This is a genomic window from Ensifer sp. SSB1, assembly GCF_016652895.1.
Lineage (GTDB): Bacteria > Pseudomonadota > Alphaproteobacteria > Rhizobiales > Rhizobiaceae > Ensifer.
The window spans coordinates 1-57,276 of record NZ_JAEPRP010000017.1; the positions used below are offsets into that span (position 1 = coordinate 1).

Consider the following 57,276-nt stretch of genomic DNA (forward strand, 5'->3'; position numbering starts at 1 on the left):
CTGATGGAAGGTTCTTATCTTCAAACCGGTGGCCGCTCCAGGAAGGGAGCGGCCACCGCACCATTCGCAATGAAAGCAGGAAAACGATCATGAGCATGATCAAGTGCATTTCGCCGGTGAACGGCGAGGTCTACGCAGAACGCCCGGCGATGCCGCTGGAGCTGGCAACACAGGTGGTCTCCCGCGCCCGTCAGGCTCAGAAGGCCTGGGCGCGCCGGCCGCTCGACGAGCGCGTCAACCTGGTGCTGGCCGGCGTCGCCCGGTTGAACGAGATGGTCGACGAAGTCGTGCCGGAGCTTGCCTGGCAGATGGGCCGGCCGGTGCGCTACGGCGGCGAGTTCAAGGGCTTCAACGAGCGCTCGAACTATGTCGCCACGATTGCTGCCGATGCACTGAAGCCGCTGGTGATCGAGGAAAGCGACCGCTTCGAGCGCCGCATCGCCCGCGAGCCGCATGGCGTCGTCTTCGTCGTGGCGCCGTGGAACTACCCCTACATGACCGCGATCAACACGGTCGCGCCGGCGCTGATGGCCGGTAACACCGTCATCATCAAGCATGCGAGCCAGACGATCCTCGTCGGCGAGCGCATGGTGCGCGCCTTCGTCGAAGCCGGTGTTCCCGCCGACGTCTTCCAGAACATCTTCCTCGACCATGAGACGACGGCAGCGCTGATTGCCGCCAAGAGCTTCGACTTCGTCAACTTCACCGGCTCGGTCGAAGGCGGACGCTCGATCGAACGGGCTGCCGCCGGCACCTTCACCGGTCTCGGCCTCGAACTCGGCGGCAAGGATCCGGGCTACGTCATGGAGGACGCCGACCTCGACGCGGCGGTCGACACGCTGATGGACGGCGCCACCTACAATTCCGGCCAGTGCTGCTGCGGCATCGAGCGCATCTATGTGCATGAAAAGCTCTATGACGCCTTCGTCGAAAAGTCGGTCGCCTGGGTTTCCAACTACAAGCTCGGCAATCCGCTCGATCCGGAAACGACGCTCGGCCCGATGGCCAACAAGCGCTTTGCCGCGACCGTGCGCGAGCAGATCGCCGATGCCGTCGCCAAGGGCGCCAAGGCGCTGATCGATCCGAAGCTCTTCCCAGCCGATGACGGCGGCGCCTATCTCGCGCCGCAGATCCTCACCAATGTCGACCACTCCATGGCCTTCATGCGCGAAGAGACCTTTGGCCCGGCGGTCGGCATCATGAAGGTGAAGAGCGACAGCCAGGCGATCGAGCTGATGAACGACAGCCAGTACGGCCTCACCGCATCGCTCTGGACCAGGGATGCCGAGCGCGCCGCGCGCATCGGCGCCGACATCGAGACCGGCACGGTGTTCATGAACCGCGCCGACTATCTCGACCCGGCGCTTTGCTGGACCGGCGTCAAGGAAACCGGCCGCGGCGGCTCGCTCTCGGTCATTGGTTTCCAGAACCTCACCCGTCCGAAATCCTACCATCTGAAGAAAGTAACTGCATGACCATCACCGCCAACTGGAGCTATCCCACCGCCATCAAGTTCGGTGCCGGCCGGATCAAGGAGCTTGCCGACCATTGCAAGGCGGTCGGCATGAAGAAGCCGCTGCTGATCACCGATCGGGGCCTCGCACCGATGGCGATCACGCAGAACGCGCTCGACATCCTCGCCGCCGCCGGTCTCGGCCGGGCGATCTTTGCGGACGTCGATCCGAACCCGAACGACGTCAATCTCGAAGCCGGTGTGAAGGCCTTCAAGGACGGTGGTCATGACGGCGTCGTCGCCTTCGGCGGCGGCTCGGGCCTCGATCTCGGCAAGTGCGTCGCCTTCATGGCCGGGCAGAGTCGCCCGGTCTGGGACTTCGAGGACATCGGCGACTGGTGGACGCGCGCGAGCGTCGAAGGCATCGCACCGATCATCGCGGTGCCGACCACCGCCGGCACCGGCTCTGAAGTCGGCCGCGCCAGCGTCATCACCAATTCGGCGAGCCACGTGAAGAAGGTGATCTTCCACCCGAAGTTCCTGCCGGCAGTCACGATCTGCGACCCGGAACTGACGGTCGGCATGCCCAAGGTGATCACCGCCGGCACCGGCATGGATGCCTTCGCCCATTGCCTGGAGGCCTATTCCTCGCCCTTCTACCACCCGATGTCTGCGGGCATCGCGCTTGAAGGCATGCGGCTCGTCAAGGAATACCTGCCGCGCGCCTACAAGGACGGCACTGACATCGAGGCCCGCGCCAACATGATGAGTGCTGCCGCCATGGGGGCCGTCGCCTTCCAGAAGGGCCTCGGCGCCATCCACTCGCTGTCGCATCCGGTGGGCGCGATCTACAACACCCACCACGGCATGACCAACGCTGTCGTGATGCCGCCGGTCCTGCGCTTCAACCGCCCGGCGATCGAGGACAAAATAGTGCGCGCTGCCGCCTATCTCGGCATTTCCGGCGGCTTCGACGGATTCTACGACTATGTGCTGAAGCTGCGCGAGGAACTCGGGGTTCCGGACAAGCTCGCAGCCCTCGGCGTCGGCACCGACCGGATCGACGAAATGTCGGAAATGGCGATCGTCGACCCGACGGCCGGTGGCAACCCGGTCGAACTGACGCTCGATGCCGCAAAGAAACTCTTCCGCGAGTGCATCTGACAGGGCATGCTGGCGCCTCGCTTTGTGTGAGGCGCCAATTCCCCTTGGTTTAGAGTGGCTGAAAATACTACTTGCCATTGCAGTCGACTTGTCACCTAATTGTCACGCAACTGTCACGTTTTAGGTCCGCCAAGCGTTTCCTTTACGCTTCGTTTACCGCGATCTGAAACGCTTCCATTAGAGCGTGCGTATGTATGGCCCCGGATCTGGGGGCCTGCGTTGAGTAGGGTCGACCGATGGCGATAATTTCCCTCGCGAATGCGAAGGGGGGAGCGGGCAAGACGACGGCAGCGCTGCTGCTTGCCTGCGAATTCGCACGGCGCGGTGACCGGGTCGCGGTTCTCGATTGTGATCAGCTCGCCTGCATGACCGACTGGTTCCGCCACGGCCGCAACGACAGCAATCTCTCCATCGTCTCAGGCGTGACCACGACAACGCTCAGCGATCATCTGCGGCGCCTGCGCGGCCGTGTCGAGCATGTGGTCATCGATCTCTCCGGCGCTGCGGACGTGCTGGTGGCGCTCGCGATCGGCCTCTCGGATCTGACGCTGATCCCGGTGCAGGGCTGTGTCATGGACGCGCGCGGCGCCACCCATGTGCTCGAACTGATCCGCTATTTAGAGAACAATGCGCGCGCCAACATCAACCACGCGGTGCTGCTGACCCGGGTCAACCCGATCGTGACAACGCGCGCCATGCGCAGGGTCAAGCTGCTGCTGGCCGAAAGCCGCATCCGGCTGGTCGATACGCCTCTGGTCGAGCGCACGGCGTTCCGTGAACTTTTCGAGCAGGGCGACACGCTCTATTCGCTCGACGCGAGACGGGTCAGCAATCTGGAGAAGGCCCAGGCAAACGCGCGTGATTTCGCCAACGACGTGCTGACGCTTCTCAATCCGGCGGGGGAGGCGCTGCGACACGGCCCGTTCTCGTCGATGTGCTACCGCTCGGAGCGCACGGCCGAGCCGGTCGTGGTGCCGGCCTGACGCCGCAAAACTAGGCTCTTTCCATCGTTATCGCCGCGTGCTGCCGGTCCTCTGGCCCCCGACTGTCAGGTTTCACGTTCCCGCGTTACCAATTCGTTAACCATGTTCTGAAAGGTTTCGTTAAGCAGCGAACCACCGGTTTTGGCCGTCAGGGTTCAGCGCGGAACACGCACAGAATGAGGAATATCATGGCGGTCATCACTTTCGCCAATGCAAAGGGCGGCGCGGGCAAGACGACGGCGGCGCTGATCCTGTCGACGGAGCTGGCGAGGCAGGGACACCGCGTCGTGGTACTCGATGCCGATCCGCAGCGCTGGATCACGAGCTGGGCCGAAGTTTCCGGCGACATCGCCAATCTCACGGTCATCTCGCACATCACGCCCGGCTCGCTCGAATGTCATATCCGCGAGATGAAGGACGAGGCGGATTACATCGTCATCGATCTCGCGGGCGCGAAAGATCAAATTGTCGCACTGGCACTGGCCGTTTCCGACCAGGTGCTGATCCCGGTGCAGGGCTGCGCCATGGATGCAAAGGGGGCCGCACAGATCCTCGAACTCATCCGCCAGATCGAAGACCGCTCCAAGCAGCGCATCAACCATTCGGTCGTGCTCACCCGCGTCAATTCGCTCGTGACCACGCGCGCGCTGCAGACGATCAAGGCCATGCTCGCCGAACGCGGCGTCTCGGTGCTCGATACGCCGATCGTCGAGCGCGCCGCCTATCGCGAAATCTTCGACTGCGGCGGCACGCTGCAGACAATGGACCCGGCCCGCGTCAGCAACCTCGACAAGGCGCGCGAAAACGCGTTTGCGCTGGCAAAGGAAGTGCAGGCGCTGCTGCCGGTCAAGACGCGCCGTACCTGGGCCGCTCGCATGCCGTCCTGGGCTTCGCGCAACGCCGCCTGACCCACCAAACTCCAGTCGTTTATTGCGTATCAACCGGAATTGATATTCGTCAGTTCCGGTTGAATCCTGTTTTCATCCTCGCGAAATAGCTGTCGCCCGTAAGGCTTCCTTTACCCTGGCGTCCTAACTGTGCCTTTGGACACAGCTTGCCCGTCGCGAACACCGCAGACAGGCAATCGGCCGCCATGACTGCGGCCATGATCTCAGACGCTTTGCGCCGTCGATCCTGTCTCCATGGTCCACGACAGTGCCGCGCGTCCCGTCGGATGCGCAAGGGTCGCTGTATCACTTTGAACTGCCGCATGTTTTGTCTCTAGATCGAACGGATTTAGCAAGCGTGCAGCAGAGCATGCAGGGAAGTTCGCGCATGAAAACGGAACACACCGCTGCCGGCACGCAGGACGTTGCTGGTCGTCTGAATTTCATGGCGCTCGATGATGCCGCCAGAGCCAGCCTCAAGGCGCTGAAGCCGATCCTCGAGAAGGAGCTGAAGCCGGCGCTGGACAAGTTCTACAGCAAGGTGAAGACGACGCCGGAGACGAAGCGGTTCTTCTCGTCCGACAGCCACATCGACCGTGCCAAGGGTGCGCAGGTCGGCCATTGGGCCAATATCGCCGACGCCAATTTCAATGAGGACTACAGCGCCAAGGTTCGCACCATCGGCCAGGTCCACGCGCGCATCGGCCTCGAGCCCCGCTGGTACATCGGCGGCTACGCGCTGGTCGCCGAACATCTGATTACCGAAATCGTCAAGGCGCACTGGCCAAAGCGTGGCCTGTTCTCGCGCCAGACCACCTCGGCCGAAGAGCTGGGCGCCATGCTGTCGAGCCTCGTCAAGGGCGTCTTCCTCGACATGGACCTGTCGATCTCCGTCTACATGGACGCGTCCGATGTGGCCAAGCAGCGCGCCGTCCAGGAGGAAGTGCTGGCGGCAGAGCGTGCGCTGATCAGCAAGACGTTCGGCGCGGCGCTGAAGAAGATCGCCGACGGAGACCTGACGGCGCGCATCGGCGCTGATTTGCCGGTCGCCTACCAGGAGCTTGGCGAAAACTTCAACCACGCGATCGGCGAGCTCTCGCGCGCCATCGGCGGCATCGAGGCCGGTGCCAGCCAGATCCACACCAGCGCCCAGGCAATTGCGGCGGCGGCGGATGATCTTGCCAAGCGTACGGAGCGCCAGGCGGCAAACCTTGAAGAGACGGCAGCTGCCGTCGAACAGGTGACGCGTACGGTCAAGCAGACCGCCGAAGGCGCCAACCAGGCGAATTCGACCGTGGTCGCCGCGCGCGCCAATGCCGAACAGAGCGGTGAGATCGTCAGCCACGCGATCGAGGTGATGCAGGAGATCCAGACGTCTTCGGCCAGCATCGCGCGGATCGTCGACGTGATCGACGAGATCGCCTTCCAGACCAACCTGCTGGCGCTGAACGCCGGCATCGAAGCGGCGCGCGCCGGCGAGGCGGGCAGGGGTTTTGCGGTTGTCGCCTCCGAAGTTCGCGCGCTCGCCCAGCGTTGCGCGGAAGCGGCCAAGGACATCCAGGGCCTGATCGCCAAGTCGCGCGGCCAGGTGGACGACGGCGTGAACTCCGTTAACCAGGTGGCCCAGTCGCTGCAGCAGATCGTGGCGCAGGTGGTGGAAGTCAGCTCCGTCTTCGGCGCGATCCGCGCCAGCACCGCCGAACAGGCAACCGGTCTGCAGGAGGTCAACATCGCCATCACCCAGATGGACCAGATCACCCAGCAGAATGCCGCCATGGTCGAAGAGGCCAATGCCGCCAGCCAGGCGCTGACGGGCGAGGCCGAGCACATCGCCACGCGCCTTCGCGCCTTCCGGACGTCCGGTCAGGTGCAGGTCAGTGCCGCGTCAGGCTATCGCGCGGCCGCGTGATCGCGCGCTACGGTTTTAGAGATGGCGCCTTGGGTCAGGGATCCGGGGCGCCTTGCTTTTGGGCTGACAGGCTGCGGAATGGGGGGGCTTCTTTGCGCTGGGTTCCGGTCCAGTCCTGGCTCCAGACTCAAATTGGTAGGATGTCACGTTCTCCGCGTCGACAAGGTGAGCCCCGGCACAGGCGCCACTGGAGGAGCCGGGCGCTCTTCAGCACCAGGACTTTCGTGCGGCAACCGGAGAAAGTCGAGACAGGCCCGAGGAAGCTCGCCGAACGAGCCGGAAACCTCGCCTGCCTGCAATCGCGCGTACAGCATTCGTTACGTGCCTATAAGGCTGTCTGCTCACCTGTCGGAAGCTGGCTATCCGGGATTTGCTCCAATAATCCTGCCAATCGTTGCTGCCAATGCGGATTGCGCTGTCTTAGCGGCTCTAAAGCATCGCCCGGAGGGTTCTCCATTTCGCCCATCAACGCGCGCGATGATCGCGCCTCTGCAAGACGCCCGGCAGTCGCATAGCAGCAGGCCAGCGTTTCCTGGACCGGCCGCCATGCGGGCCGCACCTTTTGGGCTTTCACGGCAGCGGCAAGCGCGTTGGCTCCGTCGCCTGCAAACAGGTGGGCCAGCGCTAGCAAGTTCAGCCAAACGAAGTTCTGGGGATCGCTGGGATTCAACGTGAGGCCGCGTTCCAGTGGCGCTATGGCACCAGACGCGCTCCCCCTGAAGAGTTCAGCCATTCCCAACACAAGGTGGCCGAGAGCGAAACTCGGGCTGATCTCGATCGCCCTTTCGGCCGCAAGGACCGCCTGTTCGGGGGCATTCGAGTAGGCGCTGCAGATCGCCAACGCGTAATGTGTGTATGGGTTCTTTTCGTCGAGCCGAACGGCCGCCAAGGCAGCATCCAACCCCTCCCTGATATCCTCGGAAGGATGCTCGCTCCATCCATAGGCGACGATGCCTGCACTCACGCGACCAAGCCAGAGATGGGCTTCCGCAAGTTCGGGGTCGAGCCGACACGCCTCCCTGAATAGCTCTCGCGCCACCAGGTGGGTCTGCTGGCCAACGTGGTGGAAATACCAGGTTCCCTGCCGCACTGTCTCCCACGCCGTCATGTTTCCCGTGTGCCGCGCCGCCGCGGGGAGTGACGCCGTCTTCAGCAGTTCCGGCTCAATCGCACCGGCGACCCTCTCCGCGATGGCGTCTTGAACTGCGAATGCATCTTCCAGTTCCACGTCATACCGTTCGGCCCAGACCTGGCTGGCCGACGTGGTCTCGACCAGTTGAGTGGAGACCCGAAGGCGACCGCCGGAGCGACGCACACTTCCTTCGAGCACGTAACCGACACCCAGTTCGCGGCCCACCTGCTTGGCGCTCACGGACTTGTTCCTGTAGACGAAACTCGAATTGCGCCCGATGACCCGAAACCACCGAAATCTCGTGAGCGCAGTGATGACATCTTCGGTGATGCCATCCACCAGATACGCCTGTTGCCTGTCATTGCTCAAATTGGCAAACGGCAGAACCACGATCGATGGTCTGCCGGGGTTCGCAAGCGAACCGGGCAACGCCGCGGGCGCTTCAGCGGCCGCAGGATGCAGGCTATTCACCCGACCGGCAAAACGATACCCCGCACGCGGCACGGTGGCGATCCATGCGCTCCCCTCCGGCTGGGGGCCCAGCATCTTTCGCAAGGCAGCGATCTGAACCGAGAGATTGCTCTCCTCAACGATAGCGGCGGGCCAGGCAGCCTCCATCAGCGCGGACTTGCTCACAACCTGCGTCGACGCGCGCACGAGCGCGTTCAACAGCAACAGGCCCTTATGGCCAATTGCCACGCGCCGCCCTTCACAAGTCAGTGCGCCGCGCTGCATGTCGAGGACGAACGCCCCGAACGCGAACTGTTGCGGCTCGACGCTCCCGGCTACGGCTTCTTTAAAAGAATTCGGGACTTTTCGCCCTCCCATTAAGGACTCCAGTCGGTGTTCTTGCGATCCTTTTGCGTAGGTCGACCAGACTACCATGGAGGAGGCCAAAATGACGATTTCAAAAGAACGAACCGATGCGGGCTTCTCGCGGGGCAAAGCCCTGGTCTCCAAAGGGGACGCAGGATACCGAGCTGAACAAGGATCCGATTATCTGCCCGGCATCAGTGCGGAGTCAGTTGGTTCAACCGCACTGTGGCTCGGTATCGCCACGATCCCGCCTGGCAAGCGCACCAAGGCGCATGTGCATGAGCGCCATGAGAGCGCCTTCTACATGTTGAGCGGTGAAGAGTTGGAGCTGTGGAGTGGCGATGAACTCCAGCACCGGGATGTCATGCACCGCGGAGACTATCTTTACATTCCTGCGAACGTATTGCACGTGGCCGTCAATCGGGGAGCTGAACCGGCCGTATTCATCGGGGCGCGCAACGAGCCGACCGCCCAGGAAAGCGTTGTTCTTTATCCTGAAATGGATTCCCGAGTGCCGTGACAGGTGGAAGACTGCTTTGTGCTACCGCGCGGCCGCGTGATCACGCGCTACGGTCTTAAAGATGGCGCCTCGGGTCAGGGATGATCCGGCGCGTCTTGGTTGGGGTGGCAGATCTGCGGAATGCGGCGGCTGCGGAACGGGCAAGGGCTTCGCTGCGAAGTCTGCGGATCGACCACAAGTGTCCGCCTAAAGCTTGCGAAACATAACGAAGGCGTCGACATAGCCGAGCGAAGGGTGAAGGAATGCTTCCGGAAGCCGACCGACGATCTCAAATCCGAGCGACTGCCACAGCCGCACCGCACGTTCGTTGCTGCTGACGACGAAGTTGAATTGCATGGCCCGGAAGCCCTTTGCGCGCGCATGGGTGAGAGAGTGCTCATGCATCTGGCGGGCCACGCCTCGGCCGCTTGCCTTTGCGTCTGTCATGTAGCCGCAGTTGCAAACATGTTGCCCGCCGCCCGCCCGGTTGGACCGGATATAGTATGTACCTAAAATGGTGCCATTCTCTTCCGCAACGAACGTTTCCCGGTCGGGAGCAATCCAGTAAGCCAGCGCATCGTTTTCGCTAAGGTCGCGGTCGAGCGTATAGGTCTCGCCCGCGCGGATGGTCGGACGGATTATTTCCCAGATGGCGCTTCGATCGTCATTGCTTGCGGCACGGATTATCATTGCTCTACCTACTGTCGGCATGGACGCACGCAACGCGCTTATCGCATGCATGAGCGAGCTGCAATCGCCTTCATCGCGCTGCCGCAGGCGGTGGCTTTCCCCGGCGCAATCGCACTTCTCCGGAAAGCGGAGTGCGCCGGGCTGGCTGGCCGCAACCAGATGAGCCTGGCTACACATCCATGCTGTCCTTGCGCCGACGTCCCGCCCCGGACGAGAGCGGTCATGTCGCGTTCGCGCCGAGCCAATCGCGATCGGCAAGTCACCAGACTATGCAGGAACGTAGGTCAGCCGTACCACGTCCTCACCAATCCGATCATGAGCGACGAGGCGCAGTCGTCGACGGGGGCCGGCGAAATAGGGGTTGCCTTGGCCCAGTACGACCGGGTGCAGGTAGATCCGATACTCGTCGATCAGGCCGAGCTCGGTGAGGCTGTGCGCCAAGACCGGGCCGGCGACTTCGATCTCGCCCTCGTTCTCGGCTTTCAACGCCCTGATCGCGCCCTCGAGATCTCCTCCAACGAGGCTGGCATTGGGGCCGACAGACTTTAGCGAGCGCGATACGACCCACTTCGGCTGCTTTCGCCAAGCCGCCGCAAAGGCCCGTCTGTCCGCATCCCACTCGGGATGCTCCTCGTCCCAGTAGCGCATGATCTCGTAGATACGGCGACCGTATAGGCTGCCCGTCTGCTGTTCGGCCTCCTTGATGAAGTGGCGGAAGAGTGTGGGACTTGGCGCAAACTCCATATGGTCGACGTAGCCGTCCAGCGACTGGTTCATTCCGAACACGAGCTTAGCCATGGCCACGTTCTCCTCTTGGCACATTCGCGCGGACCTGATTGCGATATGCAATCGGTGTAGGTTAGATCGACTGATGGTATTTCGCAATCGGTTTCTGGGGCGCATGCGCGCCGCGCGCCGCGTGGCCAGAACGATCTCATTTTCGAGGTGTTTGGAATCGCTGAAACGCGATCGCCATCGGGAGTGAATGTACCGATGGTGGGTTGTTGGTGCAGCCAGAGGAGGGACAGGCGAACACATTGGCCGACCGGCGACGGTCTGCGAAGGCCGGCTGTCGGGACCGACCCGGGGTCGCCGGGCTTTCCTGGAAGGTGCAGAAGCCGAGATGACGGACCGGCGCGGCGGGTCCGCTGCATTCTCTGGGGCGCTCAGAAGCGCCGATCGATGAAATGCTTGGCCTGGGCGCCGGCGTGGTAGAAGGCCGATTTCACCGTGCGCCAGGTGTCCGGCGTGACTGGCGTTTCCGCGAGCGGGATCGCCGAAGTTTCGCCGGTGACGTGGTGGGCGAGCGCCCGGCCGAAGACGGTGCCCGGCGCGATGCCGCGGCCGTTGTAGCCACTGACGGAGACCACGTTCGGCGCCAGCGTGTGCATCGCCGGCAGGTTGTTGGTGGTCATACCGATGCGGCCGTCCCACCAGTATTCGAAGCGGAAGTCGCCGATATAGGGGAAGAGCTTGCGCACGGAGCGGGCGGCGAAGGCGCGGTGCGTGCCTTCGGCCATCGCGTCGAGCCGGCCGATCGAACCGAAGATCAGCCGGTTCTGCTGGTCCATGCGGAACGAGGTCATGACGAGGCCGGTGTCCCAGGTGCCCTGACGTTCAGGCAGGATGCGGCTTGCGACCGCGTCGGGCAGCGGATTGGTGGCGAACTGGAAATAGGGCAGGATCGTCAGTTCCTGCGTATGCGCCTGCCACGGGCTCTCGGCAAAGAGGCCGCCATAGGCGTTGGTGGCGAGGATCACGTGCTTGGCGCGCACGACGCCCTTGCCGGCCTTCAGAACCCAGGTGTCGCCCTGGCGCTCGGCGCCGGTGAGCGGCGTGTCGGTATAGATCTCGGCGCCGGCGGCAAGAGCCGCGCGGGCAAGCCCGCGAGCATAGGCGAGCGGCTGGATGGTGCCGGCGCGACGATCGAGCAGGGCGCCCGAGAAGCCTTCGGCGCCGGAGAGCGCGCGCGCCCGCTCGGCGGAAAGCGCCTCGACCGGAGCGCCGCGCTTCTGCCACTGCGCCTCGCGGTCCTTGATCTCCGTCACGCCCTCGCTGCCGACGGCCATGTGCAGCGTGCCGTTGCGGACGGCCTCGCAGGCGATGCCGTGCTTCTCGACCAGGGCGTAGACCATGGACGGTCCGTCGCCGAGTTCGGTGAGCAGTCGGTTGCCGGCGGCCGGACCGAGCGTGGAGATGAGATCATCTGGCTTCACCCACATGCCGGCATTGACCAGACCGACATTGCGGCCGGAGCCGCCGAAGCCGATCATCCTGGCTTCGATGACCGTTGCCTTGATCCCTTTTTCGGCGAGGTGAAGAGCCGCCGAGAGGCCGGTGAAGCCGCCGCCGATGATGGCGACATCGGTCGTCAGGTCACGGCCGAGAGGCTTGGTTTCCGGCGCGGCCGGTGCCGTCGCATGCCAGAGGTTGGGCAGGGTACGCTCCGTCGCCATCGCGGCAATCCTTCAAGTGCGGCCGGATGTCGGCCTTGTAGATCGAGGTTCTCTCGGTGATAGCTGATTGCGGGGAAAATTCTCATGACAATGTATCATGAAGTCATGATGCAAGCCGGTGCGATAGCCACCGAGGGGATGGGCGGTGCGAAACCGGAAAAAAACCGCAGCTGGGTCGTCGGCAGCTGCGGTCGTGGAAAATGTATTCGTCTGAAAAGTCTTTGCCGAAACGTCGTCCCGCTTCGGCGATACAGCTTTAAAAATGCACCTGTCGTGGATGGTCGATCAGGCTTCCCCATCTTCTACGCCGTTCAGCCGAAGTCACTCACCCAATTGGGGGAGGCGAGCAAATAATGCTTTCGGAAGAGCTGGTCAGCCCTGCCGAAAAGCGATGCGTCAATCGACGAATTCTACGGTGACGCCGGGGCTGACCATCTTGGCGAGCTCGGTCGCATCCCAATTGGTCAAGCGCACGCAGCCATGGCTCTGGGTCTTGCCGATTTTGGAGGGTTCCGGCGTTCCGTGAATGCCGTAGGTGGGCTTGGAGAGCGCGATCCACACTGTGCCGACCGGGCCGTTCGGACCCGGCTGCAGGGTGAGAATCTTGTCGTTGCTGCCCTGCTGGAAATTGATCTTCGGATTATAGGTATAACCCGGATTGAGGGCGATGCGCTCGACATTGACGGTGCCCGAGGGAGACGGCGTGTCGGAGGAGCCGATCGTTGCCGGATAGGCGGCGATCAGCTTGCCGGTGTCGTCATAGGCCAGCACCTGCTTGCGCGCCTTGTCGGCGAGGATGCGGGCGACCTTGCCGGTCTTGTTCGCGCCCGGGTTGATCACCTTGATGATGGTGCCGGGAATGGTGAAATCGACGCCCGGATTCAGCTCGCGCAGATAGCCTTCGTCCATATGGAACTTCTCGCCGAGCATTTCGGTCGTCGAGGTGAAGGACATGTGCGGCAGCATGGCCTTGTGCGCGTAATCCTCGGGGATCGATGCGACATAGGGGCCGGCAGCGTCCGCAGCCGTGATCGTGTAGCTGGTGATCGGCATGCCGCCGTTCATGCGCAGCCGCTCCAGAATGTCATCGGTGTTATTGGGATCGAGCGTTTCGCCGGTCGCCTGCTGCCAGGCCTCGATTGACTTGGTGACGTTCGAGCCCATCTTGCCGTCGATCACGCCGGGCGAGAAGCCTTCGCGGTCGAGGAAGACCTGCAGCGCGGTGATCTCGGCGCGCGACTTGCTCTTGACCGTCATTGCCGGCGGCATCGACGGGCGCATCGGCTGGGTGTCGTTCGGATCGATCGAGGCTTCTTCCGTGCCGTCGATCAGGCCCGGAAGGCTGTTCGGCAACTCGTTGCCGTCTGTCGATGGCGGCACGACGTCGCGGTAGTCGGGGATGGAGCCGGTGACTTCGCCTGGCTCGGAATAGCCGTAGCCGCGCTCGGTGTCGCGATTGCGCCGGTTCGAATAGATGTCGACGTCGCCCTGGCGGCGATAGCCGCCATAGCCACCCTGGGAGCTGCCGTAGCTATCCCGGCGGGCGCGATTGGGCACCACGGTCGCCACCACATTGCCCCAGCTATCGATCAGCAGCGTGCGTCCGCGGCTGTCGCGCATGGTCTGCACCTCGTCGGCGCGCGGTACATAGTCGAGGATTTCGCCATCGGGCGTGACCAGCATGACGTCGTCGCCATAGCGATTCCTGCCGCGATAATCCTGCGCGAAAGCGCTCGCCAAATCCACGGCGAGAAAGCCGGCTGCGGCGAGAAGCGAGAGGCCGATGCGGGTCGCTGACGTCACGTGAGAACCTGTTTTCATTGTAGTGAATGTGGCGCGGTACATTTGGATTTCGACGTTAATGTGAAAAAAATGAATTCATCATGAACAAGCAGTTAAATTCTATCTAAGCGGGGCAATCCCGGGCTTCAACCGGTGAAATGTATCTCTCCTCAGCTATCATCTCTTTGTGATTGCAGTGATTCTGCGGCCGATTTGAGGAAGAGCACATGCTGAGGACGCTGGATGAGCCTGCTGACAGGCAGGAGAATCATGTGTTGTTCGATCGCCTCTCGGCGCTCGACATCGCCGCTTTCGTCGTCGATGGCGTCGACCTGTCGCCGGGTGCGGCGATCCCCTCCGATGGCGATGCCAGGATCGACCGGGCGCTGGCCGGTTTCCTCTTTACCTGCGGGCCGGAACATATCCGCCACCCGGAGCCGATCGAGGGCGGGGCGGAAGGCGCGCGCTACCCGCTGCACGGGTCGCTTGCCGGGACTGCCGTCGGCCGCACTGAGATGGCACGCGACGGAGCCGAATGTACGGCGACGATCGAGGTGGTGCTTGCGGGTGGCGGGCAGGCGCGGGTCGAGCGGCGCTGGCGGATCGATGCGGTGCGGAACGAAGTCGTGCTCGAGGATCGCGTCGTCAACGCAGGCGCCTCCGCCTTTCCGCCGATGATGATGTATCACCTCAACATTGGCGGCCGGTTGCTCGGGAGCGAAGCCCGTATCGTCAGCGCCTCGCTCGAGGGCGGCGAACGTGGCTGGCGCTTTGGCGATGGCGAGAGCGCGCATTTCTGCCTGCCGGCGGCCGCCGGTGCCGATGGCTGGTCGGACGTCAGCCTTGCAGGACTTGCCGGTCTCGGCCACCGAAATCTCACCGTACGGTTTCGGACCGACACGCTGCCGTTCCTGCAGATGTGGCGCTGCCAGCGTGGTGCGGCGGATGTGATCAGCATCGAGCCGGTGTCGCACCGTATCGCCAAGCGGCCGGATCTGGCGGCGGCCGGAGAATTGATACCGCTTCTGCCGGGCGAGGCGCGCAGCTACGCGATCGCGTTTGCCGTTGCCTGAGCCACGGCTTTTGAATTGACGCGGAGAAGTGCTGCGCCTACATCAGAGGCCACCACATTTCCTGAGGAAGACGACCATGGACATCCGCCAGATCAACGACGAATACTCGGTCTCCGGCCAGATCACCGTCGAGGATCTCGACCAGATCAAGGCGCTCGGCTTCAAGTCCATCGTCTGCCACCGCCCCGATTTCGAGGCGCCGGATCAGCCGACCTTCGATTCGATCGCCGCACGCGCCGAAGAGCTCGGCATCGAAACCATGCACATTCCCGTGGGCCCGATGGGTGTGACCGCCGATGCCGTGAAAAGCATGGTCGACGCGCTCGACGAGTTCCAGCGCCCGATGCTCGGCTATTGCCGCTCCGGCGCCCGCTCGACGGCCGTCTACCAGCAGACCCAGCATATCCGCGGCTGAACCCAAGCTCTCGCGCTCGGCCGTATCGTTCCATCTGACAGTGGAGGACCGGCATGGCCGAAGCGCATCTCATTTCGCGCGAGCAATGGGCGGATGAGCCCGAGGCCTGGAAGGGTGAGTTCGAGGGCGGCGCCTATGGTGCGGGCCTTTCGGTGATCTTCTTTGCCACCGACGAGATCGGCGACGGGCCGAAGCTGCACCGCCATCCCTATCCTGAGACCTTCATCGTGCGTGTCGGCCGCGCCCGCTTCACTGTGGGCGATCGCACCATCGACGCCGAAGCCGGCCAGATCGTCGTGGCGCCGGCCAATGTGCCGCACAAGTTCGAGAACCTCGGACCGGGAAGACTTGAATCGATAGACCTGCATGCGGCCGGCGCGTTTTCGACCGAGTGGCTCGAGGAGTAGGGCAAGTCGTCGTTTGCGACCGCCGCAATGAGCAGCGGTCGCAATCTTTTCTGATAGATCAGCCGTTGCGAATGTCCGTCAGCGTGCGCGTCGGGGTGATCGCTTCGGGATCGAGCTTGATCTCGATGATCGACGGCTTGCCGCTGGCGCGGGCGCGCAGGAACGCGTCGGCGAACTCTTCCGTCTTCTCGACCGTCTCGCCATGGCCGCCATAGGCGCGGGCGAGTGCTGCAAAATCCGGGTTGGTGAGGTCGGTCGCGCTGACGCGGCCGGGATACTCACGCTCCTGGTGCATGCGGATCGTGCCGTAGATGCCATTGTTGACGACGACGGTGATGATCGGCAGGCGGTAGCGAACGGCGGTTGCGAATTCCTGCCCGTGCATCAGGAAGCAGCCGTCGCCGGCAAAGCAGATGACTTCGCGATCCGGGTGCAGCTGCTTGGCGGCGACTGCGGCCGGCAGGCCGTAACCCATGGAGCCGGAAGCAGGCGCTGCCTGCGTGGCGTAACGGCGGAAGCGGTGGAAGCGGTGCACCCAGGTGGCGTAGTTGCCGGCGCCATTGGTGAAGATCGTATCCTGCGGCGTGTTCGCCTCGATCCAGTTCATGATCGGGCCCATCTGTACTGCGCCCGGGCCGGTTTCCGGCGGGGTCGACCACTTGAGATAGGCGGCGTGCATGATCTCGGTGCGCTCCGACCAGGTCGGTTCGCTTGCGGGCGCAAGGCCTTCGAGGGCGGCGACAAAGTCGCGCGGGCTTGCAGCGATCGCCAGTTCCGGCCGGTAGACTCGGCCGAGCTCGGAACTGTCGGGATGCACATGGACCAGCGTCTGGCGCGGGTAGGGGCTATCCATCAGCGTGTAGCCGGACGAGGGCATTTCCGAGAAGCGGCCGCCGATAAGCAGAACCAGATCCGCTTCCTTGACTTCCTTGGCGAGCGCCGGGTTGATGCCGATGCCGACATCGCCGGCGTAATTCGGGTGGAGGTGATCGAAGAGCATCTGGCGGCGGAAGGAGCAGCCGACCGGCAGCTTCCAGCGTTCGGCGAAGCGCTGGAATTCTGAAACGCTTTCCGCCGTCCAGCGGGTGCCGCCGAGAATGGCGATCGGCCGCTTGGCGTTGCCGAGCATTTCGCCGAGCCGCTTGATCTGTGCCGGACCTGGATGACCCTCGACCGGCTGGTAGGCCTTGGCGGCGGGCGCCTCGGCGCTGCGCGTCAGCATGTCCTCGGGCAGCGTCAGGACCACCGGGCCGGGGCGGCCGGAGGTGGCGACCGCGAAGGCGCGAGTGACGAATTCCGGAATGCGGGCGGGATCGTCGATTTCACCCACCCACTTGGCAACCTCGGTGAAGGCGCGGCGATATTCGATTTCCTGGAAGGCTTCGCGCTCGCGCGCTTCGCTCTGCACCTGGCCGATGAAGAGGATCATCGGGATCGAGTCCTGCTTTGCGACATGGAGACCGGCCGAAGCGTTGGTCGCGCCCGGGCCGCGGGTTACCATGCAGATGCCCGGCTCGCCGGTCAGCCGACCCCAGGCATCCGCCATCATCGCAGCGCCGCCTTCCTGGCGGCAGACGACCACGTCGATGTCGGTGTCGTAGAGCGCATCGAGCACCGCCAGGTAGCTTTCCCCCGGCACGCAAGCGATACGTTTTACGCCATTGGCGACGAGTGCGTCGACGACGAGCTGGCCTCCAGTTTTCATGATATTCCTCCCGATGGTCTTTCTTTTGTAGTCAGAGTGTTGTTGTCAGATGGCTGGCGACACCGGAGCGACGCTCGTGTCCTTGTGAATGCGGCGCTCGCGCCAGATGATGTAGAGGCCGGAGCCGATGATGATGGCGATGCCCAGCCACTTCAGCGCGTCAGGCAGGTCGCCGAAGACGAGCCAGCCGAAGATCGTCGCCGAGACGATTTCCAGATATTGCAGTGGCGCCAGCACCGACGCCGGAGCGGCGCGATAGGCATAGACGCCGAGCACGCCGGAGATGGTAGCGGTGACACCGACACCAAGCAGGTAATACCATGTGACGCCCTGCGGCCAGACCGGATCGAAGATGCCGGAACCGGTGCCTTCGCCGAAGTAAAGCAGGACAAGACAGAAGAGCGCGCCCCAGACGCCGGCGTGGAACTGCATCGACCAGGGGTCTTCGTTCTGCGCGACCATGCGGGTGACAAGCAGGAATACGGCAAGGCCGAAGGCGGCGACGATGGGCAGAAGCGCGATCGGCCCGACTTCCTGCATGCTCGGCTGGATGACGAGCAGCGCGCCGAAGAAGCCGACGCCGCAGGCGGTGTAACGCCGCCAGCCGATGGTCTCCTTCAGGAAGATGCTGCCGAGGATCGTCAAGATGATCGGCTCGACGAAGAAGATCGCGATCGCATCGGCGACTTCCATCACTTTCAGCGTGGTGATGAAGGAGAGCATCGATACAACGAGCAGGCCGCCGCGCAGCGCATGCAGGCCGGTCTTGCGCCAGGTGAGATCGAAGAGGCTGCCCCGCACCAGCGCGATCGGCAGGATGAAGACGACCTGCAGCACGAAGCGCACGGCGGTGATTTCGGCCGAGGGCACGGTCGCGATCGCCAGCTTTGCAAAGATGTCGATCAGCGGCGAAAGCAGCACCGCAATCACCATCAGCGTCAGCCCGAAGGAGATGCGGTTGTAGTCCGTGGCGATCTTGGGAAGGGACATGTCGGCCATGATATTTCCGGTCAGCGCTTGCCTGCGATGGCGCGCAGGCACCAGGCGGCAAAGTCTGCCGTCGCCTGTTCCCGGCCGATTTCATTCAGGGTTTCGTGGCGCATGCCGTCATAGACGGTGACGGTGACGTTGCTCAGGCCGGCGGCTTTCATCCTGGCGCCGAGCCAGCGGACGGCACTGCCCATCTCGGTCGACGGGTCGGCGCTGCCGCCGACGAGGTGGATGGGCAGGTCTTTCCGAAGCCGCGCCAGCCGGTCGGGCCGGGCGCCGCCGAAGGACAGGCGGAAGAGATCGAGCCAGAGCGAGACGGTCGCATCGAAGCCGCAGAGCGGGTCAGCGGCGTATTTAGCCACCTCGGCATCGTCGCGCGACAACCAGTCGAGATCGGTCTTGCGATCCTTGATCGCGTCGCCCCACATGCCGAAGGTGAGCTTGGTCAGCAGCGGGCTCGGCACGTCAGAACCCTTCAGCGCCTTCTCGACCTTCAGGATGACCTGGCCGCCGCGGCCGGCAAGGCCGGGACGAAAATTGGAATTCCAGACGGCGAGCGCGTCATAGAGGCCGGGATCGGCCTCGGCAGCGTTGAGCGCAATCAGCCCGCCCATGGAATGGCCGAAAAGGACGACCGGCAGATCCGGATGGGTGCCCGTCGCGATTGCGCGAATGGCCCTTATATCGGCGAAGACCTTGTCGAGCCCCTCGCGGCTCGAAAACATGCCGAGCGGTGCGTCCGGCGCGCGCGTCGCACCGTGGCCGCGATGGTCGTGGGCGTAGACGTGGAAGCCGTGCGCAGCCATGGCCTCGGCAAAGCGGGCGTAGCGGCCTGAGTGTTCGGCAAGGCCGTGGCTAATGAGGAGGATGCCGCGGGCGTCGGCGGTCGCGGGGAAATGGCGCCAGCTCAAGGTGGCTCCGGTCGGGCTTTGATGTGTCTTCACCTGCCCGAACACGATTTCCCCCGGCTACAACGACAGACCAATCCGATATCAAATCGATTTGCAAGGCAAAGGCAATCGCCGCTTGTTGCTCGTTGCGCATGAGGTCACAAGCGAATGTGCGCTCATCTTAATTAAGAGTTGCAATTTTCCCGTTTTGAGCGATATTCGTTCCTGTTTTGTTTCCGCAGGAGGATATCATGGTTAGTTTCTGTAAGGCGATATCGGGTCCGATGGCAGGAATGCTGGCGGCATTGGCGCTGTTTCTTGCGCCGGCCGCCTTTGCTGCCGGCGAGGAAATGTCGGATCAAGGAGCCGCCAAAGACGCGACCGGCCGCACGGAGTACGTTCTGGCGGTGAGCTGGCAGCCGGGCTTCTGCGAAACGAGGCCGCAGCGCAAGGAATGCGAGAGCCAGACGGCGGAGCGGTTCGACGCGACCAACCTCTCGCTGCATGGTCTTTGGCCGCTGCGCAAGAGCTATTGCGGTGTAGCGGCCGAGGTGCGCGCGAAGGACCGCAAGGGCAGCTGGCTGGAACTGCCGAAACTTGCCATGGCCGATGACACGGCAGCGCGGTTGCTCATCGCCATGCCGGGCGTTCAATCCGGGCTCGACCGGCACCAGTGGCTGATGAGCGGTACTTGCCAGAGTGGTTCGGTCGACGACTATTTCTCGGTGCAGCTGCGCATGCTGGAGGAGCTCAATCGCTCGGCGGTCGGCGCATTGTTTCGCCAGCGCATCGGTTCCGAGCTCGACGAGGCGACGGTCAAGCAGGCCTTTGACCAGAGCTTCGGCGCTGGTGCGGGGGATCGGGTGCGCATGCGCTGCCAGACGGTCCAGGGCCGCAGCGTCATCACCGGGCTGACGATCGGGCTGACCGGCGACGTCCTGAAGGCGTCGAGCCTGGCGCCGCTGATCCAGGCGGCGGGGCCGACCGAGTTCAAATGTGCCAAGGGCATTGCCGATACGGCCGGGCGTAGCTGACCCACCTCGAAAGCACCGTACTTCGGCCGTGAGAGCGCTTTCGATGCAGGGCAGCCGCAAGGGATAGGTTGGGGGGGCAAGCCGGGGCGAACGCCTTTGCTCATTGCCCCCTTCCTATAATTCGCCTACATAGCGGGCAAATTTCCTTTCCCTGCGGAGCATTCCCTCATGGCACGTCAGTTCATCTATCATATGGCCGGACTTAATAAGTCCTACGGCGCGAAGAAGGTTCTCGAGAACGTTCATCTGTCGTTCTACCCGGATGCAAAGATCGGTATCCTCGGCCCGAACGGCGCCGGTAAGTCGACGGTGCTCAGGATCATGGCCGGCCTCGACAAGGAATTCACCGGCGAAGCCTGGGTCGCCGAAGGCGCGACGGTCGGCTACCTGCCGCAGGAGCCGCAGCTCGATCCGACGAAGACCGTGCTTGAAAACGCCATGGAAGGCGTCGCCAAGAAGAAGGCGATCGTCGACCGCTACAACGAACTGATGATGAACTATTCCGACGAGACGGCGGAAGAGGGCGCCAAGCTCCAGGACATCATCGACAGCCAGAACCTCTGGGATCTGGAAAGCCAGGTCGAAATGGCCATGGAAGCGTTGCGCTGCCCGCCGGGCGACGCGGAAGTGACCAATCTCTCGGGCGGTGAAAAACGCCGTGTCGCGCTCTGCAAGCTGCTGCTGTCGCAGCCGGACCTGCTGCTGCTCGACGAACCGACCAACCACCTCGACGCCGAAACGATCGCCTGGCTCGAAAAGCACCTGCGCGAATATCCGGGCGCCGTGCTGATGATCACCCACGACCGCTACTTCCTCGACAACGTCACCGGCTGGATCCTCGAGCTCGACCGCGGCCGCAGCATTCCCTACGAAGGCAACTACTCGGCCTATCTCGTTGCCAAGGCCAAGCGCATGCAGCAGGAAGGCCGCGAAGAGGCTTCCCGCCAGAAGGCGATCGCCCGCGAACAGGAGTGGATCGCATCCAGCCCCAAGGCCCGTCAGGCCAAGTCCAAGGCGCGTATCCGCTCCTATGACGAACTGGTCAACGCGGCGGAAAACCAGCGCCCCGGTGACGCGCAGATCATCATCCCGGTCGGCGAACGTCTCGGCCAGGTGGTCATCGAGATGGAAGGCGTTACCAAGGGCTATGGCGATCGCCTGCTGATCGACGGCCTGTCGCTGAAGCTGCCGCCGGGCGGCATCGTCGGCATCATCGGCCCGAACGGCGCCGGTAAGACGACGCTCTTCCGCATGATCACCGGCCAGGAGCAGCCCGACAGCGGCTCGATCCGCATCGGCGAGACCGTGCATCTCGGCTATGTCGACCAGAGCCGCGACGCGCTCGACGGCAACAAGACCGTCTGGGAAGAAATCTCCGGCGGCGCCGAAGTCATCAAGCTCGGCAAGCACGAGATGAACTCGCGCGCCTATTGCTCGACCTTCAACTTCAAGGGCGGCGACCAGCAGCAGAAGGTCGGCAACCTCTCGGGTGGTCAGCGCAACCGCGTTCACCTCGCCAAGATGCTGAAGGCCGGCGGCAACGTCCTGCTGCTCGACGAACCGACGAACGACCTCGACACCGAGACGCTGGCGGCACTCGAAGTGGCGCTCGAAAACTTCGCCGGCTGCGCCGTCATCATCAGCCACGACCGCATGTTCCTCGACCGCCTGGCAACGCATATCCTCGCCTTTGAAGGCGACAGCCAGGTCGAGTGGTTCGAAGGCAACTTCGAAGACTACGAGAAGGACAAGATCCGCCGCCTCGGCCCGGACTCGGTCAACCCGAAGCGCGTCACCTACAAGCGCCTGACGCGCTGATCTGTGATCGTCGCCGCCATGTGTGCGGCGCCCATTGCCTCGCAACCGCTCGCGCAAACAGGCGGTGCAACTTGACTTCACGAAACGGGCGAAGCGCAGGCTTCGCCCGTTTTCCTTTGCCGCTCGGACGGCGCAGGCGCCCAGCAAAATCGAGAACGGATTGAAATAGCGCGGCTGGGACCCAGCGATGCGCCGTTGAACGCGTCGCTTGCGGCGCACGCGCCCCCGAGCGCAAAGCCTGTCTTGTGCGCGCCATTGTTCGGCCTTTCCACGCAAATCCGCTTGCGCCGATCTCGCAAATCACATAAACATATCTTTATGTGTTGATGGGGATCGCGATGGCTGCTCAGAGAGAACTGGGTCTGGATGCGCTGGTGGACGTGCTGAAGGCGGCGGGAGAGCCGACCCGCATGCGTCTCGTCGCTTTGCTCGCCGCGGGTGATCTCACCGTTACCGATCTTACCGAAATTCTCGGGCAGTCGCAGCCGCGTATTTCGCGGCACCTGAAGCTGCTTGCCGAGGTCGAGCTCATCGATCGTTATCAGGAAGGCGCCTGGGCCTATTTCCGCCTGAGACAGGACGGCGCGCGCGTCGGGCTCGTTCGCGCCATGCTGGCGGCAGCATCCGCCGACGACGCGGTGCTTTCGCGCGATGCGGCGCGGCTGACGACGCTCAAGAAGGCGAGGGCCGAAAAGGCACAGGCCTATTTCAGCCGCAACGCCGCCGGCTGGGACGAGCTTCGCCGCCTGCATGTCAGCGAGCGCGACGTCGAGGCGAAGCTGCGCGAGATGGTCGGCGACGAGCCGGTCGAGAGCCTGCTTGACCTTGGTACCGGTACCGGGCGCATCCTGCAGCTGTTTGAAGGGCTCTACCGCCGCGGCGTCGGCGTTGACGCCAGCCGCGACATGCTTGCCGTTGCGCGCTCCAATCTCGATCGTGCCGGCATCACCAAGGCCTCGATCCGCCACGGCGACATTTTCAATCTGCCGCTCGACGGGCAGGCCTTTGATCTCGTCACCATTCACCAGGTGCTGCATTTCCTCGACGAGCCGGAGGCGGCGATCGCGGAAGCTGCGCGCATGCTGATGCCGGGTGGCCGGCTGGTCATCATCGACTTCGCGCCGCACGGGCTCGAGCATCTGCGCGACGAACATGCGCATGCGCGCCTCGGTTTCTCGCACCAGGTGATCGCCGATTGGCTCGCCAAGGCTGGCCTGGTGCTCGAGAAAACCACGGATCTTTCGCCGGAAGGCGCCGAGGAAGAAAAGCTGACGGTGACGATCTGGCTGGCGCGCGACCGGCGCGCCGTGAATGAGAATGAAACGCCGCGGCCGCGCATCCATGCAGGGGGAGTTTGAGAATGACGGCACAGACGCTTTATCCGGCCGAGCGCGGCAATCTGAGGCTCTCTTTCGAATACTTCCCTCCCAAGACCGATGAAATGGAAGCGCAGCTCTTCCAGACGGCGGAGGACCTCTCGGTTTTCGGTCCCGCTTTCGTTACGGTCACCTACGGTGCTGGCGGCTCGACCAAGGCGCGGTCGCTGACGACGGTACGGCGGATGATCGAGGAGAAGGGCTTTGCCAACACGGCGGCGCACCTGACCTGCGTCGGCGCACCGAAGGCGGAAGTCGATGCGGTCATCGACGAGTACATTGATTATGGCGTCCGTCACTTCGTGGCACTGCGCGGCGACCCGCAGGGCGGCATCGGCAGCACCTATGCGCCGCATCCGGATGGTTATGCGAGCAGCACCGACCTGGTGCAGGCAATTCGCGCCCGGGGCGACGATATCGAGATCTCAGTCTCCTCCTACCCGGAGAAGCATCCGGAGAGCCCTGACGTGGCCGCCGATATCGACATGCTGAAGCGCAAGGTCGATGCCGGCGCCACCCGCGCACTGACCCAGTTCTTCTTCGACAACAACGATTTCGAGCGTTACCTCGAACGCGTGCGCCGCGCCGGGGTCAACATCCCGATCGTGCCGGGCATCCTGCCGATCAACAATCTGACGCAGGTGCAGAAGTTTGCCGGCCTCTGTGGCGCCACCGTGCCGGAGGCGATCGTCGCGCGGCTCGTGCATCTGGAAGAGCAGGCGGCCGAGCGCTTCAAGGAGGCGACGCACATCGCCGCCGAGCAGATTGTCGATCTCGCCCGTCGCGGCGTGCGCGATTTTCACCTCTACACGATGAACCGTTCGCCCTTGGTGACGGCCGTGCTGGACCTTGTCGGCTTCGAGCGGGTCGCAGCGGAGCCGAGCGCGGTGCTCCCCGAAGCGCGATTCCAGGCGGCGGCGGGGGCGGCGGCCTGAGTTTCACAGGCGCACCGGCCGTGGGCGCCTTTGACTGACAGATATCCGAAAATGAGAAAGCGCATGAAGGTTGACCTTCATGCGCTTTCTTTTCTGTCGCAGCGTTTAGACCCTGTGCTCTCTTGGCGGTCTAGCTTGCTTGGTGCTGCAGAATGGATTTCCGGAAATTAAAGTCCCTATTCGGTTTTGGACTCTCAGCGGCCGCTCATCAGATGAAAAGCATCGTGGCCACGAATACGAACGCTGCACTGATCATGAGGACATTCAGCGAATGTGTAAGGCCCATGGATGACCCTCCCTGCGTTAACGCGTTAAAACATAGGGCGAAATCACGAAGTGTTAAAGCGAAACTTGTGCTGCAGTGCGAAATCCGTGAGGGGGAGTGGCCTTATTCACAGGGTTATATAGTTGAAATATCTATCATTTTATGTCTGCCACATTTTTTTCACAATCGCTTCCGCAAGGTTAATATAAACGCTTGTAACCGTGCGTGAGCGCTTCGGAAGGGGACGAAAAGGGCGGCTCGATTCCCCGTTCAGGCAGCCCGTCTGAGCCGTAGAAGCCGTCCGTCAAGCACGGCGAGACCGAGGGCGATCAGCGCCATGCCGGCGATGTCGGCTGCCTGCAGCGTTTCCCCCAGGAAGAGATAGCCGAGCAGAATCGCGCTTGGCGGCACCAGCAAGGTGACGAGCGAGGCGTTGGTGGCGCCGGCTTCCGCCATGATCCGGAAAAAGAGAATGTACCCATAGGCGGTCGAGACGAGCGCGAGCCCGAGGATCGAAAGCGTCGCCTCGATCGGCGGCATCGGCAGTGTCCAGGGCGCATCGGAGAACGCGGCAACGGGCAGCATCATCAGGGTCGAAGCGGTGAGCTGTCCGGCGGCCGTCACCGGTGGGGCGAGATTGCGAAAGCGCTTGCCGTAGGTCGCCGCGAAGCCATAGCTGACGGCGGCCAGCACCGGCAGGACGAGCGCCCAGAGTGGGATGCTGCTGGTCGTGCCGAACAGGCCGGCAAGCGCACTCGGCCCGATCAGAACCACGGTGCCGGTGAGCCCCAGCAGGCAGCCGGCAATCTTGGCGGAGCTCAGCTTTTCATCCTCGGTCGCCATGTTGGCGATGATGACGGTCCAGACCGGCGTCGTGGCATTGAGGATTGCCGCGAGCCCGGCGCCGATCTGTGTCTGGCCGAGGAAGATGAAGGCATGCGGGATGGCGTTGTTGATCAGCCCCATCAGCGCGAATTCGCGCCAACGTCCGGCAAGTGCCTGATAGATGCCGAAGCGGCCGCCGATATAGAGGTGCAGGGCAAGTGCTGCGAGGCCCAGGCGCAGGACCACCAGCGTGAACGGCGGCACGTGGGCAACGGCCACGCGGGCAAAGAAGAAGGACCCGCCCCAGATGAGACCGAGCAGCGCCAGCAGCATCCAGGTTCTAACGCTCATCTGATGGCCGTCGATTGTGGTTCGCGCATTCATGGTGATGCCCCGTCCGTGCTGATCGCCTTGTCGTCCGTCAGCCTCATCCAGGCGGCGAATGTACGTATGGCGCAAAGGCTGCGTCCGGTACCCGGGCCGGTTGTGATCTGACCCCTATTTCATAGCCCGGCGTCTTGGCGCATGCCACCCGGTTCTTGCCGACTGATCGAGGGAAGGGCAACGCTTCGAGATGCGCCGTGCGTGCCTCCGGGGTGGACCTGCATCTCGGATAAGGAAACCCCGGGAATCGCTTCCGATCCCCGGGGTTCTGGCTGCTAGGCCGAGCCGCATCCGTGGCCCGAAGTTCGCTTAGAGGGCGTTCAGGAGTTCCAGCGTCGCCCAGCCATCCGCCGGGCGTCCGAGGCGGAGCTGTTCCTTCTGAAGGGCGGCGCGGGTGCCGGAGCCGAGGATGCCGTCGACCTTGCCGACGTCATGGCCGAGCGTCTGCAGCTTGGTCTGCAGCGCCTTCATACCGACATCGTCGAGGCCCGGTTCCGGGTTGCCGCCCTCATAGGTCGGCGCGCCGGCGAGGCGGGTGGCGAAGTAGGCGGCCGACGTCGTGTAGATGAACGACTGGTTCCACTCGAGATAGACGTTGAAGTTCGGGTAGGTGAGGAAGGCAACACCCTTGCGGCCCTGCGGCAGCACCAGGGAGGCTTCGAGATTGCCATTGGCGGTGTTGCCGTCGCGTGGGCTGACGCCGAGCGCGAACCAGTCCGCCGCCTTCATGCCCGGCTGCAGGCCGGTCTTTTCCCAGGGGAGTTCTTCGGGAATGCTGACTTCCTGGATCCAGGGCTGGCCAGCCTTGAAGCCGAGGCTCTGGATGAACTTGGCGGCGGTGAGGATCGCGTCGGGCGAGCTCTTCTTCAGGTTGACGTGGCCGTCGCCATCCCCATCGACGCCGTAGGCGATGATGTCTTCCGGCAGCATCTGAACCTGGCCGATCTCGCCGGCCCAGGCGCCGGTGGTCGTTGCCGGGTCAAGGTCGCCGTGCTGCACCATCTCGATGGCAGCGATCAGCTGCGGACGGAACATTTCCGGGCGGCGGCAATCGTGCGACAGCGTCACCAGTGCATCACGGGTATTGAAGTCGCCCTGGACAGCGCCGAAGTCCGTTTCCATCGCCCAGAAAGCGGTGATGACAGGGGCGGGCACGCCGAATTCCTTCTCGGCGCGGGCGAAGACGTCGGCATATTCCTTCATCTTCTGCTGGCCGATATCGAGGCGCGCCTTGCTGACCGTGCGCTTGGAGAACTCGGTGAAGGTCTGCTTGAAGACACCCTGGGCGCGGTCGCGGCTGAGGACCTTCTCGTTGATGGCAGCACCCGCAAGCGCCCGATCGGCGACATCGGCGGGAACGCCCTTGGCGACTGCTTCGGCCTTCACGCCCTGGAGGAAGGCACCGAGGTCGCCGCCGCAGGCGACAGCCGGAGCGGCGCCCTGGGCGCCCGTCTGGGTCGCGGTCTGTGCAAACGCGGTGGAGGCGGTGAGCGCCAGGAGGGCGACGGAGGCCAGGGCGTGCCGGGCAGTGCGGTTCATCATAATTCCTTTCTGTGGCCGCGGGGTGAGGGAGACACCGCACGGGCAGCCAAATTATTGGATTCGCTGCATAAATCTCCAGATCGCGATCGACCCAAGGATGTCTCATGCAGCGGTTCAAAAATGTTACAGCGGCGTTTGCGCGTCCTTGGGGACGTGCGGCACTGTAAATCTGCCGTTGCTCTTTCAGAGCATTATGACCGAAAGAAGAAAATGGGGTTCCTTGCCGCACTTGCCGGCAAGAATGCCGGCCTTACTTCGGCTGCGAGACCGCTGCGACCCAGTTCTTCCAGTTTTTCGCCGAACCGGCGAAGACGTTGATATCGGTGCTGCCGTCGATGCCCGGGATCACGCCGGTGCTGGTGTATTGCCAGAAGGCCCAGCGGCGCTCGACATAGACCTCGCCCGGATGCTTGGCGACCGAGCGCACCCAGAAGTGATGCTCCTTGAACTGGTCGACGAGATTGTCGCGGTGGAAGTCGACCGAGGTGTAGATGATCGGGCGTTTGCCGTAGTGCGCTTCGAGGCGATCCATGAAGCGCTTCATCTCGACGCGCACTTCATCCGGCGTCGGGCGGTGGCGGCAGGTCTTCGATTCGCCGTTCCACTCGACGTCGAGCACCGGCGGCAGGTAGACTGCGGTCTTCGGCACATTGGCGATGAACCAGTCGGCCTGTTCGTCGGCGGTCGAGCAGAAATAGTAGAAGTGATAGGGCGCATAGGGGATGCCGGCGGCACGCGCCTTTTGCCAGTACTCGTTGAAGCGGGTGTCGACCCTGTCCTTGCCTTCCGTCGCCTTGATGAAGGCGAAGGAGACACCGGAGTTCTTCACCTTCATCCAGTCGATATCGCCATTCCATTTCGAAACGTCGATGCCGTGGATGTTGTGGTGCTGTGGCGTGCGCTCGCCAAAGTCCTGCGGGTCCTTATCCTGGAAGCGCGGCGGGATCGATGCCGTCTGCATCAGGTCGTAATCGGTCGATGAACAGGCGGAAAGGAGGGTGGCAATGGGCAGCAGAGCCAGGAGAAGCCGGCGCATGAGGTACCTGTCTAGAGACGAGCGACGATCCTGCCTCACACGATGGCTTTCATATCGGTGATTTCCCCCGCGAGGCGTGAACCTCATCTTCACCATATCATCGTAAAAATTGGGTTAGCTCAAGCGGGAATTGCGGGCGAGGCAGTAGCGTCCCGTTTTCTACTCCAACGCGAAAGCGCCGAGCTCCCACGAGGGATTTCGGCGCTCTCTGGCGAAGTGAGATGAAGACGACCACCCGCCGGCTGCGCGACGGGGTGCAGTCTCAGGCGGCGATTGCAACAGCTGCGCGGTGATAGACCGCAAGCCAGGCATAGCCGCGGCCGATCGCGCGGCGTTCGAGATCGGCGCCATTCTCCCGAGCCTTCTCGCGCAACACGTCGAAGAGGTTGGCGCGCGGCGTCACGTGGAAGCGATCGAGCCAGCCGTGCAGCGCCCGGCGGAAGCTCGTCGGCAGGCGCTCCTGCTGGCCGAAATCGGCAATGTGCAGAGAGCCGCCCGGATTGAGTGCGGCAATGGCCGCATCGATCGCCTTTTGCCAGTCAGGGATCATCGACAGGGAATAGGAGATGACGATGTGGTCGAAGCCGCGTTCGCCGAAGACCTTGGGGTCGAAATCGGTGGCGTCGGCGACCTGAAGCTCGGCGCGGCGCTTGCCGCCACGGTTGAGCTTCGCGTCGGCGGAGGTTAACATCTCCTGGGAGATGTCCAGGCCGAACAGCCGCGCCGATGGGAAGCAGTGGCCGATGAGCGCGAGATTGCGCCCGGTGCCGCAGCCGACTTCGAGCACCGAGGCGCCCGGCGCCGGGTGCATCTCCCGGATCAGCGTGTCGCGTCCAAAGAGGTAATACTTCCGCGTCAGATCGTAGAAGTGCCGCTGGTAGCGGTACATGTGATCCATGCGCCGCGCGTGGGAAATGCCGGCCTCACGCATCGGCTCAAGCCTTCTTCCGGTAAATGTGGAAACCGCCATAGATGGCGGAACGGTCTTCCGCGCCGAGCTTGAGCGATGTTTCGGCATCGTAGTGCCACTGATCGAGCAGCGCCGAGGAGACGCGACCGGGGAGGATGCTGTCTTCTGCGGCGGTGCGGAAGATGACGACCGCACAGGCATCGGCCGTACGGGTGATCTCGGTCCAAAGGTCGTTCAGCTGTTGGTCGTTCATCCAATCCTGGGCATCGAGCAGGATGTAGCGGTCGACCGATGCGGCAGGCTTGTTGGCGAGAAGCTCGGTGTAGCTTGCGTGATGGACCTCGACGCGCTCGGCATTGTTGCGGATCGCCTCGTAGGCGCCGGCATCGAGGTAGGGCGGAAGATCGCCTTCATGCGGCAGCGGGTAGCGGCGCCCGAAGGCCTGCCAGGCGAAATAGTTCTCCCGCAGCGGGAAGTGACAGGTCAGTTTTTCGAGGCGGTGGCGCAACACGGCGGCGAGCGACTTCTCGCTGCTGAGGCTTGCCAGTTCGTCGAATTGTTGCGGCGGGATGCCGAGGCCGAAAAGCGAACTCTTGCGGCCGGTGATCCAGCGGATGGCGGGACGATCGAACAGCGGCGCCAGACGTTCGTCGAAGAACTGCCGCTGCTCGCGCATCGAGCCGGCCTGGACGAACTCGGCCGGGTCGACGCCGTGCAGGCGGGCGAGCAGGTGGCTTGCGGCAATGAAGCGGCCAAGCAGGCCGGTGCGATAGATGTTGCGGCCGAAGACGCCGATGCGGCGGCGGCCGGTCAGGTCACGGCCGTTCCAGTAGCTGCGTGTCGCCGTGTCGAGCTTCGGCGAAATGAAGAGGTCGAAGGCCTGGACGTTTGTGGCGGTGCCCTGGGTCGCCAGGAAGCGCGTCACGTCCTTGTGGCTCGGCAGATGACGGAAGGCTGCGAGCTTCAGGCGGTTCAGCGCGATATGGTGCGGGTTGAGGTCGACGACGTCTATTCTGCGCGGGCCGACAGACAGGTAGGTCAGCATGTTGCAGCCGCCGGAGCCGATGGTGACGATCCGGTGTTCAGGACCGAGCTGCATCGCTTCCATGTCGACGATCGGGTCTTCCCAGATTTGCGGGTAGACGAGACCCGAGAAGAGCAGGCCGAAGAGACGTTCCGAAAGGCCGGCAAGGGAGAAGGTCTTGTGCTGGAGCAGCGCTTTTTTCAGCTTCGGATTTTTTCTGCCAAAGCCAACGTCGGGGGCTAGTTCGGTCATCTCTGCCGGTCATCCAGTTGAAACTTAGCCGCTTCTAAATTGACTCGGCTACACTTTGATGACGGGGTTTCCACAGTCAGAGGGCGCGCGCCCGAACCAGCGCACTACAATTTTTCACCCATAAGAATTCATTAAACCCTAGCGTGCTAGCACCGCCTCATATTCGGGGGGCGTCGACATGATGTTAAGAACGTTTCTGCCGAAGCCCGAGCAGCGATTTGCAGCTGTCGGCGCGGCATTGGGGGCTCTGGTTTCTGCGGCGTTGCTGGTGACGGAAACAGTCTTGCTTGAACAACCGACAGCCCAATTGGACGTCTCCGCCATGCTGGCAGCGGGCGCCATGCCCTTTCTCCTCGGCGGTTCGTTCTATCGCTGGCGCTACTCGCGCCGGTTGGAGCACGAGTTGCATGCGGCGCGTCGCGCAGAGCGGCGCCTGCGCCACGAAGTCCACCGCGACAAGCTCACCGGGCTTGCCAACCGTGCGGCGCTGGAGGCGGATATTCGCCAGGCACTCTGCACGGAAGGGCCTGCCTTCGAGCGCAATGCCCTTCTCCTTCTCGATCTCGACCGGTTCAAGGCGATCAACGATACCATGGGGCACGACGCCGGCGACCGGTTGCTCGCGCTCTTCGGCGCCCGCCTGCGGCGCGCCTTTTCCGGGGAGGCGACGGTCTACCGGCTGGGGGGCGACGAGTTCGTGCTGACGGCCGGCGGAGCCTCGTCGCAGGCCGAAGCCGAAATGCTCGCAGCGCGGGTAAAGGCGCTGTTCGAAGCACCGTTCGATCTCGGCGAAGCGCAGGTCGCTTCCGGCTGCAGCATCGGCATCGCCTTCGTCGAGCGCACCGATACGGCAACGGGTGAGGTGCTGAAGCGCGCTGACCTGGCGCTCTATGAGGCGAAGGCCGTGAGCGGCAACAGCCACGTCTTCCACTCGGAGCTATTGACGCATGCGGCGCAGCAGCGTGTCGAGGCTGAGCGCGACGTGGCGCGGGGGCTGGAGAACGGCGAATTCTTCCTCGAATTCCTGCCGATCGCGGGTGCTGCAAGCGGAGCCATCCGCGCCTTCGAGGCGTTGCTGCGCTGGCAGCATCCGCTTCGTGGGGCGATCGGCGAGCAAGCCTTTATCGAACCATCGGAGCAGAGCCCCGGTACGCGCTCGCTCGGCTACTGGACACTTAAGGCTGCCTGCACGGAGGCTGCGCGCTGGCCTTCGCCGACGGGGTTGACCGTCGCGCCGTTTGCGCCGCAACTCAAGGAGCGGGACTTCGTCGAGCAGGTCAGGCAATGCCTGGGCGAAGCGGGCCTGCCTGCGGGACGCCTGACCATCGAGGTCACCGGAGACTTTTCGACCGAGGATCTCGCGCTGATCGCGGACAATCTGAGGGGATTGCGGGCGTTGGGTGTCCGGATTGCGCTTGGCGGCGGTGCCGGCTCATCCTTGCCCTTGAATTTAATCGCGGAACTGCAGCCTGACCAGGTGACGATCGATCTCACCGCCATCCGGGCGACCCACGGCAGCGAGCGCAGCGTCGCGCTGCTTTCCTGCCTCATCAAGACCGGGCAGGTGTTGCGGCTGGCGATTGCCGTGCGCGGCATCGAAAAGGAAAGCGAGATGGATTGCGCGCAGGCCAGCGGCGCCGTCGAAGTCCGTGGTCCTTGGATATCACCGGCGCTCACGGATGTAACGGCCCTGCTCAAAGCAGGCGCAGCTACGGATTTGCGACGTTCGGCCTAGACGGCGCAAACCGGCGTGCCCTTGGGGTTCCGATCTCCCCGGAAATTGGAAACTTGCCGTTTCTAGGCTTTTCCTGTGGGCGAAATGCTGGTTCTCTCTGCAACTCGGCGGCGACCGTGCGTCCCAGCGGACAGGCTTTGCCGCCGTAGCACTTTGAATTGCTGCATGTTTCTGTCCGCGGTCGGCTCGGCTTCCAGGAAACATGAGGCGGCCGGAGGGAACGCATGAGACGCATCAGACGCATATTGAGGATTTCCGGTGCGACGTTGGTACTGGGCATTGTCGCTCTCTTCGGCTGGCTTGCGATCGCGCCGCCGGAACTGCTCAAGGTCGGCGATGGCTACGCCGCCAAGATCGTCTGTTCCAACGTCTTCATCGCGAAACGCGACGCCCAGTCGGTGCTGGCCGACGACGTCCAGGCGCCGGGACACCCGCTGCTGAAGCTGGTGAGGGTTGCTGTCGATCCGGAAAGACAGGTGGTGACGGCGCGAATCCTCGGCTTTGCTGCGGCGGGCTACGCGGCCTATCAACCGGGAATGGGATGTGCGAGCCTGCCGGATGGCGATGGCGCGGGCTTGCCGCCGGTCAACACGGCGGCGACTGCAATCACGCCTGCGTCGGAAGCGGCCTGGCCGGAAGGCGAGGGCGCCGAGATCGATCCCGCCTTGCAGAAGCTGATCGAGGATACCGATCTTGCCGGTCCGGGCGCGCGGGCCATTGCCGTCATTCGCGATGGCCGCCTGGTTGCCGAAACCTACGGTCGAGGCTTTGATAGCTCGACACCCTTGCTCGGCTGGTCGATGACGAAATCGGTCACGGCGGTGCTGATCGGCATGCGCGTCGCGGAAGGTCGAATGGATGTGGCACGCGCCGGGCTCCTGCCGGAGTGGGCAAGCGACGAACGTGCAAAAATCACGCTCGCCGACCTCATGGGAATGCAGAGCGGCCTGGAATTCAACGAGAACTACGGCAACGTCACCGACGTGACCCGCATGCTCTATCTCGAGAAGGACATGGCGGGCTATGCGGCCACCAAACCGCTGACGTCCAATCCGGGTGCGACGTTCAGCTATTCCAGCGGTTCGACCACCTTGCTGTCGCGCATCTGGATGCGGACATTCGACGATCCGGCGGCCGCAATTGCCTTTCCGCATGATGGGCTGTTCGCCCCCTTGGGCATGAAGAGCGCGGTGCTTGAAACAGATGCGAGCGGCACTTTCGTCGGCTCGTCCTATATGTACGCCACGGCGCAGGACTGGGCGCGCTTCGCGCAGTTCCTGCTGCAGGACGGCGTGTGGAAGGGGAGGGCGATGCTGCCGAAGGACTACGTCGCCTTCATGCGAACGCCAACCAAGGCGTCGGGTGGAAAATACGGCCAGGGCCAGGTGTGGCTGGAGGAAAACGGTGTCCGCGCCGGATCCGGCAGCTTCCCGGCGGATAGCTTCTGGATGCTCGGCCATGACGGGCAGGCGATCATGCTGGTGCCGTCGCTGAAGCTCGTGGTGGTCCGGCTGGGGCTCACGCCCTCGCGTCTCGGCTATGACGTGCAGAAACTCAACGCCAAAATAATAGAGGCGCTCGATTGAGCGCCTCGCAAAACAAGCTGAGCTGTCGGCTGAACAGGCTCACTTCATGCCGAGGTCGTCGAGAAGACCCTTGCGCTTGGCATGGTAGTAGTAGCCGCTGGCATAGAGCTTGACCGCGCTGTCGTGCTGATTGTCGGCCACCATCCAGGCGCCGTGCAGATACTTGGTCGCGTATTTGAGGTTGGTTTCCGCGTCGAACAGACCCTCCGCCGGACCGTCATAGCCGAGGCCCTTGGCGGTGTTGTAGCGGATCTGCATCAGGCCGTAGTTGCCCTTGCTGTAGGCGCGCGGGTTGTAATTGCTTTCGCGCTTGACGACGCGGTGCACGAGCTCGACCGGAATGCCGTTGAGGTCGGCATAGTACTTGATCATCTTGTCGAGTTCGGGACGCGAACTGGTCGGCGTCTTTGAGAACTTCATCGAATCCGGAATGACGCTGGCAACGGCGGCCACAGTCGAGCCGATGACGCCGGTCTTCGGGCGCTCGGTCGGCACGATCATGCGATTTGCGACCAGGTTTTCGAGGCCGACGGGTTCGCCGGTGTCGAAGTCCGATTCCATTGCCGCGGCGACGGCGAGGGTCGAAATCGGAAGGTCCTGGACCCGGCCCGTCTTGGCCGCAACGTCCGCAGAAGTCGGCGCCGGTACTTGCGAGGCGTCGGCGGAAACCTGGGTAACGGCCGCGGTTGCCGTTTCGGCACTGGCGATGGCAGGCGTGGTCGGGGAAACCATGGCAAGCGCCATGGTGCTGCCCGGCTTCGACGCCGGAACCGCAACCATCGCAGGGGCGGCTTCGGCGCCCTGGGCGAGATCGGTCGCGACCGGATAGGTGGTGGCGACGCCGGCTGTCTGGGCTGCGAGGGCGGCGCTTGCCACGGTGGCTGCACCGTCAGGCGTGGGCAGCGCGTAGGCCGTCATTTCAGTGCCGGGCTTTGCGAGCGGGGTGACCGTCTGCACGGCCGTCAGTTCTTCGAGCGACGTGTGCTCTACCGTTGAGCATCCCGAGACGATGGTCGCGGACAAGATCGCTGCCACGCCAAACGTCTGTTTGGAAAGGGAAATACGGTACTTCGCCATTCTGTCACTTTCGTGCTTCTGGGCCCCGTAGCCCCTGCAAATCAGCGGTTGCCAGCCGCCAAGCGTGAATCTCCATTAACCTATGAGGCATCCGGCGGCAAGCGCAGGCGGCAATTTCACGCCGTGGCGCGCTTCATCGTCGCCGTCAGGAGCCCGGCTCCGATGAGCATGGAACCGCCCGCGCGGTTGACGATCCGTCGGACATTAGGCTTGGAAATCGTGCTGCGGGCAGCCGTCGCAAGGGCCGCATAGAGGCTGGCATTGAGGATCGCGAGCGTCAGGAATGTGAGCTCGAAAATCGCCATCTGGGTGAAGAGCGGCTGGCTGAGATCGAGGAACTGCGGCAGGAAGGCGACGAAGAAGACGATGCTTTTCGGGTTCAGTGCAGTCACCGCATAGGTGTGAAGGAAGATGCGCAGTGGACGTTCGCCGGAAGCCGATTCGACCTCAGCGTCGCCGCCGGCGGCCACCGGTGCGCGCCAGAGCTTGATGCCGAGCCAGATGAGATAGGCGGCACCCACCCATTTGAGTACCGTGAAGATCGCCGCGGAGGTCGCAAGCAGCGCGCCGAGGCCGAGCATGGAAGCGGTCATCGCGGTGAAATCACCAAGCGCAACACCGGCGACGGTAGCGCCTGCGGTCTTGCGGCCGTGTCCGAGCGCATAGGAAATGACGAGAAGAATGGTGGGGCCGGGAATGGCGAGCAGCACGGCAGAGGCTGCGGCAAAGGCAAACCAATGTTCAAAAGACATGAAAGGGCTCCGCGTTCCTGCATGTGTCCTTAAATCGCGATCGATTTGAGGACAAATCACGCAGCGGTTTAAAGTCCTACAGCGACCCTGGCGTGCCTTGACGCGGTGGCGCCGTAGAGGTCCTCGGCAATGAATTGGCCGAGCCAGCCATGGAAACGCGGAGCCGTCAATCTCTAAATCAGGCGTTGTCGGCGGGCGGCATGCGCGCCCGCCGGGAAGCGGAAATCAGTGCTTCTGGGCCTGCCACTTCTGGCCGATGACGTCCATGACTTCGCCGAACCACTTCGTCGAGGTGTCGAAGTGCTTGCCGCCCTTGATGCGCGGGAACTCGATCGTACGCAGCTTGCCGCCCTGGTCTTCGTCGTGACCGGTGACACCGGAGACCTTGTTGAGCGCGCTTTCGACGGCAAGATCGACCATGCCCTGGATCAGGCGCAGGTCGTCGCCGTTTGCCGGTGCGGAGCGGGCGTAGTAGCCGGACTTCTGCACCATCGAGCGCTCGGCGCCGAGAAGGGCTGCGAACTGCTTGGAGAACCAGTTGCCGACATTGATGGTGTCGATCTTCACGTGGCCGAAGGCATCGCGCTTGATGGTTTCGCCCGCCGCTTCCCGCTCGGCGACGATCGCATCGAGGCAGGCACCTTCGCTGACGAACAGCGTCACGAAGCCGGTGCGGTCCATGACTTGGCGCAGACGTTCGGCTTCGCCCTGCAGGTCGAACTTCATCTCCGGCAGGTAAAGACCGTCGATGTTCTTCATCTGGCGGTTCATCATGAAGCCGTCGACGAATTCCTTGTCGTCGGTCATCTGGATGTAGGAGCGGGCGGTGGCGGCCGTCAGCCAGCCGCTATGGCGGCCCATGACCTCGTGCACGACGAGCGTGCGCGGAGCGGCGCTCTGCTCGTTGCTGACATTGTCGAAGAAGCGGGCGCCGTATTCGGCGGCCGTCCAGGCGCCAAGCGTCTGGCGGATCGGCACGACATCGTTGTCGACCGTCTTCGGCAGGCCGACAACGGTCAGGTTGTAGCCGTTGGCGCCGAGATAGGCGGCAAGGTCGGCCGCCGTCGTGTTGGTGTCGTCACCACCGATCGTGTGCAGGATCGAGATGCCGTCATTGGCAAGCCGCTCAGCAGCGATGCGCAACGGGTTCTCGCCGTCCTTGACGAGGCCGCGCTTGACGCAGTCGGCCGCGTTGGTGAGCTTGACGCGGCTGTTGCCGATCGCCGAACCGCCGTGGCGATGAAGGATATGCGCCTTCTCGCGCATGTCGCGGGTGATCTCGATGCGGTCAGCCAAGAGCAGGCCCTGGTAGCCGGAGCGGTAGGCGACCAGCTCATACTCGGGCGCGACGTCCGTATAGCGTTCGATCAGGCCCCCAACGGCGGATGACAGGCAGGGTGCGAGCCCGCCGGCCGTCAGCATTGCGACTTTTTTCTTGGCCATGTTTCCTCCTCGGGACTTTGGCATGCGATGGGTGGGGCCTCCATAACGCAAATCAGATGGAAATTAAATGACGGGCCTGTGGATGTTGTGTCGAGACGATGCCGCGAGGCGCCCTGGAGCGTCGGATTGGCGAGGCGAGGCAGCGGCGCGCGGATTGTCGCAGGGCGTAAGCCCGGCCTGCGCTATTGCGAACGGCGCGATTACCGGTTTTGCGGGCCCTGACGACATCTCACTTTTATTGGATGGCTGTTCCCGCGGGAACAGCTTTCCGTCGGTTGGCTGTCGCAAGTTCCAATCGATGGATTGACAATAGTGAGGGGCCATCACAAATTCGTCATCCTCGTGGTTCGGGCCGCCCACCGCTTGCAATTTGCCACCACATTGGTCCATGCTATAGAGTGAGAGACAGGGAACCTCGCATGTCATTTTGGGACAGCCTCCTCAGGATCGTTACCGCCACCGGCAATGCGCTTGCCGGTGTGGTCGAGGCCGTGCGCACCCTGTTTGAGGGTGATCCGGAAACGCGGCGCAAGGTGGCCTTCTCCGTCGCCATGATCGCGCTTTCGGCCAAGATGGCCAAGGCCGACGGCGTTGTGACCGAAGCCGAAGTCGCCGCTTTCCGCGATATCTTCCAGTTTCCGCCGGACCAGGCCCAAAACGTCGCGCGTCTCTATAATCTGGCGCGCCAGGACGTCGCCGGCTACGAGGCCTATGCAGAGAAGATGGCGTCGCTGTGTTCGTCCTGCGAAAAGAACTGCCCGATCCTTGAGGATATCATCGACGGCCTGTTCCACATCGCCAAGTCGGACGGCGCGGTGCATGAGCGCGAGCTTGCCTTCCTGTTGCGGGTGGCCGACATCTTCGGCATGGACGAGGGGCACTTCAGCCGGATCATGGCCCGCCACGTGCACGGCGATGGTCGTGACCCCTATCAGGTGCTCGGCGTTTCGCGTAAGGATGATTTCGCCGATATCCGCAAGCGCTACCGTGTGCTCGTTTCCGAGAACCACCCGGATATGCTGGTTGCGCGCGGCGTACCGCAAGAATTCCACGCGATCGCCAATGATCGCATGGCGGCGCTGAACGCCGCCTATGAGGCGATCGAGAAAGAACGCCGAGCCGCATGACTTCGAAATACTGCGACTATCCGGGTGCACGCTTCATGCCGTCGCCCAATTTCGGTGACCGCGCCGACCTGCGCGCCCCGGATATGATCGTTCTTCACTATACCGGCATGTCGACGGGCACTTCGGCGCTCGAATGGCTTTGTCGCGAAGAAAGCCAGGTCTCCAGCCATTACTTCGTCCACGAGGACGGCCGCGTCGATCAGCTCGTGCCGGAGGCGCGTCGCGCCTGGCATGCCGGCAAGAGCTACTGGAAAGGCGAGACCGATATCAACTCCTGCTCGATCGGAATCGAGATCGCCAACCCGGGTCACCCCGGCGGATTGCCCGACTTTCCGGAAAAGCAGATCGCGGCAGTTGTAGAATTGTGTCGGGACTGCGGCGATCGCTGGTCGATTGCGCCCGAAAGAGTGCTCGCACACAGCGATATCGCCCCCATTCGCAAGGTCGATCCGGGAGAAAAATTTCCTTGGCACGTTCTTCACCGCGAAGGCGTCGGTCACTGGGTGGAGCCGGCCCCGATCGGCGGCGGGCGCTTTTTCCAACGCGGTGACCAGGGGCAGCCGGTGGAGGCGATCCAGTCGATGCTGTCACTCTACGGTTATGGCATTGATGTGACAGGCGAATTCTGTGAAAAGACCGAAGGCGCCGTGGCCGCGTTCCAGCGGCACTTCAGACAACAAAGGGTCGATGGCATCGCTGACGTCTCAACCCTTGATACGCTACACCGCCTGCTGTCAGGCCTGCCGCAATTCACCGCCTGACGTGGAAGAATTTTTCGTCTAAACGGCACTTCTGCAGATATTCGTGGCATGTTTTTTTTAGCTTTGCCACATGTTTACCATGATGCGGCATTCATTTCCCGCCCCATTGGAACTGCAGGAGCATCAGGGCGCAACGCTCACTTCCTGTGAATGAAACGATCGGGAAGTGAGGTTCGAAGCGGGGTGCGCTTCGGTCCATTCCCCAGACCGGAGAATTCAAACTACATGAGAATTTCGTCTGTTGCTGCGGTGGCGGCATGCCTTGGCATGTTCTTCGCCGGGATGGGTACGTCGTTTGCGGGGAGTGTCGACAAGACCATCAAGACCTCAGCCATCCAGTCCGTTACCCGGACAACGGGCTTTCCCAAGCCCGACGTCATGCAGAACGTGGCGTACACATCGCTGATCAAGTCCTACGCCAAGCAATACGGCGTTCCGGTCGATCTGGCGCATGCGATCGTCAAGGTCGAAAGCAACTTCAACCCGAAGGCACGCGGCAGCGCCGGAGAAATCGGCCTGATGCAGATCAAGCCAGCCACGGCGCGCATGCTGGGCTATTCCGGATCTTCCAAGGGTCTCTACGATCCGGAAACCAACATCAAGTTCGGCATGAAGTATCTGGCCATGGCGCATGAACTGTCCGGCGGCACGACCTGCGGCACGGTTCTCAAGTACAATGCCGGCCATGGTGCCAAGCGCATGAACCCGGTTTCCAAGCGCTATTGCGGCAGGGTCCAGGACATCATCGATTGATCGATCGGATGAACTGATCGATCGCATGACAAGCGCCGGCGCGTTCTTTCGCTTGGCGCGTCATCTCGGATCAAGTGCGTTCCGAGAAGCATGCAATCAGCGAAGAGCTTCATCCGCCAACCGTATCAGGTGATGGCGGATGCTCCAGCCGGACAGGTCTCGCGTTCCGGCGCATACGGAAAACCACCACAACCACCGTGCCATACCGGCGCCGGCATGCTATCTCCCCTTGAGCAGAGGGACGGGGATAGACATGTCGGAGAACTTTGATTTCATTGTCGTCGGCAAGGGCATGATGGGGGCTGCGGCCGCCCGCCACCTGGCGCTTTCGGGCGCCAAGGTCGCGCTGGTCGGCCCGGATGAGCCGATGGACTGGGCCAACCACGCCGGCGTCTTTTCCAGCCACTACGACAGTGCCCGCATCACCCGCACGATCGACGACGATCCGGTCTGGGCGCGGCTCGCCCGGCGGTCGATCGAGCGCTACGGCGAAATCGAAGGCGAGAGCGGCGTCACCTTCTACCACGAAGTCGGCTGCCTGATCGCCGGACCGGCGCCGGGCGCTCCCTACGATTATATCGAGCAAGTCGAGAAGGCACGCGACGCGCTCGGCGTCGAGGCGCCGCTCTACGATGGCGAGGCGCTGTCGCAGCGCTTTCCCTGGTTCCACTTCCCCCATGGCACGGCCGGCGTCCACGAAAGGCGCGGGGCCGGCTACATCAATCCGCGGGCGCTGGTCGCTGCACAGACCGTTTGCGCCGAGAAGGCGGGCGCACTGATCGTGCGCAGCGAAGTTGCGGCCGTATCGGAAGAGCGCGACCGAGTGATCGTCACGACGGTCGACGGTGAGCATCTCGCGGCAGGGCGGGTGATCGTTGCCGCCGGCGGGTTCTCTATCTCTACGGCGCTGCTGCGGCGGCCGATCGATCTCACCGTCAAGGCGCGAACCGTATTCTTTGCCGAGGTGGCGGACGGCGATCTCTCCGGTTTCGAGGGCATGCCCTCGCTGATCGGCGCAGCGCCCGAGCAGGAGAAAAGCTACTACCTGCTGCCGCCGGTCGGCTATGCGGACGGAAAGCACTATATCAAGATCGGCGGCGATCCGACCGACAGGATTCTCGATGGTGAAGCGGCGGTCCGACAATGGTTCCGTGGGTCAGGTGGCGCGACGGCGGCCGAGCACCTGCGCGGGCTGCTGGCGGAGGTGATGCCAAGTCTCCAACCCGTTTCCACTCACTTTTCTCCCTGCGTCACCTCGTTCACCCGACACGGGTTGCCCTATATCGGTTTTGCCGAGGGCAGCCGTGTCGCCGTTGTCACCGGCGGCAACGGCCAGGCGGCGAAGAGCTCCGACGAGATCGGCCGCCTGGGCGCGGTCCTCCTGCTCAATGGGCGGATCGACGAGCCCGAATACGATGCGGATTTCTCCGTCGCCTTTCGCTAGGTGGCGGCAACATCCGCCAGGCTTCAGCCGATCTGCCCTGTTGGTGGCTCGAAAAACCCTGCCGTTTTTTCTGGCGCCGGGCGGGGGCTTGCGTTAAGGAGCGCCTGCCAGTTGGCCGGGCAGCCGCTCTCCGCAAGTGCCGAAAGGCCGCGGGGGGAGGAAAGTCCGGGCTCCACGGAAGCACGGTGCCGGATAACGTCCGGCGAGGGTGACCTCAGGGAAAGTGCCACAGAAAGCAAACCGCTCCGCTTGCGGAGTAAGGGTGAAAGGGTGGGGTAAGAGCCCACCGCGGACATGGCGACATGGACGGCACGGCAAACCCCACCGGGAGCAAGACCGAATAGGGATGACGCGGACGCGCAAGCGCCCAGCCTGTTTCCGGGCCAGTCATCCGGGTGGGTTGCAAGAGGCTGCGTGCAAACGTAGTCCCAGATGAATGGCTGCCACGTTCCGTTGCCTTCGGGTGGCGGGGCCATACAGAACCCGGCTTACAGGCCAACTGGCGATTTCTCTTTATGGTGGAACCGCGTCTTTACTACTTGGTTGTACCAGTGGTGTCAGCGAGTGCTGACAGGGGGCGCAGGTGACAGTCGCAAAAGCTTTCGGAAAATGGTGCGGTGTCGGTCTGGCGCTGCTTGTGCTGGTGCCGGCAGCCGTTGCTCCCGTTTATGGCGAAAATCTGCCGGACCTTTCGCCGAAGAGCTACCCTGCCGCCAAGGTCTACAAGGGCAAAGTAAAACTTCCGGACTTCAACGGCCGTGACAAGGATTTCCGCCTCTTTCGAACGACGATCGCCAAGGAAATGCTGGAAGGGGTGAACTTTGCCGGCGAGTACCGGGTGAACCAAGTCGGTTGCGGTGCGCAGTGCACTTTCGTCGTTGTCTCGAGCAACCGAACCGGGGAGGTCTTTGATTTCCCTCGGGGCGGCGACGACAACCTTCTGATGACGCTTGGGTTCGGGCTTGATAGCAGGCTGATGATGGCGCAATGGGGCTCCTACGAGCCAGACCGATGCGTGCTTGAATACCTGGTGTTCGATGCTGGTCGTTGGAAAGAGCTCTACAGCCGCCAGGTCGGTACGTCCGAAGCGTGTCACAACTCGATCGACGAGAATGTTGCGCAGTCCGACCCCGGGCGGAAGGCGCCCTAAACTTGATCTGAGGCGCGTCGTCGCGGGCATCTCCGCGATGCGAAGTTGCGTTCGCGGCGGCGGGTGGCCGGCGCCTGCTGCGTCGGTTTTTTTGCCGGTTGGGTTCCGCGCGATTGCGCCCGGCGGTGGCAATGCGCATGTTCCTGCGCTTTTTCTCACATTCTGATTTTTCAACGATTTGAAGCCGTTCGACCGTCGCATTCCCGCACGGTGGGGGTCTCTTCGTAACCCTTCGTTAAACTTAACAACCTATCAATATTTGATCAGCCCGACGGCTGTTTACGATCCATTCCCATTGACGCCCATATGGTCCCATGATATCCCATAATGGCACTGCGCAGGGGCTGCTTCGCGGCCCAACATCGCAAGATTCCAGTGCCTTCCGGCTTCGGAGGGTGGTCGGACATTCCACTGTTCGGCGGGGCTGTCTTGCGTGCGGAGTGACGTGTTCTCGCGGGTCGATGATCGTGGCCCGTCAGTCTTGGGCGGCCGTTTCGCGTTATGAACCGCTTCTTGTCACATGCCACCAATCGGATCGATGCGAAGGGGCGGGTCTCCGTTCCCTCGGCGTTTCGCTCCGTGCTGTCGGATGGGGGTGTTCGGGAGCTATACTGTTTTCAGGATTTCGTCTTTCCGGCGGTCAGCGTCGGCGGGCCGGAGCTCCTGGATCGGTTCGAGAAGCAGATGGCGGCCGAGGATCCATTTTCTCCGGAAGCCAACGAGATGTCGCTGCTGGTTCACGGGGGCGGCGTCTTCGTGAAGCTCGATCCGGAAGGCCGGTTGATGATGACGGATTTCATCCGCGACTTCACCGGGATCTCGACCGACGTGATGTTCGTCGGGCGGGGCGATTATTTTCAGCTCTGGGAGCCGCAGGCCTTCATGAAGGCGCAGGCGGTGGCCCGGGAAGGGCGCAAGTCACGGGGGTTGCGTCCAGACTAGAATGGAGAGAGGGAATGGTGACGGAACAAGGCGGAGGTATTCCTGAAGCCGAAGGCGGACCGGTTCGTCACATTCCCGTCCTCTTGCCGGAGGTTCTTGCGGCCCTCGAGCCTGCGCCCGGCAAGGTCATCCTCGATGGCACCTTCGGTGCCGGTGGCTACAGTTCCGCAATCCTCAAAGCCGGTGCCGACGTGATCGCGCTCGACCGCGACCCGACGGCGATTGCTGCCGGCCAGGCGCAGGTCGCCGAGTGGGGCGGCCGGCTGAAGCTCATTCACGCACAATTCTCCGATCTTGCCGCCCATGCGCCCGAGGGCGGGCTTGATGGTGTCGTGCTCGATATCGGCGTTTCCTCCATGCAGATCGATGAGGCCGAGCGTGGCTTCTCCTTCCAGAAGAAGGGGCCGCTCGACATGCGCATGTCGGCTTCGGGCGTTTCGGCTGCGGATGTCGTCAACCGCGCCAAGGTCTCCGATCTCATCCGCATCTTCGGCTTCCTCGGCGAAGAGAAGCAGGCGGGCCGTATCGCCCGCGCCATCGAGAAGCGCCGGGCCGAGCAGCCCTTCGAGACAACCCGCGATCTCGCTGGCCTGATCGAGGTGGTGACGCCGCGCAAGGCCAAGGACAAGATCCATCCCGCGACCCGCGTCTTCCAGGCGCTTCGCATCTTCGTCAATGACGAGCTCGGCGAACTGGCAGAGGCGCTGTTTGCTGCCGAGCAGTCGCTGAAGCCCGGCGGCCGGCTTGTGGTGGTGACCTTCCATTCGCTCGAAGACCGGATCGTCAAGGCTTTCTTCCAGGATCGCTCCGGCAAGGCGAGTGGCTCGCGCCATCTGCCCATGGTTTCCGCGCGTGCCGCAACCTTCACGCCAGTTGGCAAGCCTATGGTGGCAGCCAGCGAGGAAGAAGCGTCCCTCAATCCGCGCGCCCGCTCCGCCAAGCTGCGCGCCGGGATCCGCACGCAAGCCGTGTCGCCGGGAAACGATCTGTCCATTTTCAATCTGCCGGAACTGGCAAGCCTTGCACGGCTGGGGGGCTGACAAGACATGCTTCGAACGCTCGACATAGTCCTGATCGTCGTCATGACGGCCGCCGCGACAGTGACCTATACGATCAAACACCGCGCCGAAAACAAGCTTGAGGAAGTTCGCAAGCTCGATGTGGCGATCAAGCTTGAAGAAGACACGATCGATCTGCTGCGCGCCGACTGGGCGCTGCTGACGCAGCCGAATCGGCTGGAGCGTCTGGTCGGTGCTTTCGGGGCCGACCTGCAGCTTGCGCCGACCCCTTCGACGCAGCTCGCTCAGCCGCAGGAGCTGCCGATGCTGAAGGCGGATCTGCCGGTGTCCGAAGACGAAAAGGCTGCGAAGGACGGTGTCGCTGCCATCATCAACAAGACCGATAACATGGCAACTGGCTCGGTGGCGCGCTGATGTCGTTTCTCTCCCGCATCATGGTATTGAAGAGCAAGGCGCACTTCTCGGCAGGCGGCAACAACCGACCGTCCGAAAGCGGCCTCAACGTCACCTTTCAGGGGACGCGCAAGAAGACCACAAATCAGGCCAAGAACCGCGTCGCCATCGTGATCGCGAGCTTCGGCATCGTCTATGCCGTCATCGGCGGGCGCCTGGTGCAATACGGCATGGCGCAGCCCGAGACGGTTTCCAGCATCGGCCGCGCAGACAACCTGATGGCCTCGCGTCCCGACATTCTCGACCGCAACGGCGAAATCCTGGCGACCGACATCCGCACCGTTTCGCTCTATGCCGAACCGCACAAGATCGTCGATGCCGACGAGGCGGTCGAGCGGCTGGCGACGGTATTGCCTGACATCAATACCCGCGAAATCTACAACAAGCTGAAGTCGAAATCGCGCTTCCAGTGGCTGCGCCGCCAGCTCACCCCGAAGCAGCAGAGCGAGATTCTGGCGCTCGGTATTCCCGGCGTCGGCTTCCGTCCGGAAAAGCGCCGCTTCTATCCGGGCGGCCACACCGCCGCCCACATCCTCGGCCACGTCAACATCGACAACCGCGGCGTTGCCGGCATGGAGCGTTACATCGATAGCCAGGGTCTCGCCGACCTTGCCGCAATCGGCATGACCAGCGACGCCAAGCTCGAGCCGGTGAAGCTCTCGATCGACGTGCGCGTCCAGAACATCGTGCGCGACGTCATCGACGCCGGCATGAAGAACTATCAGGCGCTCGCCGCCGGCGCCGTCGTGCTCGACGTGCATACCGGCGAAGTGCTGGCGATGGCGTCCGTTCCCGACTACGACCCGAACAAGCCGGCCGAGGGTGCGGAAGAGGGCTGGATGAACCGCATGTCGAACGGCACGTTCGAAATGGGCTCCACCTTCAAGACCTTCACCATCGCCATGGGCCTCGACTCCGGCAAGGTGACGCTGAACGACAGCTTCGACGCCTCGGCGCCGATCCGCATCGGCGGCTTCACCATCAAGGACTTCCACGGCAAGCGCCGCGTGCTGACCGTTCCGGAAATCTTCCAGTATTCGTCGAACATCGGCACCGCCAAGATCGCCGACCTCGTCGGCATTCCCGGCCACAAGGAATTCCTGACGCGCCTCGGCCTGCTTTCGAAGCTGCCGACCGAGCTGCCGGAAGTGAAATCTCCGAGCCAGCCGCGCGAATGGAAAAAGATCAACTCGGTCACCATCTCCTTCGGCCACGGCGTCTCGACGACGCCACTGCAGACGGCGGTTGCGGGTGCTGCACTCGTCAATGGCGGCAAGCTGATCGAGCCGACCTTCCTGCCGCGCACCGAGGAGCAGGCCAACGCGGTCGCCACGCCGGTGGTCAAGAAGAGCACCAGCGACGACATGCGCTTCCTGCTTCGCTGGAACGGCATTGCCGGCTCGGGCAAGCGGGCGCTGGTGCCGGGCTTCAACGTCGGCGGCAAGACCGGCACGGCCGACAAGGTGGTCAACGGCCGCTATGCCAGCGACCAGAACTTCAACGCGTTCCTCGCGGCCTTCCCGATCGACAACCCGAAATACATCGTGCTGACCTTCATCGACGCGCCGAAGACCGGCGAGGGCGGCGGGCGCACGGCAGGCTCGAACGCTGCTCCCATGGTTCGTGACATCATCAGCCGCTCCGCGCCGCTGCTCGGTGTCGAACCAAAGTTTGGAGAAGACGGTTCTGCCTTGCTTGTGTCTTATTAGACATGAAATGAGAAAGCGGACGATTCGCGATTCTCGCGGATCGAAATCGATGCGAGACGTGCGTTCATGAAGATCAAAGACCTGGCGGGAACGAATTTTCCGGAGCTTTCGGCGCAGCTGAATGGTGCTGCTGCCGATATCGACGTTGCCGGACTGACGGCCGACAGTCGGCAGGTTCAGCCAGGGGATCTGTTTGTTGCCGTTTCCGGCAGCAAGGCCAATGGCAGCGCCTATGTCGCCGACGCCTTGAAGCGCGGTGCGGTCGCCGTCGTCACCGAAGCGGACTCGGACGTGGATGCCCCGTCGGCGCCGGTCCTGAAGCTGTCGGAACCCCGCGCGTTCCTGGCGCGCGCCGCCGCTGCCTTCTACGGCCGCCAGCCGGAAACCATGGTTGCCGTTACCGGTACCGCCGGCAAGACCTCGGTCGCCTCCTTCACCCGCCAGATCTGGGCGCATTCGGGCTTCGCAGCGGCGATGATCGGTACGACAGGCGTCATCGCTCCCGGTCGCAACGATTACGGCTCGCTGACAACGCCCGATCCGGTGTCGCTGCACAAGCTCTTGGCCGAGCTTGCCGATGCCGGCGTCACCCATGCGGCGATGGAGGCCTCCAGCCACGGCCTCGACCAGAGCCGGCTTGACGGCGTGCGCCTTTCGGCTGCCGCCTTCACCAATCTCGGTCGTGACCACATGGACTACCATCCGACGGTCGAGCACTACATGGCCTCCAAGATGCGGCTGTTCGATGCGCTGCTGCCGAAGGGCGCCCCGGCGGTGATTTTTGCCGACGACCAATGGTCGGACCAGGCGATCGCCGCTGCCCGCAAGGCAAGGCTCGACGTACGTACAGTCGGCCGCAAGGGCGATTTCATCTCGCTGAAGCGGGTCGAGCATTTCCGCCACAAGCAATCGGCCGAAGTGCATGTCGGCGACGACATCTTCGAAATCCACATTCCGCTCGCCGGCGATTTCCAGGTGGCGAACGCACTGGTCGCGGCGGGCCTCGCCATGTCCACCGGCATCAGCGCCAAGGCTGCCTTTTCCGCGCTTGAAAAGCTGCAGGGCGCTTCCGGTCGCCTCGAACTGGTCGGCCAGACCAGGGACGGCGCGCTCGCCTATGTCGATTACGCCCACAAGCCGGATGCGCTCGAAAACGTGCTCGCCTCGGTGCGCCCGTTCACAACCGGCCGCGTCGTCGTGGTGTTCGGCTGCGGCGGCGACCGCGACAAGGGCAAGCGCCCGATCATGGGCGAGATCGCCACGCGGCTTGCCGACGTGACGATCGTGACTGACGACAATCCGCGCTCGGAAATCCCCGAGGTGATCCGCGCCGAAATCATGACTGCCGCCAAGGGCGCGATCGAGATCGGCGACCGCGCCACGGCGATCCGCACGGCGGTCGGCATGTTGAAGACCGGCGACACGCTGATCGTTGCCGGCAAGGGACACGAGGAGGGGCAGACGATCGGCTCCGTCACGCTGCCCTTCTCGGATCATGCGGAGGTCCGCAAGGCATTGGGAGGCTTGTGATTTGAACTGGCTCTGGACAAGCAGCGATCTCCTGGCCGCGATGAACGGCCGGCCGGTTGGCAATCTGCCCGAGGGCATCTCGGGGATCTCGATCGACAGCCGTTCGATCGGCAAGGGCGAAGCTTTCTTCGCGATCAGGGGCGACCGTGTGGACGGTCACGATTACGCGGGCATCGCGCTGGCCAATGGCGCGGCGGTGCTGGTCGTCAGCGAAGGCAAGCTGCCGGCGCTCGGACGGCTGAATGCGCCGATGATCGTCGTCGACGACGTGCTCGAAGCGATGATCCGTCTCGGGTGTGCGGCGCGTGACCGCAGTGCGGCCAAGATCATCGCCGTCACCGGCTCGGTCGGTAAGACGACCACCAAGGAAATGCTGCGGCATGTGCTGCAGCCCCAGGGGCGCGTGCATGCTTCCGTCGCCTCCTTCAACAATCACTGGGGCGTGCCGCTGACGCTTGCGCGCATGCCTGAGGCAACCGATTTTGGCATCTTCGAAATCGGCATGAACCATCCGGGCGAGATCCGGCCGCTGACCGCCATGGTGCGGCCGCATGTGGCCATGGTGACGAGCATCGCCGCCGCGCACCTCGGCAATTTCGAGAGCCTCGATCAGATCGCCGAAGCCAAGGCCGAAATCTTCGAAGGTGTCGCCAATGGCGGCCACGCACTGATCATTCACGACAGCCCGCAATACAAGCTGCTGGAAAATGCAGCGGCCGCGGCCGGTGTCAGCCACATCCATTCCTTCGGCGCCAATCCGAAGGCGGAATTCCGGCTGGTCGAATTCAGTGGCGGCGCGGAGGGCTCGATCCTCTGGGCCGGCATCGGCGGGCGGACGCTGGAAGTCGCGATCGGCGCGCCCGGACGGCACATCGCGGAGAACGCCGTGGCGGTCCTGGCAGCCGTGAAGCTTGCCGGCGGCGATCTCGACCGTGCGGCTTCGGCGCTTGCAACCATGCAGGCCGAAACGGGCAGGGGCCGACGCCATACGCTCACGATCGGCACCGGCACGCTGAAGCTGATCGATGAAAGCTACAATGCCAATCCGAGCTCGATGCGGGCGGCGATCGCGCTCCTGCGTGACAGCGAGCCGCCGGTCGGCGGCCGTCGCATCGCCGTGCTCGGCGACATGCTGGAAATGGGCGAACACGCCGTCGATGTGCACGCGGCACTCGCACGTCCGCTGGTCGAAGCCGGCATCACCGATGTCTGGCTTGCCGGACCCTTGATGGCACATCTTCGCGATGCCTTGCCTCCCGAGGTCTCGGTCATCTACCGCGAGAGCGTCGAGGAGCTGAAGGCCTATGCGCTGGCCGCGGTCGCGGCCGGCGATGTCGTCATGATCAAGTCATCGAAGGGGACCGGTTGCGCCAAGATCGTGCAGGCGTTGATCGAGACCTATCCGGCAGCGGATGTCGAGGGACCTGAAGCCGAGGGATAAGCCGGCGACACTGCCCATGACGGGCGCGGTGGATACAGCCTGGCGTTAGGTGGGCGCGCCCTAACACTTTCGCATGCAAGCGCGTATCGTTTTTCAGATGATTCTGTTGGACGGGTTTCTTATTTTACGGCGCCGCGGGTCCTTGTAAGACGCGCAAAGGTCGCCGTGGCACTTTAAACTGCTGCATATTTTTTCCTTAGGAATTATGCAGGAAACCTTTGGGGAAAGGTCCCTTATGCTCATTTGGCTCGTGGAACTGGCGGACCACTTTCAGTTTTTCAATCTTTTTCGCTACATCACATTCCGCACCGGTGCGGCGCTTTTCACCTCGGCCATGATCGTCTTCCTGTTCGGCCCCGCGATGATCGCCTCGCTGCGTATCCGCCAGGGCAAAGGCCAGCCGATCCGCGCCGACGGGCCGCAGACGCATTTCAAGAAGGCCGGTACGCCGACCATGGGCGGCCTGATGATCCTTGCCGGCATCGTCGTCTCGTCGCTGCTCTGGGCCGATCTTTCGAGCGTCTACGTGGTCTCGACCCTGCTCGTCACGCTGGGCTTTGGCGCCATCGGCTTCTATGACGATTACCTCAAGGTTACCAAGCAGTCCGAAAAGGGCTTTTCCGGCAAGGCGCGCCTCGGCATCGAATTCGTGATCGCAGCGATCGCCGTGTTCTTCATGATGCAGGCCTCGCTTTCGAGCGGCACATCCGGCTCGACCTTCGGTTCTTCCGTTACCTTCCCGTTCTTCAAGGACCTGATCCTCAACCTCGGCTATTTCTTCGTGCTGTTCGGCGGCTTCGTCATCGTCGGTGCCGGCAATGCCGTGAACCTGACGGACGGCCTCGACGGCCTTGCGATTGTGCCCGTCATGATCGCCGCCGCCGCCTTCGGCCTGATTGCCTACCTTGCCGGTAACGCCGTCTTCGCCAACTATCTGCAGATCCATTTCGTGCCCGGCACCGGCGAACTGGCCGTGATCCTTGGCGCCGTTATCGGCGCCGGCCTCGGCTTCCTCTGGTTCAACGCGCCGCCGGCTGCAATCTTCATGGGCGACACCGGGTCGCTCGCGCTCGGCGGCCTGATCGGCACCGTTGCCGTTGCCGTCAAGCACGAGATCGTCATGGTCATCATCGGCGGCCTCTTCGTCATGGAGACACTGTCGGTCATCATCCAGGTCTTCTGGTTCAAGCGCACCGGCCGCCGCGTCTTCCTGATGGCGCCGATCCACCACCACTTCGAAAAGAAGGGCTGGACCGAAAGCCAGGTCGTGATCCGCTTCTGGATCATTGCCGTCATCCTCGCGATGGTCGGCCTCTCCACCCTCAAGCTGCGGTGAGCGGACGATGATCCCGGTCAGCAGCTTCAAGGGCAGGAAGGTCGCTCTCTTCGGTCTCGGCGGTTCGGGTCTGGCGACGGCGCAGGCGCTGGTCGCCGGCGGCGCGGACGTTACCGCCTGGGACGACAATCCCGATAGCGTCGCCAAGGCTGCGGCCGCTGGCGTGCCGACGGCGGACCTGCACGCGGTGGAATGGGCAGCCTTTGCTGCCTTCGTGCTATCGCCCGGTGTGCCGCTTACCCATCCGAAGCCGCACTGGACCGTGGACCTTGCCCACGCGGCGGGCGTCGAGATCATCGGCGACGTGGAACTCTTCGTGCGCGAACGTCGCGCCCATGCGCCCGATTGCCCTTTCATCGCCATCACCGGCACCAACGGCAAATCGACGACGACGGCGCTGATCGCCCATATCCTGCGCGAAAGCGGACGCGACACCCAGCTTGGCGGCAATATCGGCACGGCAGTGCTGACGCTCGATCCTCCGAAGGCGGGCCGCTTCTATGTGGTCGAGTGCTCGTCCTACCAGATCGATCTGGCGCCGACGCTGAACCCGACGGCCGGCATTTTCTTGAACCTCACGCCCGACCACCTCGATCGTCACGGCACGATGCAGCATTACGCCGACATCAAGGAACGGTTGGTTGCCGGCAGCGGCACGGCCATTGTCGGCGTCGACGACAGCTTCTCGGCGCTGATCGCCGATCGCGTCGAGCGTGCCGGCACCAGGGTCGTGCGGATCTCGCGCCGCCACGTGCTCGCCAACGGTCTCTATGCGGAAGGTTCGCGCATTCTGAAGGCGGAAGGCGGCACGTCGGGCCTGTTCGTCGATCTCGACGGCATCCAGACGCTGCGTGGTGGTCACAATGCCCAGAATGCGGCTGCTGCCATTGCCGCCTGCCTTTCGGTCGGCGTCAGCGAGGCTGAGATCCGCGCGGGCCTCAAGAGCTTCCCGGGCCTCAAGCACCGCATGCAGCCGGTTGGGCGCAAGGGTGCTGTCGTCTTTGTCAACGACAGCAAGGCGACCAATGCCGACGCGGCCGCGCCGGCGCTTTCGAGCTACGAGCGCATCTACTGGATTGCCGGTGGTCTGCCGAAGGAGGGGGGCATCACGACGCTTGCGCCCTTCTTCCCGAAGATCGTCAAGGCCTATCTGATCGGCGAGGCGGCACCCGCCTTCGCTGCGACCCTCGGCGAGGCCGTTCCCTACGAGATTTCGGGTACGCTGGAACAGGCGGTGGCGCATGCGGCGGCGGAGGCCGGCAGGGACGAAGGCGGTCCTTCGGCCGTGATGCTATCCCCGGCTTGCGCAAGCTTCGACCAGTATAAGAACTTCGAGGTCCGCGGTGATGCCTTCGTCGGCCATGTGCGCGCGATCGATGGCGTGACGATGCTGATTTAGTCCGTCAGGCCGGTGCTGAAGGCAACGGTCGAAACGGAAGCGGGTGCAGGTATTCGGACGTGGGGCGCAAAAGGCGCCGGAGAAGGGGACTGACAAGATGGTAAGCCGAGCCGAACGTGGCCCCGTGGCCGACTGGTTCTGGACGATCGACAGGTTCTTTCTGGCGACCTTCATCCTGTTGATGGGGGTCGGCTTCATGCTGTCCTTTGCGGCAAGCCCGGCAGTTGCCGAGCGCATCGGCCTCGACAGCTTCCACTTCGTCAAGCGCCACGCGCTTTTCCTCCTGCCGTCACTGGTGGTGATGGTCGGTATCTCCTTCCTCTCGCCGCGCCAGGTCCGGCGTGCGGCGATCCTGCTTCTCGCCGGTTCGCTCGGCATGATGGTGCTGGTGCTCTTTATCGGCGAGGAGGTGAAAGGGTCGATGCGCTGGCTTTCGATTGCGGGCATCTCGATCCAGCCGTCCGAATTCATGAAGCCCGCCTTCGTCGTCGTCTGCGCCTGGCTCTTTTCCGAGCATGCGCGCCAGCCGGAAATCCCGGGCAATCTCTTTGCCATCCTGCTCTTCGGTATCGTCGCCGCACTTCTCGTCGCCCAGCCCGACCTTGGCCAGACGATCCTGACCACCGCCGTCTGGGGCGGCATGTTCTTCATGGCGGGCATGCCCTGGCTCTGGATCATCCTGCTCGGTGGTGCAGCCCTCGGTGGCTTCTTCGTCGCCTATACGATGCTGCCGCACGTGGCCGCCCGTATCGACAAGTTCCTGACCGGGGAGGGCGATACCTTCCAGATGGACACGGCGCGCGAGGCGATCATTCGCGGCGACTGGTTCGGCCGAGGCCCGGGCGAAGGCATCGTCAAGCGCATCATCCCGGACAGCCATACCGACTTCGTCTTTTCCGTTGCGGCCGAAGAGTTCGGCATCGTCTTTTGCATGGTCATCGTGCTGATCTTCGCCTTCCTGGTGATGCGCGGCCTCAACCATGCCTTCCGCGAACGCAACGACTTCAACCGGTTCGCCGTTGCCGGCCTGGTCCTCCAGATCGGCATCCAGTCGATGATCAACATCGGCGTGAACCTCGAACTGCTTCCGGCCAAGGGCATGACCCTGCCGCTGATCTCCTATGGTGGCTCGTCGATGGTGGCGATCTGCGTCACCGCCGGTTTCATCCTGGCGCTGACCCGTCACCGTCCGGAGAAGCGCGCCGTGGAGCGCAGCCTCTTTCGGTCCGGCATTGGCGTGCCGGCGGAGTAAAATATGACCAAAGGCATCATCCTGCTCGCCGCCGGCGGCACCGGCGGCCACCTGTTTCCGGCGGAGGCGCTGGCCCACGAACTGAAGGCCAACGGCTATTCGGTGCATCTCGTCACCGACAGCCGCGCCGAGCGCTATGCCGGCAAGTTCCCGGCCGATGAAGTGCATGTCGTTCCCTCGGCGACGATCGGCTCGAAGAACCCGGTCAGCGTGGTGAAGTCGCTGTGGACGCTGTGGACCGGCATGCGTGCCGCCCGCAAGCTGATTGCCCGGCTGAAGCCCAAGGCCGTTGTCGGCTTCGGTGGCTATCCGACCGTGCCGCCGTTGCTTGCCGCCACCGGCATGGGCGTGCCGTCGCTGATCCACGAGCAGAACGCGGTCATGGGCCGGGCCAACAAGGCACTCGCCTCCCGCGTCAAGGCGATTGCAGGCGGTTTCCTGCCGGAGGGCACGGGCGCCTTTGCCGCCAAGACCGTGACGACGGGCAATCCGGTCCGTCCGGCGGTGCTCGCCGCCGCCAATTCGCCCTATGCTGCGGCCAGCGGCGACGCGCCGTTCCACCTCGTCGTCTTCGGCGGCAGTCAGGGCGCGCAGTATTTCTCCAAGGCGGTCCCGCAGGCGATCTGCCGGCTCGAAGACGACGTTCGCCAGCGCATCACGGTGACGCAGCAGGCGCGGCCGGAAGACAAGGACGGCGTGATTGCGACCTATGAGCAGCTTGGCGTACCGGCCGAGGTCTCGCCCTTTTTCACCGACATGGCCGAGCGCATCGCCGGCGCGCAACTCGTCATCTGCCGCTCCGGCGCCTCGACGGTTTCGGAGCTTGCGGTCATCGGCCGCCCGGCGATCCTGGTGCCATATCCCTATGCGCTCGACCACGACCAGGCGGCCAATGCCGCGGCGCTCGCCGCCAAGGGCGGGGCGCGGGTGATTGCGCAAGGCGAACTGACCGCAGACCGTCTCGCCGGCATCCTCAAGGACGCGATCGGCAACCCGCAATCCCTCGCTCAAATGGCCGCAAATGCCCGGGAAACCGGCAAGCCGGACGCAGCAAGCTTGCTTGCATCCCTCGTTGAGGCTATTGCCAGCGGTTTGACAGTCGAGAAATTCAGGGAAACACGCTCATGAAAATGCCGAAAACCATCGGGCTGGTCCATTTCATCGGTATCGGCGGCATCGGCATGAGCGGCATTGCCGAGGTACTGCACAATCTCGGCCACCGGGTGCAAGGCTCTGACCAGTCCGACAGTGCCAATGTACAGCGCCTTCGCGACAAGGGCATCGAGGTCTTCGTCGGCCACAAGGCCGAGAATATCGGCGACGCCGAGGTGATCGTCGTTTCGACCGCGATCAAGAAGGACAATCCGGAACTGATCGCGGCGCGCGAGAAGTTCCTGCCTGTCGTGCGTCGGGCCGAGATGCTCGCCGAGCTCATGCGCTTCCGCAACGCGATTGCGATCGGCGGTACACACGGCAAGACGACGACGACCTCCATGGTCGCGGCGCTGCTCGAGGCCGGCAACCTCGATCCAACCGTCATCAACGGCGGCATCATCAATGCCTATGGCACCAACGCGCGCATGGGCGAGGGCGAGTGGATGGTGGTGGAGGCCGACGAATCCGACGGCACCTTCCTGAAGCTGCCGGCCGATGTGGCGATCGTCACCAATATCGACCCGGAACATCTCGACCACTACGGCAATTTCGATGCGGTGCGTGCGGCCTTCCGCCAGTTCGTCGAGAACGTACCCTTCTACGGTTTTGGCGTTCTCTGCCTCGACCATCCGGAAGTGCAGACGATGGTCGGCAAAATCGAGGACCGCAAGGTCGTCACCTACGGCGAGAACCCGCAGGCGGACGTGCGCTTCCACAACATCCGCATGGACAACGGCACCTCGATCTTCGACATCGAGATCCGCCGCCGCCGCACCGGCCAGGTGATCGCGATGAAGGATCTGCGCCTGCCGATGCCCGGCCGCCACAACGTCTCCAATGCGACCGCTGCGATTGCGGTCGCCCAGCGCCTCGGCATCAGCCCGGAAGCGATCGCCAAGGGGCTTGCCTCCTTCAGCGGCGTCAAGCGTCGCTTCACGCTTACCGGCGAGTGGAAGGGCGTGCGCGTCTATGACGACTACGGCCACCATCCGGTGGAGATCAAGGCGGTACTGAAGGCCGCGCGCGAGGCCTGCCAGGGCCGAATTATCGCCGTGCACCAGCCGCACCGCTACTCGCGCCTTTCGAGCCTGTTCCAGGAATTCTCCGCCTGCTTCAACGACGCCGACACGATTTTGATCGCGCCCGTCTATGCCGCCGGCGAAGAACCGATCCCTGGTGCTACCGCCGAGGAGCTGGTGGACCGGATCAAGGCCGGCGGCCATCGCGACGCTCGCTACGTCTCCGGTCCGGAGGCAATTGCGCCGGTTGTCAGCAAGATTGCACAGCCCGGCGATTTTGTGGTTCTCTTGGGGGCTGGCAGCATCACCTATTGGGCGGCTGCCCTGCCAAAGGAACTCGCGGATATTTCAGGAAATTGAGCATGAAACAGGTCAACGGTCAGAAACTACTGGAGTCGCTTGGAAGTGGTGTCAGCGCGGTGCGCGGCCGTATCACGCCCGATGCGCCGATGGATCGCGTCACCTGGTTCCGCGCCGGCGGCCTTGCCGAGCTCATGTTCCAGCCGCACGATACGGATGATCTCATCACCTTCCTGAAGCTTGTTCCGGCGGAAGTGCCGGTCATGGTGGTCGGTGTCGGCTCGAACCTGCTCGTGCGCGACGGTGGCATTCCCGGCGTCGTCATCCGGCTCTCGGCCAAGGGCTTTGGCGATCTCGAACTCGTCGGCGAAAACCGCATCAAGGCCGGCGCCATCTGCCCGGACAAGAACATCGCGGCCATGGCGCTCGATCACGGCATCGGCGGCTTCTATTTCTACTACGGCATCCCGGGTTCGCTCGGCGGCGCGCTGCGCATGAACGCCGGCGCCAATGGTTCAGAGACCCGAGAGCGGGTCGTCGAGGTCCATGCGGTCGACCGCCAGGGCAACCAGCATGTGCTGTCGAATGCCGACATGGGCTACGCCTACCGCCATTCCTCGGCGGCGAAAGACCTGATCTTCACCCATGCGGTGTTCGAGGGCTACGCCGAAGACAAGAACAAGATTCGCACCGACATGGATGCGGTGCGCCAGCATCGCGAGACGGTGCAGCCGATCCGCGAGAAGACGGGCGGCTCGACCTTCAAGAATCCCGAGGGCCATTCGGCCTGGAAGCTGATCGACGAGGCCGGCTGCCGCGGTCTGATGATCGGCAGCGCGCAGATGTCGCCGCTGCACTGCAACTTCATGATCAACACCGGCCAGGCGACCGGCTACGAACTCGAATATCTCGGCGAGACCGTGCGCCAGCGCGTGCTCGAACATTCCGGCGTCCGCCTCGAATGGGAAATCAAGCGCATCGGCAATTTCATGCCGGGCTACGAGATCAAGGAATTCCTCGGCCGCGGCATCGCCTGAGGCTGAACGGGACCGTGCTAGAAAAGGCCGTGGCGGAGACGCCGCGGCCTTTTTGCTTTGGGGCGATGAGAACCGACGAGCGACCCACATCCTCCGTCATGCTCCAGTCGCGACATGGGTTTGCCCTGGGAATGGACCCTCGGGTCGAGCCCGAGCATGACGGTGGAAGGGGCAGAGCGATCAAAGAAACGTTCTTCACGTCGC

At 63.3% G+C, this 57,276-nt stretch carries 49 protein-coding genes and 1 other RNA gene; 34 read left to right on the forward strand and 16 right to left on the reverse strand.

Annotation, left to right across the window (positions count from 1 at the left end; genetic code table 11):
• Positions 1-89 precede the first annotated feature (89 nt).
• The 5 genes from I8N66_RS06450 to I8N66_RS06470 all read left to right on the forward strand — a co-directional run bounded on the left by I8N66_RS06450 (position 90) and on the right by I8N66_RS06470 (position 6,396).
• Complete coding sequence (locus tag I8N66_RS06450; protein ID WP_291151117.1) at positions 90-1,475, forward strand: aldehyde dehydrogenase family protein; 1,386 nt, start codon at positions 90-92, stop codon at positions 1,473-1,475.
• Entirely contained in the window at positions 1,472-2,617 is a 1,146-nt protein-coding gene (locus tag I8N66_RS06455; RefSeq protein ID WP_223724982.1) for an iron-containing alcohol dehydrogenase, read from the forward strand. Before I8N66_RS06450 ends, I8N66_RS06455 begins: the two co-directional genes overlap by 4 nt.
• A 236-nt stretch (positions 2,618-2,853) precedes the next feature.
• Positions 2,854-3,600: a ParA family protein gene (locus I8N66_RS06460; protein WP_291151121.1), complete on the forward strand. Its 747-nt coding sequence runs from the start codon at positions 2,854-2,856 to the stop codon at positions 3,598-3,600.
• Between the two features lie 188 nt (positions 3,601-3,788).
• Complete coding sequence (locus tag I8N66_RS06465) at positions 3,789-4,508, forward strand: ParA family protein (RefSeq protein ID WP_291151123.1); 720 nt, start codon at positions 3,789-3,791, stop codon at positions 4,506-4,508.
• Between the two features lie 367 nt (positions 4,509-4,875).
• A complete protein-coding gene (locus I8N66_RS06470) occupies positions 4,876-6,396 on the forward strand; it encodes a globin-coupled sensor protein (protein ID WP_291151124.1) in 1,521 nt (506 codons plus the stop codon).
• Between the two features lie 325 nt (positions 6,397-6,721).
• On the opposite strand, the gene I8N66_RS06475 is transcribed toward I8N66_RS06470, so the two are convergent.
• Positions 6,722-8,356, reverse strand: a complete 1,635-nt coding sequence (locus tag I8N66_RS06475) for a winged helix-turn-helix domain-containing protein (RefSeq protein ID WP_113540768.1) — start codon at positions 8,354-8,356, stop codon at positions 6,722-6,724.
• Positions 8,357-8,426: 70 nt separating this feature from the next.
• On the opposite strand from I8N66_RS06475, the gene I8N66_RS06480 reads away from it, so the two are divergent.
• Positions 8,427-8,864: a cupin domain-containing protein gene (locus I8N66_RS06480; RefSeq protein WP_113540760.1), complete on the forward strand. Its 438-nt coding sequence runs from the start codon at positions 8,427-8,429 to the stop codon at positions 8,862-8,864.
• Positions 8,865-9,050: 186 nt separating this feature from the next.
• On the opposite strand, the gene I8N66_RS06485 is transcribed toward I8N66_RS06480, so the two are convergent.
• The 3 genes from I8N66_RS06485 to I8N66_RS06495 form a co-directional block, all read right to left on the reverse strand.
• Positions 9,051-9,533 (reverse strand): N-acetyltransferase, encoded by a 483-nt coding sequence (locus I8N66_RS06485; RefSeq protein ID WP_291151243.1) that lies wholly within the window; start codon positions 9,531-9,533, stop codon positions 9,051-9,053.
• Positions 9,534-9,800: 267 nt separating this feature from the next.
• Positions 9,801-10,331: a dihydrofolate reductase family protein gene (locus I8N66_RS06490; protein WP_113540758.1), complete on the reverse strand. Its 531-nt coding sequence runs from the start codon at positions 10,329-10,331 to the stop codon at positions 9,801-9,803.
• Positions 10,332-10,699: 368 nt separating this feature from the next.
• Positions 10,700-11,989: an FAD-binding oxidoreductase gene (locus tag I8N66_RS06495; RefSeq protein ID WP_291151150.1), complete on the reverse strand. Its 1,290-nt coding sequence runs from the start codon at positions 11,987-11,989 to the stop codon at positions 10,700-10,702.
• An 84-nt stretch (positions 11,990-12,073) separates the two neighbouring features.
• Here I8N66_RS06495 and I8N66_RS06500 point away from each other — a divergent pair, with 84 nt between their 5' ends.
• The gene (locus I8N66_RS06500) at positions 12,074-12,343 is read left to right on the forward strand and encodes a hypothetical protein (RefSeq protein ID WP_291151153.1); all 270 of its coding nucleotides are present in this window, start codon (positions 12,074-12,076) and stop codon (positions 12,341-12,343) included.
• A gap of 42 nt (positions 12,344-12,385) precedes the next feature.
• On the opposite strand, the gene I8N66_RS06505 is transcribed toward I8N66_RS06500, so the two are convergent.
• A complete protein-coding gene (locus I8N66_RS06505; RefSeq protein WP_113540755.1) occupies positions 12,386-13,834 on the reverse strand; it encodes a L,D-transpeptidase in 1,449 nt (482 codons plus the stop codon).
• Between the two features lie 164 nt (positions 13,835-13,998).
• On the opposite strand from I8N66_RS06505, the gene I8N66_RS06510 reads away from it, so the two are divergent.
• From I8N66_RS06510 to I8N66_RS06520, 3 genes are all read left to right on the forward strand, one after another.
• Positions 13,999-14,844, forward strand: a complete 846-nt coding sequence (locus I8N66_RS06510; protein ID WP_291151157.1) for a DUF4432 family protein — start codon at positions 13,999-14,001, stop codon at positions 14,842-14,844.
• 76 nt (positions 14,845-14,920) lie between these two features.
• Positions 14,921-15,259 carry a TIGR01244 family sulfur transferase gene (locus tag I8N66_RS06515; protein WP_113540753.1) on the forward strand — a complete coding sequence of 113 codons (339 nt, stop codon included), beginning with the start codon at positions 14,921-14,923 and terminating at the stop codon, positions 15,257-15,259.
• A 53-nt stretch (positions 15,260-15,312) separates the two neighbouring features.
• Complete coding sequence (locus I8N66_RS06520; protein ID WP_113540752.1) at positions 15,313-15,666, forward strand: cupin domain-containing protein; 354 nt, start codon at positions 15,313-15,315, stop codon at positions 15,664-15,666.
• A 58-nt stretch (positions 15,667-15,724) separates the two neighbouring features.
• On the opposite strand, the gene I8N66_RS06525 is transcribed toward I8N66_RS06520, so the two are convergent.
• Genes I8N66_RS06525 through I8N66_RS06535 form a run of 3 tightly spaced genes read right to left on the reverse strand, consistent with a single transcriptional unit; the run spans position 15,725 to position 19,317 of the window.
• Complete coding sequence (locus I8N66_RS06525) at positions 15,725-17,371, reverse strand: thiamine pyrophosphate-binding protein (protein WP_291151164.1); 1,647 nt, start codon at positions 17,369-17,371, stop codon at positions 15,725-15,727.
• A 45-nt stretch (positions 17,372-17,416) separates the two neighbouring features.
• The gene (locus I8N66_RS06530; protein ID WP_291151166.1) at positions 17,417-18,370 is read right to left on the reverse strand and encodes a DMT family transporter; all 954 of its coding nucleotides are present in this window, start codon (positions 18,368-18,370) and stop codon (positions 17,417-17,419) included.
• 11 nt (positions 18,371-18,381) lie between these two features.
• A complete protein-coding gene (locus I8N66_RS06535) occupies positions 18,382-19,317 on the reverse strand; it encodes an alpha/beta hydrolase (RefSeq protein WP_291151169.1) in 936 nt (311 codons plus the stop codon).
• A 185-nt stretch (positions 19,318-19,502) separates the two neighbouring features.
• Between I8N66_RS06535 and I8N66_RS06540 the strand changes: the two genes are divergently transcribed.
• The 4 genes from I8N66_RS06540 (at position 19,503) to metF (ending at position 24,414) form a co-directional block, all read left to right on the forward strand.
• The gene (locus I8N66_RS06540; protein ID WP_291151172.1) at positions 19,503-20,285 is read left to right on the forward strand and encodes a ribonuclease; all 783 of its coding nucleotides are present in this window, start codon (positions 19,503-19,505) and stop codon (positions 20,283-20,285) included.
• Between the two features lie 168 nt (positions 20,286-20,453).
• Positions 20,454-22,103, forward strand: a complete 1,650-nt coding sequence (gene ettA / locus I8N66_RS06545; RefSeq protein ID WP_113540747.1) for an energy-dependent translational throttle protein EttA — start codon at positions 20,454-20,456, stop codon at positions 22,101-22,103.
• 338 nt (positions 22,104-22,441) lie between these two features.
• Positions 22,442-23,461 carry a metalloregulator ArsR/SmtB family transcription factor gene (locus I8N66_RS06550; RefSeq protein WP_113540767.1) on the forward strand — a complete coding sequence of 340 codons (1,020 nt, stop codon included), beginning with the start codon at positions 22,442-22,444 and terminating at the stop codon, positions 23,459-23,461.
• Between the two features lie 2 nt (positions 23,462-23,463).
• On the forward strand, positions 23,464-24,414 hold the full coding sequence (metF, locus tag I8N66_RS06555; RefSeq protein WP_113540746.1) for a methylenetetrahydrofolate reductase [NAD(P)H]: 951 nt from the start codon (positions 23,464-23,466) through the stop codon (positions 24,412-24,414).
• 535 nt (positions 24,415-24,949) lie between these two features.
• Here metF and I8N66_RS06560 read toward each other — a convergent pair.
• The 5 genes from I8N66_RS06560 to I8N66_RS06580 all read right to left on the reverse strand — a co-directional run bounded on the left by I8N66_RS06560 (position 24,950) and on the right by I8N66_RS06580 (position 30,652).
• On the reverse strand, positions 24,950-25,888 hold the full coding sequence (locus tag I8N66_RS06560) for a DMT family transporter (protein ID WP_113540745.1): 939 nt from the start codon (positions 25,886-25,888) through the stop codon (positions 24,950-24,952).
• Positions 25,889-26,197: 309 nt separating this feature from the next.
• The gene (locus tag I8N66_RS06565) at positions 26,198-27,427 is read right to left on the reverse strand and encodes a lytic murein transglycosylase (RefSeq protein WP_113540766.1); all 1,230 of its coding nucleotides are present in this window, start codon (positions 27,425-27,427) and stop codon (positions 26,198-26,200) included.
• A 253-nt stretch (positions 27,428-27,680) separates the two neighbouring features.
• Positions 27,681-28,466, reverse strand: a complete 786-nt coding sequence (locus I8N66_RS06570; protein ID WP_223724965.1) for a GH25 family lysozyme — start codon at positions 28,464-28,466, stop codon at positions 27,681-27,683.
• A gap of 262 nt (positions 28,467-28,728) precedes the next feature.
• A complete protein-coding gene (locus I8N66_RS06575; protein WP_291151183.1) occupies positions 28,729-29,397 on the reverse strand; it encodes a class I SAM-dependent methyltransferase in 669 nt (222 codons plus the stop codon).
• 4 nt (positions 29,398-29,401) lie between these two features.
• A complete protein-coding gene (locus I8N66_RS06580; RefSeq protein ID WP_291151186.1) occupies positions 29,402-30,652 on the reverse strand; it encodes a DUF3419 family protein in 1,251 nt (416 codons plus the stop codon).
• Between the two features lie 178 nt (positions 30,653-30,830).
• Here I8N66_RS06580 and I8N66_RS06585 point away from each other — a divergent pair, with 178 nt between their 5' ends.
• Positions 30,831-32,387, forward strand: a complete 1,557-nt coding sequence (locus I8N66_RS06585) for an EAL domain-containing protein (protein WP_291151189.1) — start codon at positions 30,831-30,833, stop codon at positions 32,385-32,387.
• A 224-nt stretch (positions 32,388-32,611) separates the two neighbouring features.
• Complete coding sequence (locus tag I8N66_RS06590; protein ID WP_113540740.1) at positions 32,612-33,973, forward strand: serine hydrolase; 1,362 nt, start codon at positions 32,612-32,614, stop codon at positions 33,971-33,973.
• A gap of 39 nt (positions 33,974-34,012) precedes the next feature.
• Here I8N66_RS06590 and I8N66_RS06595 read toward each other — a convergent pair whose 3' ends face one another.
• From I8N66_RS06595 to I8N66_RS06605, 3 genes are all read right to left on the reverse strand, one after another.
• Positions 34,013-35,050: a lytic transglycosylase domain-containing protein gene (locus I8N66_RS06595; RefSeq protein ID WP_291151194.1), complete on the reverse strand. Its 1,038-nt coding sequence runs from the start codon at positions 35,048-35,050 to the stop codon at positions 34,013-34,015.
• A 116-nt stretch (positions 35,051-35,166) separates the two neighbouring features.
• Positions 35,167-35,802, reverse strand: a complete 636-nt coding sequence (locus tag I8N66_RS06600) for a LysE family translocator (RefSeq protein ID WP_113540738.1) — start codon at positions 35,800-35,802, stop codon at positions 35,167-35,169.
• Positions 35,803-36,027: 225 nt separating this feature from the next.
• Positions 36,028-37,245 carry a pyrophosphate--fructose-6-phosphate 1-phosphotransferase gene (locus tag I8N66_RS06605; RefSeq protein WP_291151198.1) on the reverse strand — a complete coding sequence of 406 codons (1,218 nt, stop codon included), beginning with the start codon at positions 37,243-37,245 and terminating at the stop codon, positions 36,028-36,030.
• A 419-nt stretch (positions 37,246-37,664) separates the two neighbouring features.
• Here I8N66_RS06605 and I8N66_RS06610 point away from each other — a divergent pair, with 419 nt between their 5' ends.
• The 18 genes from I8N66_RS06610 (at position 37,665) to murB (ending at position 57,072) form a co-directional block, all read left to right on the forward strand.
• Positions 37,665-38,372: a DnaJ family molecular chaperone gene (locus I8N66_RS06610; RefSeq protein WP_113540736.1), complete on the forward strand. Its 708-nt coding sequence runs from the start codon at positions 37,665-37,667 to the stop codon at positions 38,370-38,372.
• Positions 38,369-39,133, forward strand: coding sequence for an N-acetylmuramoyl-L-alanine amidase (locus I8N66_RS06615; RefSeq protein ID WP_291151201.1), 765 nt, complete (start codon positions 38,369-38,371; stop codon positions 39,131-39,133). The genes I8N66_RS06610 and I8N66_RS06615 overlap by 4 nt, the downstream gene beginning before the upstream one ends.
• A gap of 225 nt (positions 39,134-39,358) precedes the next feature.
• Entirely contained in the window at positions 39,359-39,886 is a 528-nt protein-coding gene (locus I8N66_RS06620) for a lytic transglycosylase domain-containing protein (protein ID WP_113540734.1), read from the forward strand.
• Between the two features lie 253 nt (positions 39,887-40,139).
• Entirely contained in the window at positions 40,140-41,330 is a 1,191-nt protein-coding gene (locus I8N66_RS06625) for an FAD-dependent oxidoreductase (RefSeq protein ID WP_291151205.1), read from the forward strand.
• A 107-nt stretch (positions 41,331-41,437) separates the two neighbouring features.
• Positions 41,438-41,837, forward strand: an RNA gene (gene rnpB / locus I8N66_RS06630) — RNase P RNA component class A.
• Between the two features lie 76 nt (positions 41,838-41,913).
• Complete coding sequence (locus I8N66_RS06635) at positions 41,914-42,480, forward strand: hypothetical protein (protein WP_162768947.1); 567 nt, start codon at positions 41,914-41,916, stop codon at positions 42,478-42,480.
• Between the two features lie 501 nt (positions 42,481-42,981).
• A complete protein-coding gene (mraZ, locus tag I8N66_RS06640; protein WP_113540731.1) occupies positions 42,982-43,422 on the forward strand; it encodes a division/cell wall cluster transcriptional repressor MraZ in 441 nt (146 codons plus the stop codon).
• A gap of 14 nt (positions 43,423-43,436) precedes the next feature.
• Complete coding sequence (rsmH, locus tag I8N66_RS06645; RefSeq protein ID WP_291151211.1) at positions 43,437-44,462, forward strand: 16S rRNA (cytosine(1402)-N(4))-methyltransferase RsmH; 1,026 nt, start codon at positions 43,437-43,439, stop codon at positions 44,460-44,462.
• Positions 44,463-44,468: 6 nt separating this feature from the next.
• Positions 44,469-44,855: a hypothetical protein gene (locus I8N66_RS06650; protein WP_113540729.1), complete on the forward strand. Its 387-nt coding sequence runs from the start codon at positions 44,469-44,471 to the stop codon at positions 44,853-44,855.
• On the forward strand, positions 44,855-46,603 hold the full coding sequence (locus tag I8N66_RS06655; protein ID WP_113540728.1) for a penicillin-binding protein 2: 1,749 nt from the start codon (positions 44,855-44,857) through the stop codon (positions 46,601-46,603). The genes I8N66_RS06650 and I8N66_RS06655 overlap by 1 nt, the downstream gene beginning before the upstream one ends.
• A 66-nt stretch (positions 46,604-46,669) precedes the next feature.
• Positions 46,670-48,133 carry a UDP-N-acetylmuramoyl-L-alanyl-D-glutamate--2,6-diaminopimelate ligase gene (locus tag I8N66_RS06660; protein ID WP_291151216.1) on the forward strand — a complete coding sequence of 488 codons (1,464 nt, stop codon included), beginning with the start codon at positions 46,670-46,672 and terminating at the stop codon, positions 48,131-48,133.
• A 1-nt stretch (position 48,134) separates the two neighbouring features.
• Complete coding sequence (locus tag I8N66_RS06665; protein WP_291151219.1) at positions 48,135-49,574, forward strand: UDP-N-acetylmuramoylalanyl-D-glutamyl-2,6-diaminopimelate--D-alanyl-D-alanine ligase; 1,440 nt, start codon at positions 48,135-48,137, stop codon at positions 49,572-49,574.
• A 235-nt stretch (positions 49,575-49,809) separates the two neighbouring features.
• The gene (gene mraY / locus I8N66_RS06670) at positions 49,810-50,910 is read left to right on the forward strand and encodes a phospho-N-acetylmuramoyl-pentapeptide-transferase (RefSeq protein WP_113540725.1); all 1,101 of its coding nucleotides are present in this window, start codon (positions 49,810-49,812) and stop codon (positions 50,908-50,910) included.
• Between the two features lie 7 nt (positions 50,911-50,917).
• The gene (murD, locus tag I8N66_RS06675; protein WP_291151224.1) at positions 50,918-52,309 is read left to right on the forward strand and encodes a UDP-N-acetylmuramoyl-L-alanine--D-glutamate ligase; all 1,392 of its coding nucleotides are present in this window, start codon (positions 50,918-50,920) and stop codon (positions 52,307-52,309) included.
• A gap of 97 nt (positions 52,310-52,406) precedes the next feature.
• A complete protein-coding gene (gene ftsW / locus I8N66_RS06680) occupies positions 52,407-53,561 on the forward strand; it encodes a putative lipid II flippase FtsW (protein ID WP_113540723.1) in 1,155 nt (384 codons plus the stop codon).
• Positions 53,562-53,564: 3 nt separating this feature from the next.
• Positions 53,565-54,689: an undecaprenyldiphospho-muramoylpentapeptide beta-N-acetylglucosaminyltransferase gene (gene murG / locus I8N66_RS06685; protein ID WP_291151228.1), complete on the forward strand. Its 1,125-nt coding sequence runs from the start codon at positions 53,565-53,567 to the stop codon at positions 54,687-54,689.
• Positions 54,686-56,095, forward strand: a complete 1,410-nt coding sequence (murC, locus tag I8N66_RS06690) for a UDP-N-acetylmuramate--L-alanine ligase (RefSeq protein WP_113540721.1) — start codon at positions 54,686-54,688, stop codon at positions 56,093-56,095. Before murG ends, murC begins: the two co-directional genes overlap by 4 nt.
• A 2-nt stretch (positions 56,096-56,097) precedes the next feature.
• Entirely contained in the window at positions 56,098-57,072 is a 975-nt protein-coding gene (murB, locus tag I8N66_RS06695; protein WP_113540720.1) for a UDP-N-acetylmuramate dehydrogenase, read from the forward strand.
• Positions 57,073-57,276 lie beyond the last annotated feature (204 nt).

Coding starts and splice junctions, on each gene's coding strand:
- I8N66_RS06450 (WP_291151117.1), top strand. CDS start 90: ATGAGCATGATCAAGTGCATTTCGCCGGTGAACGGCGAGGTCTACGCA.
- I8N66_RS06455 (WP_223724982.1), top strand. CDS start 1,472: ATGACCATCACCGCCAACTGGAGCTATCCCACCGCCATCAAGTTCGGT.
- I8N66_RS06460 (WP_291151121.1), top strand. CDS start 2,854: ATGGCGATAATTTCCCTCGCGAATGCGAAGGGGGGAGCGGGCAAGACG.
- I8N66_RS06465 (WP_291151123.1), top strand. CDS start 3,789: ATGGCGGTCATCACTTTCGCCAATGCAAAGGGCGGCGCGGGCAAGACG.
- I8N66_RS06470 (WP_291151124.1), top strand. CDS start 4,876: ATGAAAACGGAACACACCGCTGCCGGCACGCAGGACGTTGCTGGTCGT.
- I8N66_RS06475 (WP_113540768.1), bottom strand. CDS start 8,356: ATGGGAGGGCGAAAAGTCCCGAATTCTTTTAAAGAAGCCGTAGCCGGG.
- I8N66_RS06480 (WP_113540760.1), top strand. CDS start 8,427: ATGACGATTTCAAAAGAACGAACCGATGCGGGCTTCTCGCGGGGCAAA.
- I8N66_RS06485 (WP_291151243.1), bottom strand. CDS start 9,533: ATGATAATCCGTGCCGCAAGCAATGACGATCGAAGCGCCATCTGGGAA.
- I8N66_RS06490 (WP_113540758.1), bottom strand. CDS start 10,331: ATGGCTAAGCTCGTGTTCGGAATGAACCAGTCGCTGGACGGCTACGTC.
- I8N66_RS06495 (WP_291151150.1), bottom strand. CDS start 11,989: ATGGCGACGGAGCGTACCCTGCCCAACCTCTGGCATGCGACGGCACCG.
- I8N66_RS06500 (WP_291151153.1), top strand. CDS start 12,074: ATGACAATGTATCATGAAGTCATGATGCAAGCCGGTGCGATAGCCACC.
- I8N66_RS06505 (WP_113540755.1), bottom strand. CDS start 13,834: ATGTACCGCGCCACATTCACTACAATGAAAACAGGTTCTCACGTGACG.
- I8N66_RS06510 (WP_291151157.1), top strand. CDS start 13,999: ATGCTGAGGACGCTGGATGAGCCTGCTGACAGGCAGGAGAATCATGTG.
- I8N66_RS06515 (WP_113540753.1), top strand. CDS start 14,921: ATGGACATCCGCCAGATCAACGACGAATACTCGGTCTCCGGCCAGATC.
- I8N66_RS06520 (WP_113540752.1), top strand. CDS start 15,313: ATGGCCGAAGCGCATCTCATTTCGCGCGAGCAATGGGCGGATGAGCCC.
- I8N66_RS06525 (WP_291151164.1), bottom strand. CDS start 17,371: ATGAAAACTGGAGGCCAGCTCGTCGTCGACGCACTCGTCGCCAATGGC.
- I8N66_RS06530 (WP_291151166.1), bottom strand. CDS start 18,370: ATGGCCGACATGTCCCTTCCCAAGATCGCCACGGACTACAACCGCATC.
- I8N66_RS06540 (WP_291151172.1), top strand. CDS start 19,503: ATGGTTAGTTTCTGTAAGGCGATATCGGGTCCGATGGCAGGAATGCTG.
- ettA (WP_113540747.1), top strand. CDS start 20,454: ATGGCACGTCAGTTCATCTATCATATGGCCGGACTTAATAAGTCCTAC.
- I8N66_RS06550 (WP_113540767.1), top strand. CDS start 22,442: ATGGCTGCTCAGAGAGAACTGGGTCTGGATGCGCTGGTGGACGTGCTG.
- metF (WP_113540746.1), top strand. CDS start 23,464: ATGACGGCACAGACGCTTTATCCGGCCGAGCGCGGCAATCTGAGGCTC.
- I8N66_RS06560 (WP_113540745.1), bottom strand. CDS start 25,888: ATGAATGCGCGAACCACAATCGACGGCCATCAGATGAGCGTTAGAACC.
- I8N66_RS06565 (WP_113540766.1), bottom strand. CDS start 27,427: ATGAACCGCACTGCCCGGCACGCCCTGGCCTCCGTCGCCCTCCTGGCG.
- I8N66_RS06570 (WP_223724965.1), bottom strand. CDS start 28,466: ATGCGCCGGCTTCTCCTGGCTCTGCTGCCCATTGCCACCCTCCTTTCC.
- I8N66_RS06575 (WP_291151183.1), bottom strand. CDS start 29,397: ATGCGTGAGGCCGGCATTTCCCACGCGCGGCGCATGGATCACATGTAC.
- I8N66_RS06580 (WP_291151186.1), bottom strand. CDS start 30,652: ATGACCGAACTAGCCCCCGACGTTGGCTTTGGCAGAAAAAATCCGAAG.
- I8N66_RS06585 (WP_291151189.1), top strand. CDS start 30,831: ATGATGTTAAGAACGTTTCTGCCGAAGCCCGAGCAGCGATTTGCAGCT.
- I8N66_RS06590 (WP_113540740.1), top strand. CDS start 32,612: ATGAGACGCATCAGACGCATATTGAGGATTTCCGGTGCGACGTTGGTA.
- I8N66_RS06595 (WP_291151194.1), bottom strand. CDS start 35,050: ATGGCGAAGTACCGTATTTCCCTTTCCAAACAGACGTTTGGCGTGGCA.
- I8N66_RS06600 (WP_113540738.1), bottom strand. CDS start 35,802: ATGTCTTTTGAACATTGGTTTGCCTTTGCCGCAGCCTCTGCCGTGCTG.
- I8N66_RS06605 (WP_291151198.1), bottom strand. CDS start 37,245: ATGGCCAAGAAAAAAGTCGCAATGCTGACGGCCGGCGGGCTCGCACCC.
- I8N66_RS06610 (WP_113540736.1), top strand. CDS start 37,665: ATGTCATTTTGGGACAGCCTCCTCAGGATCGTTACCGCCACCGGCAAT.
- I8N66_RS06615 (WP_291151201.1), top strand. CDS start 38,369: ATGACTTCGAAATACTGCGACTATCCGGGTGCACGCTTCATGCCGTCG.
- I8N66_RS06620 (WP_113540734.1), top strand. CDS start 39,359: ATGAGAATTTCGTCTGTTGCTGCGGTGGCGGCATGCCTTGGCATGTTC.
- I8N66_RS06625 (WP_291151205.1), top strand. CDS start 40,140: ATGTCGGAGAACTTTGATTTCATTGTCGTCGGCAAGGGCATGATGGGG.
- mraZ (WP_113540731.1), top strand. CDS start 42,982: ATGAACCGCTTCTTGTCACATGCCACCAATCGGATCGATGCGAAGGGG.
- rsmH (WP_291151211.1), top strand. CDS start 43,437: ATGGTGACGGAACAAGGCGGAGGTATTCCTGAAGCCGAAGGCGGACCG.
- I8N66_RS06650 (WP_113540729.1), top strand. CDS start 44,469: ATGCTTCGAACGCTCGACATAGTCCTGATCGTCGTCATGACGGCCGCC.
- I8N66_RS06655 (WP_113540728.1), top strand. CDS start 44,855: ATGTCGTTTCTCTCCCGCATCATGGTATTGAAGAGCAAGGCGCACTTC.
- I8N66_RS06660 (WP_291151216.1), top strand. CDS start 46,670: ATGAAGATCAAAGACCTGGCGGGAACGAATTTTCCGGAGCTTTCGGCG.
- mraY (WP_113540725.1), top strand. CDS start 49,810: ATGCTCATTTGGCTCGTGGAACTGGCGGACCACTTTCAGTTTTTCAAT.
- murD (WP_291151224.1), top strand. CDS start 50,918: ATGATCCCGGTCAGCAGCTTCAAGGGCAGGAAGGTCGCTCTCTTCGGT.
- ftsW (WP_113540723.1), top strand. CDS start 52,407: ATGGTAAGCCGAGCCGAACGTGGCCCCGTGGCCGACTGGTTCTGGACG.
- murG (WP_291151228.1), top strand. CDS start 53,565: ATGACCAAAGGCATCATCCTGCTCGCCGCCGGCGGCACCGGCGGCCAC.
- murC (WP_113540721.1), top strand. CDS start 54,686: ATGAAAATGCCGAAAACCATCGGGCTGGTCCATTTCATCGGTATCGGC.
- murB (WP_113540720.1), top strand. CDS start 56,098: ATGAAACAGGTCAACGGTCAGAAACTACTGGAGTCGCTTGGAAGTGGT.